Source organism: Aeromonas sp. 1HA1 (assembly GCF_029237385.1).
Classification (GTDB): domain Bacteria; phylum Pseudomonadota; class Gammaproteobacteria; order Enterobacterales; family Aeromonadaceae; genus Aeromonas; species Aeromonas popoffii.
The window spans coordinates 1-46005 of record NZ_JAACGC010000032.1 but is presented as its reverse complement, the minus strand read 5'-3'; the positions used below and the strand labels follow the sequence as shown (position 1 = coordinate 46005).

At 60.5% G+C, this 46005-nt stretch carries 47 protein-coding genes, 2 rRNA genes and 1 pseudogene; 29 read left to right on the top strand and 21 right to left on the bottom strand.

Features of this window, described 5'->3' with window-relative positions:
• Together GWQ22_RS11835 and rrf are read left to right on the top strand one after the other, a co-directional pair.
• A 23S ribosomal RNA gene (locus GWQ22_RS11835) occupies positions 1 to 108 on the top strand; the annotation flags it as partial.
• Positions 109 to 229: 121 nt separating this feature from the next.
• A 5S ribosomal RNA gene (gene rrf / locus GWQ22_RS11830) occupies positions 230 to 344 on the top strand.
• 90 nt (positions 345 to 434) lie between these two features.
• Here rrf and GWQ22_RS11825 read toward each other — a convergent pair.
• Together GWQ22_RS11825 and GWQ22_RS11820 are read right to left on the bottom strand one after the other, a co-directional pair.
• A complete protein-coding gene (locus GWQ22_RS11825; RefSeq protein ID WP_275930418.1) occupies positions 435 to 3008 on the bottom strand; it encodes a bifunctional acetate--CoA ligase family protein/GNAT family N-acetyltransferase in 2574 nt (857 codons plus the stop codon).
• 72 nt (positions 3009 to 3080) lie between these two features.
• Positions 3081 to 3272, bottom strand: coding sequence for a hypothetical protein (locus GWQ22_RS11820; protein ID WP_042034788.1), 192 nt, complete (start codon positions 3270 to 3272; stop codon positions 3081 to 3083).
• Between the two features lie 149 nt (positions 3273 to 3421).
• Between GWQ22_RS11820 and GWQ22_RS11815 the strand changes: the two are divergent.
• Positions 3422 to 3880, top strand: a pseudogene (locus GWQ22_RS11815) (hypothetical protein); the annotation flags it as partial.
• On the opposite strand, the gene ilvY reads toward GWQ22_RS11815, so the two are convergent.
• Positions 3869 to 4762: an HTH-type transcriptional activator IlvY gene (ilvY, locus tag GWQ22_RS11810; protein ID WP_042034789.1), complete on the bottom strand. Its 894-nt coding sequence runs from the start codon at positions 4760 to 4762 to the stop codon at positions 3869 to 3871. The pseudogene GWQ22_RS11815 and the gene ilvY sit on opposite strands and share 12 nt — an antisense overlap.
• Before the next feature lie 187 nt (positions 4763 to 4949).
• Here ilvY and ilvC point away from each other — a divergent pair, with 187 nt between their 5' ends.
• The gene (gene ilvC / locus GWQ22_RS11805) at positions 4950 to 6431 is read left to right on the top strand and encodes a ketol-acid reductoisomerase (protein ID WP_275930417.1); all 1482 of its coding nucleotides are present in this window, start codon (positions 4950 to 4952) and stop codon (positions 6429 to 6431) included.
• Between the two features lie 157 nt (positions 6432 to 6588).
• Here the strand turns inward: ilvC and pgi are convergent, their stop codons facing one another.
• On the bottom strand, positions 6589 to 8238 hold the full coding sequence (gene pgi / locus GWQ22_RS11800; protein ID WP_042034791.1) for a glucose-6-phosphate isomerase: 1650 nt from the start codon (positions 8236 to 8238) through the stop codon (positions 6589 to 6591).
• 418 nt (positions 8239 to 8656) lie between these two features.
• On the opposite strand from pgi, the gene GWQ22_RS11795 reads away from it, so the two are divergent.
• Entirely contained in the window at positions 8657 to 8845 is a 189-nt protein-coding gene (locus tag GWQ22_RS11795; RefSeq protein ID WP_042034792.1) for a hypothetical protein, read from the top strand.
• A gap of 157 nt (positions 8846 to 9002) precedes the next feature.
• Here the strand turns inward: GWQ22_RS11795 and GWQ22_RS11790 are convergent, their stop codons facing one another.
• The 4 genes from GWQ22_RS11790 to coaBC form a co-directional block, all read right to left on the bottom strand.
• Positions 9003 to 9839, bottom strand: a complete 837-nt coding sequence (locus GWQ22_RS11790; protein WP_042034793.1) for a mechanosensitive ion channel domain-containing protein — start codon at positions 9837 to 9839, stop codon at positions 9003 to 9005.
• 149 nt (positions 9840 to 9988) lie between these two features.
• Positions 9989 to 10585: a nucleoid occlusion factor SlmA gene (slmA, locus tag GWQ22_RS11785; protein WP_005321293.1), complete on the bottom strand. Its 597-nt coding sequence runs from the start codon at positions 10583 to 10585 to the stop codon at positions 9989 to 9991.
• Positions 10586 to 10654: 69 nt separating this feature from the next.
• Positions 10655 to 11113, bottom strand: a complete 459-nt coding sequence (gene dut, locus GWQ22_RS11780) for a dUTP diphosphatase (RefSeq protein WP_042034795.1) — start codon at positions 11111 to 11113, stop codon at positions 10655 to 10657.
• A gap of 89 nt (positions 11114 to 11202) precedes the next feature.
• The gene (coaBC, locus tag GWQ22_RS11775) at positions 11203 to 12405 is read right to left on the bottom strand and encodes a bifunctional phosphopantothenoylcysteine decarboxylase/phosphopantothenate--cysteine ligase CoaBC (protein WP_212514442.1); all 1203 of its coding nucleotides are present in this window, start codon (positions 12403 to 12405) and stop codon (positions 11203 to 11205) included.
• Positions 12406 to 12552: 147 nt separating this feature from the next.
• On the opposite strand from coaBC, the gene radC reads away from it, so the two are divergent.
• The 6 genes from radC to GWQ22_RS11745 all read left to right on the top strand — a co-directional run bounded on the left by radC (position 12553) and on the right by GWQ22_RS11745 (position 16218).
• Positions 12553 to 13227: a DNA repair protein RadC gene (gene radC, locus GWQ22_RS11770; RefSeq protein WP_042034797.1), complete on the top strand. Its 675-nt coding sequence runs from the start codon at positions 12553 to 12555 to the stop codon at positions 13225 to 13227.
• 135 nt (positions 13228 to 13362) lie between these two features.
• Entirely contained in the window at positions 13363 to 13599 is a 237-nt protein-coding gene (gene rpmB, locus GWQ22_RS11765) for a 50S ribosomal protein L28 (protein ID WP_005321271.1), read from the top strand.
• Positions 13600 to 13610: 11 nt separating this feature from the next.
• Entirely contained in the window at positions 13611 to 13778 is a 168-nt protein-coding gene (rpmG, locus tag GWQ22_RS11760) for a 50S ribosomal protein L33 (RefSeq protein ID WP_005307500.1), read from the top strand.
• A 90-nt stretch (positions 13779 to 13868) separates the two neighbouring features.
• On the top strand, positions 13869 to 14324 hold the full coding sequence (locus GWQ22_RS11755; RefSeq protein ID WP_212514441.1) for a hypothetical protein: 456 nt from the start codon (positions 13869 to 13871) through the stop codon (positions 14322 to 14324).
• Between the two features lie 24 nt (positions 14325 to 14348).
• Complete coding sequence (gene mutM / locus GWQ22_RS11750; RefSeq protein WP_212514440.1) at positions 14349 to 15161, top strand: bifunctional DNA-formamidopyrimidine glycosylase/DNA-(apurinic or apyrimidinic site) lyase; 813 nt, start codon at positions 14349 to 14351, stop codon at positions 15159 to 15161.
• A gap of 178 nt (positions 15162 to 15339) precedes the next feature.
• Positions 15340 to 16218 carry a VirK/YbjX family protein gene (locus GWQ22_RS11745; RefSeq protein ID WP_275930416.1) on the top strand — a complete coding sequence of 293 codons (879 nt, stop codon included), beginning with the start codon at positions 15340 to 15342 and terminating at the stop codon, positions 16216 to 16218.
• Between the two features lie 80 nt (positions 16219 to 16298).
• Here the strand turns inward: GWQ22_RS11745 and coaD are convergent, their stop codons facing one another.
• Complete coding sequence (gene coaD, locus GWQ22_RS11740) at positions 16299 to 16781, bottom strand: pantetheine-phosphate adenylyltransferase (RefSeq protein WP_042034801.1); 483 nt, start codon at positions 16779 to 16781, stop codon at positions 16299 to 16301.
• A gap of 221 nt (positions 16782 to 17002) precedes the next feature.
• Here coaD and GWQ22_RS11735 point away from each other — a divergent pair, with 221 nt between their 5' ends.
• Positions 17003 to 18046: a glycosyltransferase family 9 protein gene (locus tag GWQ22_RS11735; RefSeq protein WP_275930415.1), complete on the top strand. Its 1044-nt coding sequence runs from the start codon at positions 17003 to 17005 to the stop codon at positions 18044 to 18046.
• A gap of 62 nt (positions 18047 to 18108) precedes the next feature.
• On the opposite strand, the gene GWQ22_RS11730 is transcribed toward GWQ22_RS11735, so the two are convergent.
• Complete coding sequence (locus GWQ22_RS11730; RefSeq protein ID WP_275930414.1) at positions 18109 to 18897, bottom strand: glycosyltransferase family 2 protein; 789 nt, start codon at positions 18895 to 18897, stop codon at positions 18109 to 18111.
• Between the two features lie 241 nt (positions 18898 to 19138).
• On the opposite strand from GWQ22_RS11730, the gene waaF reads away from it, so the two are divergent.
• Together waaF and waaA are read left to right on the top strand one after the other, a co-directional pair.
• Entirely contained in the window at positions 19139 to 20254 is a 1116-nt protein-coding gene (waaF, locus tag GWQ22_RS11725; RefSeq protein WP_275930413.1) for a lipopolysaccharide heptosyltransferase II, read from the top strand.
• 1 nt (position 20255) lies between these two features.
• Positions 20256 to 21521 carry a lipid IV(A) 3-deoxy-D-manno-octulosonic acid transferase gene (waaA, locus tag GWQ22_RS11720; protein ID WP_275930412.1) on the top strand — a complete coding sequence of 422 codons (1266 nt, stop codon included), beginning with the start codon at positions 20256 to 20258 and terminating at the stop codon, positions 21519 to 21521.
• A gap of 68 nt (positions 21522 to 21589) precedes the next feature.
• On the opposite strand, the gene GWQ22_RS11715 is transcribed toward waaA, so the two are convergent.
• The 3 genes from GWQ22_RS11715 to GWQ22_RS11705 are packed head-to-tail and all read right to left on the bottom strand — an operon-like array spanning position 21590 to position 23664.
• Complete coding sequence (locus tag GWQ22_RS11715) at positions 21590 to 22846, bottom strand: PTS ascorbate transporter subunit IIC (RefSeq protein ID WP_042034807.1); 1257 nt, start codon at positions 22844 to 22846, stop codon at positions 21590 to 21592.
• Positions 22847 to 22898: 52 nt separating this feature from the next.
• Positions 22899 to 23186: a PTS sugar transporter subunit IIB gene (locus GWQ22_RS11710; protein WP_005321257.1), complete on the bottom strand. Its 288-nt coding sequence runs from the start codon at positions 23184 to 23186 to the stop codon at positions 22899 to 22901.
• 34 nt (positions 23187 to 23220) lie between these two features.
• Positions 23221 to 23664, bottom strand: coding sequence for a PTS sugar transporter subunit IIA (locus tag GWQ22_RS11705; protein ID WP_042034808.1), 444 nt, complete (start codon positions 23662 to 23664; stop codon positions 23221 to 23223).
• A 250-nt stretch (positions 23665 to 23914) separates the two neighbouring features.
• Between GWQ22_RS11705 and GWQ22_RS11700 the strand changes: the two genes are divergently transcribed.
• The 4 genes from GWQ22_RS11700 (at position 23915) to GWQ22_RS11685 (ending at position 26617) form a co-directional block, all read left to right on the top strand.
• Positions 23915 to 24934, top strand: coding sequence for a LacI family DNA-binding transcriptional regulator (locus GWQ22_RS11700; RefSeq protein ID WP_042034809.1), 1020 nt, complete (start codon positions 23915 to 23917; stop codon positions 24932 to 24934).
• Positions 24935 to 24966: 32 nt separating this feature from the next.
• A complete protein-coding gene (locus tag GWQ22_RS11695; RefSeq protein ID WP_275930411.1) occupies positions 24967 to 25947 on the top strand; it encodes an MDR family oxidoreductase in 981 nt (326 codons plus the stop codon).
• Between the two features lie 74 nt (positions 25948 to 26021).
• Entirely contained in the window at positions 26022 to 26147 is a 126-nt protein-coding gene (locus GWQ22_RS11690; RefSeq protein WP_256029019.1) for a hypothetical protein, read from the top strand.
• A gap of 137 nt (positions 26148 to 26284) precedes the next feature.
• Positions 26285 to 26617 (top strand): DUF2799 domain-containing protein, encoded by a 333-nt coding sequence (locus GWQ22_RS11685; RefSeq protein ID WP_042034813.1) that lies wholly within the window; start codon positions 26285 to 26287, stop codon positions 26615 to 26617.
• Between the two features lie 27 nt (positions 26618 to 26644).
• Here the strand turns inward: GWQ22_RS11685 and GWQ22_RS11680 are convergent, their stop codons facing one another.
• Both GWQ22_RS11680 and GWQ22_RS11675 read right to left on the bottom strand, forming a co-directional pair.
• Positions 26645 to 26809, bottom strand: coding sequence for a hypothetical protein (locus tag GWQ22_RS11680; RefSeq protein ID WP_005321246.1), 165 nt, complete (start codon positions 26807 to 26809; stop codon positions 26645 to 26647).
• 103 nt (positions 26810 to 26912) lie between these two features.
• Complete coding sequence (locus GWQ22_RS11675; protein ID WP_275930410.1) at positions 26913 to 27344, bottom strand: flagellar basal body-associated protein FliL; 432 nt, start codon at positions 27342 to 27344, stop codon at positions 26913 to 26915.
• Positions 27345 to 27489: 145 nt separating this feature from the next.
• Between GWQ22_RS11675 and GWQ22_RS11670 the strand changes: the two genes are divergently transcribed.
• On the top strand, positions 27490 to 28026 hold the full coding sequence (locus GWQ22_RS11670; protein WP_275930409.1) for a chorismate lyase: 537 nt from the start codon (positions 27490 to 27492) through the stop codon (positions 28024 to 28026).
• Positions 28023 to 28892, top strand: coding sequence for a 4-hydroxybenzoate octaprenyltransferase (gene ubiA, locus GWQ22_RS11665; protein WP_275930408.1), 870 nt, complete (start codon positions 28023 to 28025; stop codon positions 28890 to 28892). The genes GWQ22_RS11670 and ubiA overlap by 4 nt, the downstream gene beginning before the upstream one ends.
• Before the next feature lie 58 nt (positions 28893 to 28950).
• Here the strand turns inward: ubiA and plsB are convergent, their stop codons facing one another.
• Entirely contained in the window at positions 28951 to 31374 is a 2424-nt protein-coding gene (gene plsB / locus GWQ22_RS11660) for a glycerol-3-phosphate 1-O-acyltransferase PlsB (protein ID WP_275930407.1), read from the bottom strand.
• A 204-nt stretch (positions 31375 to 31578) separates the two neighbouring features.
• Between plsB and lexA the strand changes: the two genes are divergently transcribed.
• The 4 genes from lexA to GWQ22_RS11640 all read left to right on the top strand — a co-directional run bounded on the left by lexA (position 31579) and on the right by GWQ22_RS11640 (position 35208).
• The gene (gene lexA / locus GWQ22_RS11655; RefSeq protein ID WP_275930406.1) at positions 31579 to 32202 is read left to right on the top strand and encodes a transcriptional repressor LexA; all 624 of its coding nucleotides are present in this window, start codon (positions 31579 to 31581) and stop codon (positions 32200 to 32202) included.
• 462 nt (positions 32203 to 32664) lie between these two features.
• Positions 32665 to 32952: a hypothetical protein gene (locus GWQ22_RS11650; RefSeq protein WP_275930405.1), complete on the top strand. Its 288-nt coding sequence runs from the start codon at positions 32665 to 32667 to the stop codon at positions 32950 to 32952.
• Between the two features lie 221 nt (positions 32953 to 33173).
• Complete coding sequence (locus GWQ22_RS11645; protein WP_275930404.1) at positions 33174 to 33800, top strand: SCO family protein; 627 nt, start codon at positions 33174 to 33176, stop codon at positions 33798 to 33800.
• A 22-nt stretch (positions 33801 to 33822) separates the two neighbouring features.
• Positions 33823 to 35208 (top strand): MATE family efflux transporter, encoded by a 1386-nt coding sequence (locus GWQ22_RS11640; protein ID WP_212514428.1) that lies wholly within the window; start codon positions 33823 to 33825, stop codon positions 35206 to 35208.
• A gap of 76 nt (positions 35209 to 35284) precedes the next feature.
• Here GWQ22_RS11640 and trmL read toward each other — a convergent pair whose 3' ends face one another.
• From trmL to GWQ22_RS11625, 3 genes are all read right to left on the bottom strand, one after another.
• Positions 35285 to 35746 (bottom strand): tRNA (uridine(34)/cytosine(34)/5-carboxymethylaminomethyluridine(34)-2'-O)-methyltransferase TrmL, encoded by a 462-nt coding sequence (gene trmL, locus GWQ22_RS11635; RefSeq protein ID WP_275930403.1) that lies wholly within the window; start codon positions 35744 to 35746, stop codon positions 35285 to 35287.
• Positions 35747 to 35827: 81 nt separating this feature from the next.
• The gene (locus GWQ22_RS11630) at positions 35828 to 37183 is read right to left on the bottom strand and encodes an ATP-binding protein (RefSeq protein ID WP_275930402.1); all 1356 of its coding nucleotides are present in this window, start codon (positions 37181 to 37183) and stop codon (positions 35828 to 35830) included.
• On the bottom strand, positions 37180 to 37875 hold the full coding sequence (locus tag GWQ22_RS11625; protein ID WP_275930401.1) for a response regulator: 696 nt from the start codon (positions 37873 to 37875) through the stop codon (positions 37180 to 37182). Before GWQ22_RS11625 ends, GWQ22_RS11630 begins: the two co-directional genes overlap by 4 nt.
• 87 nt (positions 37876 to 37962) lie before the next feature.
• Here GWQ22_RS11625 and GWQ22_RS11620 point away from each other — a divergent pair, with 87 nt between their 5' ends.
• The 4 genes from GWQ22_RS11620 (at position 37963) to GWQ22_RS11605 (ending at position 41420) form a co-directional block, all read left to right on the top strand.
• Entirely contained in the window at positions 37963 to 38874 is a 912-nt protein-coding gene (locus GWQ22_RS11620; protein ID WP_042037444.1) for a cation diffusion facilitator family transporter, read from the top strand.
• A gap of 8 nt (positions 38875 to 38882) precedes the next feature.
• Positions 38883 to 39662, top strand: coding sequence for a serine O-acetyltransferase (gene cysE, locus GWQ22_RS11615; RefSeq protein WP_042037445.1), 780 nt, complete (start codon positions 38883 to 38885; stop codon positions 39660 to 39662).
• Positions 39663 to 39683: 21 nt separating this feature from the next.
• The gene (locus GWQ22_RS11610; protein WP_275930400.1) at positions 39684 to 40964 is read left to right on the top strand and encodes a hypothetical protein; all 1281 of its coding nucleotides are present in this window, start codon (positions 39684 to 39686) and stop codon (positions 40962 to 40964) included.
• Between the two features lie 246 nt (positions 40965 to 41210).
• Positions 41211 to 41420: a cell division protein ZapB gene (locus tag GWQ22_RS11605; protein ID WP_042037447.1), complete on the top strand. Its 210-nt coding sequence runs from the start codon at positions 41211 to 41213 to the stop codon at positions 41418 to 41420.
• Positions 41421 to 41492: 72 nt separating this feature from the next.
• On the opposite strand, the gene elbB is transcribed toward GWQ22_RS11605, so the two are convergent.
• Positions 41493 to 42143 carry an isoprenoid biosynthesis glyoxalase ElbB gene (gene elbB, locus GWQ22_RS11600; protein ID WP_042037449.1) on the bottom strand — a complete coding sequence of 217 codons (651 nt, stop codon included), beginning with the start codon at positions 42141 to 42143 and terminating at the stop codon, positions 41493 to 41495.
• A gap of 400 nt (positions 42144 to 42543) precedes the next feature.
• On the opposite strand from elbB, the gene polA reads away from it, so the two are divergent.
• Positions 42544 to 45300, top strand: coding sequence for a DNA polymerase I (gene polA / locus GWQ22_RS11595; protein WP_275930399.1), 2757 nt, complete (start codon positions 42544 to 42546; stop codon positions 45298 to 45300).
• 85 nt (positions 45301 to 45385) lie between these two features.
• Here polA and GWQ22_RS11590 read toward each other — a convergent pair whose 3' ends face one another.
• Positions 45386 to 45928: a gamma carbonic anhydrase family protein gene (locus tag GWQ22_RS11590; protein ID WP_275930398.1), complete on the bottom strand. Its 543-nt coding sequence runs from the start codon at positions 45926 to 45928 to the stop codon at positions 45386 to 45388.
• Positions 45929 to 46005: the final 77 nt, after the last annotated feature.

Sequence of the window (46005 nt, the reverse complement as noted above, 5' to 3'; positions counted from 1 at the left end):
TTGAGGGTCCTAAAGGGCCGTTGGAGACCACAACGTTGATAGGTGGGGTGTGTAAGCGCAGTGATGTGTTGAGCTAACCCATACTAATTACCCGTGAGGCTTAACCATACAACACCCAAGAAGTGTTTCTGGCCTTGTAGCGAATGAACGAACTACTAACTAATTCAGTGATAGTGATAAGCCAAGCGCAACATCATTACTCACGTCAGCTTTCTGGATTAAGAATTTGCCTGGCGGCCATAGCGCCGTGGAACCACCTGATCCCATGCCGAACTCAGAAGTGAAACGCGGTAGCGCCGATGGTAGTGTGGCATTCGCCATGCGAGAGTAGGACACTGCCAGGCACCCAACATTGAAAGCCCGCTCAGATGAGCGGGCTTTTTTATTGCCTAAAATCAGTCATTTATAAGCTATAAAATAGCTTATTCCCTTCTTCATTGACCCTGACTGGCACAGGGTAGCTCCATATTGGCCACCCCATCTTCCAGCTGGATATCGATCTTGAAGCCAAGACGCTTGGCCAGATTGATCATGCCGCGATTGCTGGGCATGGTCATGCCGGATAGCTGACCAATGCCCCGCTCTTTGGCGTAGCGTACTATCTTCTCCATCATCAGCTTGCCGAGCCCAAGTCCTTTCAGGTCGGAACGTACCAGAATGGCAAACTCTGCATCGGATTGATCCGGGTTGGAGATAGCCCTTACCACCCCGAGGATCTGCTGACTGAAGGCCCCGTCCTGTCCGATGGCCACGAAGGCCATTTCCCGGTCGTAATCGATCTGGGTCATGCGGGCCAGCTCTTCGTGACCCAGTTCACCCACATCGGCAAAGAAGCGCTTGTACCTGTCTTCATCAGACACCTTGAGCACAAACTGCTTATGTGCGGGTTCATCCTCCGGCCGGATCGGGCGCAGCAGCACATGACTCTGATCCTTGAGCCAGGCTCCTTCTTCCAGTTCGGTGGGATAGGGGCGTATGGCTAGCGTATTACGTCCCTGCACCACAGGCATCAGCGTCAGGCTGGCATCCAGAATGACCATCTCGGCCCCACATGCCTGCAACGGATGCAGGTCCAGCTCCTGGATCTCGGGGAAGGCCAGCAGCAGCTCTGACAGCTGGCACAGCACTTGACCCAGTGCATCGATATCGAGTTTTTCGGGTGTAGCTTGCTCGCGGATCTTGCGACTCTTGAGGGCACCTATGATCTGGTAGCGTGCCAGCGCTTGGTTCAATGGCGGGAGTGCGGCCACCATCTCTTGCGGCTCGGCCCCCGATTCGCCGAGCAGGATGACGGGGCCGAAGACAGGATCCTGTTGCAGGCGGATCCTCAGCTCCAGACCGCCGCTGCGGCGCGCCATCCGTTGTACCAGCAACCCTTCGATACGTGCCCCCGGGTCGTGTTGCCTCACCCTGTCGAGAATGGCATCCGCTGCCTGGGCGACTTCGGCCGAGGTGCGCAGGTTCAGCATGACGCCGTGCACTGCAGACTTGTGGGTAATATCCGGTGAGCGCAGTTTGACCGCGACGGGATAGCCGATCTGCTCTGCGGTCAGGGTGGCCTCGATGGCATCGGAGACGATCCAGGTCGGCAGAGTAGAGAGCCCGGCGGCTTGCAGTATGGGGTGAACAAGGTGGGTATCAAGCGTGAGCTGCTTGCGCTCCAGCGCTTGGCGGATCAACTGCTGACATAGCTCGACGTTGAGCTTGTCGCCCTGCAGGGAGGCGGGCGTTTCCATCAGCTGCTTCTGGTTGCGGCGGTATTCCACCATGTGCATGAAGGCGGCGACTGCGCTTTCCGGGGTACGATAGGTCGGAAATCCAGCCTCGCTGAACAGACGACGCCCCTCTTGCGCCGAGTATTCTCCTGCCCAGTTGGTCAGTATATTGAAGCGCCTGGCCCTGGGATGTTGTTTGACGTAGTCGATCAGGCTGCGGGCCAGCGCGGCCCCGCGCGCTGTGAGGGAGGGGGCGTGAATGAGCAGGATGGCGTCGGCGTTATCCCCTTGCAGCAGGGTCTCCAGCGCCTGCTGATAGGCGGCAATATCGGCATCACTGCCGATGTCCCGTGGCGGCATGGCCAGTTTGCCGCCCCGCTCCAGCAGCACGTCGACCGCCATGTTGGCCAGCCCGCGGCCATTGGAAATGATGGCCAGTCTTTCCCCCTTGAGGGTCAGGGAGTGGCTCAAGGTTTCGACTGCGGCAAACAGCTCGTGGGTATCTCGCACCCGCAGCATGCCTGCACGCCGAATGGCTGCATCGTAGACGTTGTCGAGGCCATTGGCCGGATCGTGGCGACCGCTCTTGAGTACCAGAATGGGTTTGTTGCGTGAGGCCGCCCGCGCTGCCGAGAGGAAGTGGCGGGCGTCGTGCAGCTTGTCCATGTAGAGCAGGACGGCGCGAGTGGTTCCATCGCGGGAGAGCTGATCCAGCAGTTGGCCGAAGTCGATGTCACAGTGATCGCCGAGGGAGATAAAGGCGGAGAAACCCAGCTCATGTTGCTTGGCCCAGTCCAGAATGGTGGTGCTGACGGCGGCTGACTGGGAGAGAAACGCAACCTGGCCAGGTTTGGCTGCGATGGGGGAAAAGCTTGCGTTGATGCCCTGACCCGGCAACAGCATGCCCATGCTGTTGGGGCCGAGCAAGCGAATGTCGTATTGGCGGCTTAGCTGTTGAAGCTGTGTTCTCTCCTGCATGGAGAAGTCGGCAGCCAGTATGATGGCCGCTCCGGCGCCTTTCTTGCCCAACTCTTCGATGAGTGGCAGTACCCGTTCGCGTTTGGTACATATGATGGCGAGATCGGGGGAGAGCGGCAGGCTGCTGATATCGGGATAGGCCAGTACGCCGGCGATGGCCTTGCTGTGCGGGCTGACCGGCAGTATGGGGCCCTTAAACTGGCCCGCGAGCAGGTGTCTGATGACCACATGACCCGCCTTCTGCGGGTCGGTTGAGGCACCGATGACGGCGATTGACTGGGGTTTGAAGAGCCGATCCAGGCCGCTTGGTTTCATGGGCACTCCCGTGGGTGGCGGATGGTGCCAGTGTAATACGCTTTGACTGCCTGTTCTGTGACCGGTTGCGGATCACTGTTTGGTGAGGGCACTGGCTCGCAGATAAAACTTCATCTTGCCCTGGATCTGACGCACCGCCGCCATATGGCGTTCCTGCAGATAGATGTCCTGCTCTTGATCCAGCGAGGTCTGCGGTACACCCATGCTCTGCAGGTACTCTTCAAACAGCTGTGAGCTGTTGATTTCGATCAGATGACGCATCATGGCGAGGCTCCTTCCATTCAGGTTGAACGTAGATTCTAGCCTGTGACCAGCGTCTCGTTATGACCATTGTCAGATTTGACACGAAGCAGCTCATACATCTGCGGGGGAGTGCTCTGGCTGTCGGGCCCGGAACCTGCTGCGGGGTCATCCTCATCCGGCAAGGGGATGAGGGGCGTTTTGCCAGGGTTCACCCCTTGACTGACTGGCATTACCCCGGGCTCACCATAGGTCAGCGCCGCTACCTGCCTGCTCAAGACGAACGATCCCAGGATTGTAGTCGGCAGTTTGTAGGAGGCTTTGTTCAACATGCTGCGCAAGCCGCGTGCGCGACTTCATCGGAGCACAAGCCGCATCCGGATTTGAACATCGAGTCTCATCTGGTGTTTCGTTATCCGCTGGCGCTGCTGTTTTTTATCTTGCCCAAATATCCCGAGCTGGCACAACGCATTGAGCTCGGGTTGCAGCGGGTGCGCCAATCGGGTGTCCTCGAGCATTTTGTTGGGGAGGGGGTTGGCAGTACTATTCGTCGGCTGAAGCTGGATAACCCGGATCTTCCCGCCAGCTGCCGTGCCATGATGGCCGACGTGGTTAGCTTGTCAGCGCAGTGACCCCTGGCCGCGCGCGGTATCCCAGAAGGCGCGGATCAGCGGCTCTTCCAGCCGCTTCTTGAGTACGGCGATGCCGACATCGAACGGCTTGAGCGCCGGTCTGGGCTCGACTATGCGCACTTTCTCCCCCATGGGGCTGTGATCGATCACGGCAGCAGGCACCAGCCCGACGCCAAAACCGAGCGCCACCATGGCGACTATCCCCTCGTTGCCCGCCACCTCGGCATAGATGTTGGGGGCGATGCCCTTGTTGCGAAACCACTGGTCACATCGCTTTCGCGCCAGACCCTGCTCGGAGAGGATCAGCGGCAGCCGCTCCCAGTCGGGCTCTCCCTGCAAGAACCACTGGTTGGGTTGAGGCGGGTTGCGTGGAGCGATGAACACCAGCGGTACCTGTTGCAGGCTAGCAAATTCCAGCTTGGCGGAGAGCGCATCGGGCCGCGCGGCGATGGCGAGATCGGCTTCGTCGGCCAGGATCCTGTCCACTGCCAGCGCCGGGTCGCCAGTCTCCAGCTTGATCTCCAGCTGGGGATAGCGGCGACGAAAACGCTCCAGTACCTCGGGCAGCAGAAAGTAGCTTGCGGTGACCGAGCAGAACACCCGCAGCCGCCCTTGCAGCGGTTCGTCGCTGCGTTTGAGCTCCTGCTTGAGCTGACGCCACTCCTGCAACAGGCCACCGCCAAACTCACGCAGCTTCTCGCCCGCCGAGGTGAGTCGTACCGAACGGTTGTCCCGTTCGAACAGCACGCAGCCAGTCTCCTGCTCCAGTCGCTGGATGGCACGGCTCAGGGTGGAGGGGCTGACCGCCATGGCATCGGCGCTTTTGCCGAAGTGAAGGGAGTCGGCGAGGTGGAGAAACAGCTCGAGATTGCGAAGGTCCATTTTTCAATTCCTGCTGCGGCGCGCTTGCTGACTTGGGATGACACTGCGTGATATTACCAAAAATCATCTTTCAATTCTTGCAACATACTGTTTCGAATATATCAGTTCAGGCAATAAGTGTCCCGCGCTATAGTGGTTCAGACAACGCCGCTACCCGGCATGGAATCAATCGAACGGAGCAATCACCATGGCTAACTATTTCAACACCTTGAACCTGCGTCAGCAGTTGGCCCAACTGGGCAAGTGTCGTTTCATGCAGCGGGCGGAATTCGCCGACGGTTGCGAGGTGCTGAAGGGCAAGAAGGTGGTGATTGTGGGCTGTGGTGCCCAGGGGCTGAACCAGGGTCTGAACATGCGTGACTCCGGGCTGGATATCTCCTACGCCCTGCGCAAGGCCGCCATCACCGAGAAGCGCGCATCCTGGCAGAAAGCCACCGACAACGGCTTCGCGGTCGGCACTTATGAAGAGCTGATCCCGACCGCCGATCTGGTATTGAACCTGACCCCGGACAAGCAGCACTCCGATGTAGTGAAAACCGTGATGCCGCTGATGAAGCAGGGCGCCGCGCTGGGCTACTCCCACGGCTTCAATGTGGTGGAAGAGGGTCAGCAGATCCGCGCCGACATCACAGTCGTGATGGTGGCGCCCAAGTGCCCGGGTACCGAAGTGCGTGAAGAGTACAAGCGTGGCTTCGGTGTGCCGACCCTGATCGCCGTTCACCCGGAGAACGATCCCAAGGGTGAAGGCATGGCCATCGCCAAGGCATGGGCCTCTGCCACTGGCGGCGACCGTGCCGGGGTGCTGGAATCCTCCTTCGTGGCGGAAGTGAAATCTGACCTGATGGGCGAGCAGACCATCCTCTGCGGCATGCTGCAGGCCGGTTCCCTGCTCTGCTACGACAAGCTGGTTGCCGAAGGGACCGACAAGGCTTATGCCGGCAAGCTGATCCAGTTCGGCTGGGAGACCATCACCGAAGCCCTGAAGCAGGGTGGCATCAGCCTGATGATGGACCGCCTCTCCAACCCCGCCAAGCTGCGTGCCTTCGAGCTTTCCGAGCAACTGCGCACCCTGATGCGCCCGCTGTTCGAGAAGCACATGGACGACATCATCGCCGGTGAGTTCTCTCGCGGCATGATGGCCGACTGGGCCGAAGATGACGTCAAACTGTTTACCTGGCGTGAAGAGACCGGCAAGTCTGCCTTCGAAAATGCCCCGGCGTTCGCTGGCAAGATTGCCGAGCAGGAGTATTTCGACAATGGCGTGGTGATGGTGGCCATGGTCAAGGCGGGTGTCGAGCTGGCGTTCGAAACCATGGTGGCTTCCGGTATCTACGAGGAGTCTGCCTACTACGAATCCCTGCACGAGCTGCCGCTGATCGCCAACACAGTTGCTCGCAAGCGTCTGTACGAGATGAACGTGGTCATCTCCGATACCGCCGAGTACGGTAACTACCTGTTCGCCAACGCCGCTGTACCGTTGCTGCGTGAGCACTTCATGCCGACCCTGAAAGCGGGCGATCTGGGTGCCAGCAAGGCGGAAGGGCAGAGCGTTGATAACCTGGCGCTGCTGGCGGCCAACGAGGCGACCCGCAACCATCCGATCGAAAAAATCGGTCAGATACTGCGTGGTTACATGAAGGACATGAAGCGTATCGCCGTCGGCGGTTAAGCCTGCATCGGGCAGGGTGATGAAGGGGCGGGGATGACGATCCCCGTCGCCGGTCGGACTGGACACCCGACCGGCCAGCCAGAAAAATCAGCCCGACCCGACATAAAAAAGCCCCGCTCATCGAGCGGGGCTTTTGCATTCAGAAAGGTGGGATAAATCAGGCTTTCCACGCTTTCCAGGTGTTGATCAGACCGTTGGTGGAGCCGTCGTGGCTGGTGACAGCCTCGGCGGTGTTGAGCTCCGGCAGGATCTTGTTGGCCAGCTGTTTGCCCAGCTCCACGCCCCACTGATCGAAGCTGAAGATGTTCCAGATTGCGCCCTGTACGAAGATCTTGTGCTCGTACATGGCGATCAGGGCACCCAGGGTTTTCGGGGTCAGGCTCTTGAACAGGATGGAGTTAGTCGGGCGGTTGCCTTCGAACACCTTGAACGGCACCAGATCCTTGACCTGCTCCAGAGTCTTGCCAGCAGCCAGGAACTCGGCTTCGACCTGTTCTTTGCTCTTGCCGAAGGCCAGCGCCTCGGTCTGGGCGAAGAAGTTGGCCAGCAGTTTCGGGTGGTGGTCACCGATCGGGTTGTGGCTGATGGCTGGCGCCAGGAAGTCACAGGGGATCAGCTTGGTGCCCTGATGGATCAGCTGGTAGAAGGCGTGCTGGCCGTTGGTGCCCGGCTCACCCCAGATGATGGGGCCAGTCTGGTAGTCAACCGGCTTGCCGTTGCGATCCACGTACTTGCCGTTGGACTCCATGTTGCCCTGCTGGAAGTAGGCAGGGAAGCGGTGCATGTACTGATCGTACGGCAGAATGGCTTCGGACTCGGCACCATGGAAGTTGTTGTACCACAGGCCAATCAGCGCCAGCAGCACCGGCACGTTCTGCTCATAGGAGGCAGTGGCAAAGTGCATATCCATCTCGAAGGCGCCTTGCAGCAGGGCTTCGAAGTGCTCGAAACCGACGGAGAGGGCGATGGGCATACCGATGGCAGACCAGGAGGAGTAACGGCCGCCAACCCAGTCCCAGAACTCGAACATGTTGTTGGTGTCGATGCCGAACTCGGCCACGGCCTTGCCATTGGTAGAGAGCGCAGCGAAGTGCTTGGCAACGTGGGCCTTGTCACCGGCGATCTTGATGAACCAGTCGCGGGCGGTCAGGGCGTTGGTCATGGTCTCCTGAGTGGTGAAAGTCTTGGAGGCCACCAGGAACAGGGTGGTTTCCGGATCAATCTCTTTGAGCGTCTCGGCGATATGGGTGCCATCGACGTTGGAGACGAAGTGCATCTGCAGGTGGTTTTTATAGGGGCGCAGCGCCTCGGTGATCATCACCGGGCCCAGATCAGAGCCACCGATACCGATGTTGACCACGTGCTGGATCGCCTTGCCGGTGTAGCCTTTCCACTCGCCTCCGATTACCTTCTCGCAGAAGCCCTTCATCTTGGCCAGTACGGCGTTCACTTCCGGCATCACATCCTTGCCGTCGCACTCGATGGGGCGGTCGGATCGGTTGCGCAGGGCCACGTGCAGTACGGAGCGGCCCTCGGTCATGTTGATCTTGTCGCCATTGAACATGGCATCGATCGCGCTGCGAAGATCGGTCTCTTTGGCCAGATCAACCAGTAATTTGAGGGTTTCCTCAGTGATCAGGTTTTTTGAGTAGTCAACCAGGATATCGCCGCCAAAGGTGAGGGAGAACTTGTCGAAGCGCTTCGGGTCCTGCGCGAACAGATCCTTGAGTCGAGTCTCTTTGTTAGCTGAAAAATGGGCTTCCAGCGCCTGCCAGGCCTGGGTCTGGGTTGGATTGATGTTTTTCATAGGATTACCGATCTTCCTAGTTGTGTTTGAACCTTGCAGGCAAGGCTCCCGCCAAACCTTATTATTCGAACATTATACCGAGCACGGCGTGCGGCCCGTGTAACAGAGCTTTACCAATTGTCTGCCATCGAAGGAGTTTACAACCAAAACGCTGCGATTATGAGTCACTCATGACCAGGGGATCTTGAGTTTGCTCATACTTCACCCGGCTTGTACGGGTTGAAAGGGCTTTCATCGATGGTTGGCCGCAGCTTGCTGCCTGGCAAGTGAGTGTTACAGCTAAAGGGGTATTTGATCGCCGCCTTTTGGCTCATTTTATGAGCAAGCGCAAATTGTCGGGGGTGGGCCTTGGCTAGTATAGGAGCCGAATGGATTAGATCTCCCAGGGATGGCCACAGTCTGGAATAAGGAGATCGATATGAAACACCTGTTATGCCTGTTTGCCCTGAGCCTGCTTGCCACTGGCTTCATCGGCCTGTTGACCATGGTGCTGACCAGTGCGGCGCCAACCCTGGAGATAAGGGTGCTGGCCGTGATGGGTGCCGTACTGGGGGGTTATGTGCTGGTGCAGCCGTTGCTTAACCGGGTCGCTCGTCGACTGGTCTGAGGGAACTGCCTGCCCTATGGATGGGCGTGCTGGCCATGGTGACAACGGCGCAAGATCCGGCCCGGGTGGCCGGATTTTTTATGCCTGCGCCGTGCACATGAGGCCCATAAACAACCATGCCAGCGCTAAGGCTGGCATGGTTGTTTATGGGCCTGCTTCAGGCCTGGGGTTTTTGCATGTGCATGACCATCTGCGGGAAGGGGATCTCGACACCCTCGGCGTCGAAAGTCAGCTTCACCTTCTCGTGAAAGTCGAACCAGACACCCCAGTAATCGGCGGTTTTCACCCAGGGACGCACCACGATATTGACCGAGGAGTCGGCCAGGGCTGCGACGGCTATGGTGGCGGCAGGATCTTTCAGGATGCGCGGCTCTTCATGCACCAGGCGCTCGAGGATCTGCTTGGCCTTGCGCAGATCCGAGCCGTAGCCGATGCCGAAGGTCATGTCGATGCGACGGGTGTCCATGCGGGAGTAGTTGACTATGGTGCCGTTCAGGATGGCGGCGTTGGGTACCACTACCATCTTGTTGTCACCCGAGGTGAGGGTGGTGGTGAACAGCTGTACCGACTGCACTACGCCCGCAGTGCCCGCCACTTCGATGAACTCGCCCGCCTTGATGGGGCGGAAGATGATCAGCAGGAAACCGGCGGCGAAGTTGGAGAGCGAGCCTTGCAGCGCCAGACCGATGGCCAGACCGGCGGCACCTATGATGGCAATGAAGGAGGCGGTCTGTACCCCGACCCGACCCAAAGCAGCGATCACCACGAACACCAGTATGGTGTACTTGAGTATGCTGCCGACGAAATGGGTGATGGTGGTGTCCAGCTTGCGGGCCTGCATCATCTTGACCACTGCGCTGCTGATGATGTTGGCGGCGATGTAACCGACCAGCAGGGTGACCAGGGCGGCCGCCATGTTGACGGCATAATCGATCAGCCGGTCCTGGTTATTGACCAGCCAGGTATGCGCTTCGGTAATGATTTCGGGTTCCATAGGATGTCCTGTCAGGCAGTAAAGGTTTATAACGCATGAATCTAACACTGGAATGCGACAATCCGGGTCGCATCTGGTGCTCACCCCTCTTTTTTGCCACAAAAAACAAGGGAGGCCAAGGCCTCCCTGTTTGCACCAACCTGTCTGGATCAGCTTTGCAATAACTGGCTGCGGATGAACAGCCACTGATCCTCGAAGCCTGCAGTGGGCTTGAGTTTGAACTCGGAGCGGACAAACTGGCTGATGCGTCCCTCGGTATAGGCCAGTAGCAGATTGGCCAGCATGGTCTCGTCGAGCTGGAAGCCCTGACCTTCCCGCAGCCGCTTTTCCCGCAATACCTGCTTGATCTGGGTCTCCAGCTTGTCGAACAAAATGCTGATGCGATCCCGCAGCCGGTCATGTTCGCCAAGCAGGGCATCGCCGTTGAGAATACGGGTGATGCCGGGGTTGCGCTCGGCGAACACCAGCAGCAGCTGAAGGATATGATGGCAACGGGCCATAGTGTCCTTCTCTTCGGCCATGATCAGGTTGACCCGTGACAGCAGGGAATCCTCGATAAAGTCGATCAGCCCCTCGAACATCCGCGCCTTGCTGGGAAAATGTCGATAGAGGGCTGCCTCAGAGACACCCACCTCGGCCGCCAGACGTGCCGTGGTGATACGCTGGCCAGGGCTGGTTTCCAGCATATGGGCGAGTGCTTGCAGGATCTGATCGCGCCGACTCTGTTTCTGATTACTGCTTGCCATGGATTCCCCTAAAAAAAACAATGGCTTGATTCTATTATCAGGCACAGGCCAAAGGGCCGGTGTGGTCTGTTATTGGCGACCAGAAGAACCAAAACCGCCTTCACCCCGTTCACTCTGATTGAACTCATCGACCAGTTGGAAGCTGGCCTGAACCACCGGCATGATCACCAGCTGGGCGATGCGCTCGCCGGGTTGCATGGTGAAGCTATCGTTGCCACGGTTCCAGACCGAGACCATCAGCTGGCCCTGGTAATCGGAATCGATGAGGCCCACCAGGTTGCCCAGCACTATGCCGTGCTTATGGCCGAGGCCGGAGCGGGGCAAAATGGTGGCACACAGAGCCGGATCCTGAATGTGGATGGCCAGACCGGTCGGTACCAGTGTGGTATCGCCCGGTGCCAGGGTGATGGGCGCATCCAGCAGGGCGCGCAGGTCCATACCGGCAGAGCCCGGTGTGGCATAGGCAGGCAGCGGGTACTCGGTGCCGATGCGGGCATCCAGAATCTTCAATTCAATTTGTGTTGTCATGGATAGTTCGTTTTTCAATGAGTTCTTGTGTGGAGACCCAGCATGTTCAGTGCGGTCTGTGTCGTCGTGAATCGTTCGCCTGCCGGATGTTAGCCTCGGTAGTGGCGTGCAATCAGGGCGATGAGGTGACGGGCCAGCGTCAGCTTATCGGCCAGCGGCAAAGGGGCTTGCCCCCCTTGCCAGAAGACGGTCAGGGCATTGTCATCGGCATTGAAGCCTTGGCCCGCGCGGGACACGTCGTTGGCGGCGATCATGTCCAGCCGCTTACGCTGCAGTTTATCGAGGGCGTATTGTTCCACATCCACGGTTTCGGCGGCAAATCCGACGGTGAAGGGCTTTTCTGACAGTGCTCCTACGGCGGCGATGATGTCTGGATTCTTGACCAGGTTCAGCACCATCTGGTCGTTGTCGCCGGTCTTCTTGATCTTCTGGTCGGCGACCTGCTCGGGGCGATAGTCGGCCACGGCGGCGCACCCAATGAAGAGATCACAGCTGGCCACGCGGTTCATCACCGCCTGATGCATCTGCTCGGCGCTTTCCACATCGACTCGCGCTACTCCGCTCGGTGTCGGCAGGGCGACCGGGCCGCTCACCAGCGTCACCTCGGCGCCCGCCTCACGGGCAGCGCGGGCGATGGCGTAGCCCATCTTGCCGGAACTGTGGTTGCTGATGTAGCGCACCGGATCCAGTGCCTCGCGGGTTGGTCCTGCGGTGAGCAGCAGCCTGACGCCCGCCAGCAGGGGCTCGGCGGCCAGTTGCTGGCAGCAGCGCTCCACCAGCTCCAAGGGATCCAGCATCCGGCCCGGGCCCACGTCGCCACAGGCCTGGCTGCCAGAATCTGGCCCCCACAGCAGGATACCGCGGCTGGCCAGGGTCTTGAGGTTGGCCTGAGTGGCAGCGTTAAGATACATCTGCTGGTTCATGGCGGGGGCCAGTGCCACCGGTGCCGGTGTCGCCAGACAGAGGGTGGTCAGCAGCTCGTCAGCCATGCCAGCGGCCATGCGGGCCATCAGGTTGGCGCTGGCCGGGGCGATCAGTACCAAATCCGCCCACTTGGCCAGCTCGATATGGCCCATGCCCGCTTCGGCGGCAGGATCCAGCAGGCTGTCTGCCACCGGATGGCCGGAGACGGCTTGCAGGGTCAGCGGCGTGATGAACTCCTTGGCGGAGCGGGTCATCACCACCCTTACCTCGGCTCCCTGATCTTTCAGGCGGCGTACCAGTTCGGCACTCTTGTAGGCGGCGATCCCGCCACTGACACCCAACAGGATGCGTTTATCGGCCAATCTCATCTGCTGCTTCTCTTCCGGCTCACTCTGACTGGTCGGCTAAGATACCACAGGCAAGGGATGACGACAGAGGCTGACATGAGGGACTTGTGGTCGGGGGCGTGCAATTTTTTGCTATGTTTTTTCTCAACAGGGATGAGGGAGAGACAAATGAGCATCAAGGAGTGGCCGGAAGATGAACGACCCCGAGAGAAGCTGTTGCGCCAGGGGCCCGGCACCTTGTCCGATGCCGAGTTGCTGGCCATCTTTCTGCGCACCGGCGTAAACGGACTGAGCGCGGTGGATCTCTCGCGCAAGCTTTTGAATCAATTCGGCTCTTTGCGCAGCTTGCTGGGGGCGGATCAGCGGGCATTTTGCGAGGCGCATGGCCTGGGCCCTGCCAAATATGCCCAGCTGCAGGCGGTGCTGGAGATGGGCAAGCGTCATCTGGCCGAACAGCTGCAACGGGGCGATGCGCTCACCTCGCCCCAGCTGACCCGGGACTATCTGCAGGCCCAGCTGCGGGATCGGCCGCGAGAGGTGTTCGCCTTGTTGCTGCTGGACAACCAGCACAGAGTGATTCAATTCGTTGAACTTTTTTACGGAACCCTCGACTCGGCGAGCGTCTGGCCCAGAGAAATCGTGCAGATCGCGCTCAAACATAATGCAGCCGCCGTGATTCTGGCGCATAATCACCCGTCCGGCGTGGCCGAGCCCAGTCGGGCCGACCGCCAGATCACGGATCGGATCTTGGCCGCCTTGGCCCTGATCGATATCAGAGTGCTGGATCACTTGGTGATCGGTGATGGCATCACGGTTTCTTTTGCAGAGCGTGGTTGGTTGTAACTGGCTCTGGCACTGTATTAGTTGATCTTTGATCACGGATGCTGTATAAAATGCCGCCTTCTGTTTGCCCCGCAATCGAAGGCCAGCGGGGCAGATATTTGCTCGAGCAATGAAGTAAGATTTGGAGAGACTGACATGTCTAGAGTATGCCAAGTAACCGGCAAGCGCCCGGCAGTTGGTAACAACCGTTCGCACGCTAACAACGCTACCAAGCGTCGTTTCCTGCCGAACCTGCACACTCACCGTTTTTGGGTTGAGGGTGAAAAACGCTTCGTAAGTCTGCGCGTATCCGCAAAAGGCATGCGTATCATCGACAAGCGTGGCGTTGAAGTGGTTCTGGCTGAACTGCGCGCCAGCGGTGTTAAGGTATAAGGAATTAGATCATGGCTAAAGGTATTCGCGAGAAAATTCGTCTGAACTCCAGCGCCGGTACTGGTCACTTCTATACCACTACCAAGAACAAGCGCACCATGCCCGAAAAAATGGAGATCAAAAAGTTTGATCCCGTTGTTCGTCAGCATGTGATCTACAAAGAAGGCAAAATCAAGTAATCTCTTGGTTTTGTCTCAAAAACCCGGCCTTGTGCCGGGTTTTTTTATGGCTGGAATTCAGTACACTGCCGGTTCGAAGGGAGGCTTGCCATGTTCAGATTGAGCCGCAAAGGCTGGAATAACGTGATCATAGTGGCCGTACTGGCGGTGATCACCCTGCTGCACCAGCTGGAGATAGCCCAGCAGGAGAACAGCGCACAGCGTGCCCGTCCCCTGCTGCCGGACAGCGCCGTTGTGCTCACCTGGCAGGGACCTAGCTGGCAGATCGAGCGCATCGGTCAGGGCTGGCGCAGCGGGCCGGATCTGGGGCTTAGCAGTGCCCAGCTGGCCGCTCACATCGAAGACTGGCAGGGGTGGCTATTGCCACCGGGTGGTGCAGTGCGGGGTGCGCCGGTCACCCTCAAGATATGGATCGCCGGTCAGAGCGATCCGATAGAAGTGGGGCTCTATCAGGACAGTGGCCAGTTTGCCGCTCTGCTGCCTCCATCGACCTGGCTCAGCCTGAGTCAGGAGCAGTACCGCAGCTTGTTGCGTCCCACCCCCTAATCCATTTTCGAGCGAGAGGACCCTATGCCTGAATTACCGGAAGTCGAAGTCAGCCGCCAGGGCATCTCTCCCTGGCTCACCGGCATCAAGGTCACTCGTGTCGTGGTGCGGGATGGTCGGTTGCGCTGGCCGGTGCCGGGCGAAATCCAGGAGCTGGTGGATCTCACCATCCACAGGGTCGGCCGCCGAGCCAAGTACCTGCTGCTGGAGACCGACTTTGGCACCGCCATCCTGCACCTGGGTATGTCGGGCAGTCTGCGGGTGCTGGATATCGGCACCCCGGCCGAGAAACACGATCACGTGGACATAGAGCTCGCTAACGGCAAGCTGCTGCGGCTCAATGATCCGCGCCGCTTCGGGGCCCTGCTGTGGACCCGTGAACCTGCTGAGGCACACGCCCTGCTGGCCAAGCTGGGGCCGGAACCGCTGACCCAGGCCTTCAGCGCCGACTATCTGCAGGGGCGCGCCCAGGGTCGCAGCACCGCCATCAAGACCTTCCTGATGGATAATCATGTGGTGGTCGGGGTTGGCAACATCTACGCCAACGAGGCGCTCTATGCCGCTGGTATTCATCCCAAGCGGGCGGCGGGCAACATAAGTGCCGAGCGACTGGCGACCCTGGTGGGCGAGATCAAGCGGGTGCTGGCCGAGGCCATCAAGCAGGGCGGCACCACCCTCAAGGATTTCACCAGCGCTGATGGCAAGCCGGGCTATTTCGTGCAGCAGTTGCAGGTCTATGGGCGGGGTGGTCAGCCCTGTTTTCATTGTCACACTCTGCTCAGTGAAATCCGGCTGGGGCAGAGAACCACGGTGTTTTGCTCCCACTGCCAGCGCTGAATGACCGTTATTTTGGCCTGAAACGGCCAAGTTGTAAGAGAGTATTTCCAGTCTGTTGAAGATATGCGCATCCGTCACTAGTATCTCGACCGTTCAGGCAGTTTGAGAAAATAAAATGACAGCTAAATCAATAGACTGGGATCATTTATCCCGGCATGGGCACTATTGTGCCCAAAAAATGGCCCGCTTCCTCTATCCCGATGACAGCGCCCGCAAGACCTTCAATCGCGCCAAGTTCGTGCTGCGCAGCCTGCTCTATCGGCAGCAGCTGAGCCGGGTATTCGAGCTGTTTCAGGCCGAACCCCTCAAGGCTCTGCCTGCCCACTATCCCGAGCTGCTCGACAAGCCGATGCGGCCCTACCGTTTTGCCAACTCTACTGCGACCGAACGGGCCGAGATGCTGGAAAACCACTACCGGCTGCTGCTGGCCCATTATCCGGCGCTGATCGATCCGCTCTATCTGGGGGAAGGCATAGCGCTTGGTCACTATCCCGAGAGCGAGTGCCGCATAGTGCTGCGTCACGATGGCACTTTCCGGCGCGAGGCCGAGCTGGCGCTCTCCATCGTCGATCGACAGGGCAAGCGCCTCTACAGCTGCGCCTTCTCGCTGGCGGGTACCCCCAACAAGCTGGCCCTGGTGATCGGTTCTGTGCAGGGGCCCGAGCCCTGCGTCGATCAGGCGCAGGACAAGGTGCGGGCGCTGACCAAGGAGGGCCAGGGCCTGAGGCCCAAGTCGCTGGTGGTGATGCTGGTAATGCTGCTGGCCGAGGCGATGGGGGCCGAGCATATCTCGGCGGTGCGGATGAAGGCGCACATCTACCAGGCCAGGCGCTACAGCAAGAAGAAGAAAGCCTGTCTGCAGGCGGATTATGACGAGCTTTGGCAGGAGTTTGGCGCCGTGGATCTGGATGATAACTTCGTGCGGTTGCAGCCTGCCCAGCGCAAACCGCTGGAGGAGGTCGCTTCCAAGAAGCGGGCCATGTACCGGCGTCGCTACGAGTGGCTTGACACGCTGGCGCTCTCCTGCCAGCAGATGCTGGCTCGCCAGGCATGCTGATGGTCAATGCCTGCAAAGGCTGGCGGGATGCATGCGCTCCTCAAGAAACAGGCTACCTTCGGGCAGCCTGATTTTTTTGATCACTTGCCTTGCTTGGCGGCAATCGCCTTGGCGACGATCGGGTCGACGAACTGGCGGATATCGCCACCATGCAGGGCGACCTCCTTCACCAGGGTTGAGGAGATGAAGGAGTTCTCCTCCGCCGGGGTGAGGAAGACGCTCTCCAGTTCTGGCATCAGACGGCGGTTCATGTTGGCCAGCTGGAATTCGTACTCGAAGTCGGAGACGGCGCGCAGGCCACGGATCAGCACGTTGGCCTGCTGCTCCCTGGCGAAGTCCACCAGCAGGCCGGAGAAGCCAACCACCTTGACGTTGGGCAGGTGGGCGGTCACTTGCTGGGCAAGCAGGACACGTTCTGCCAGATCGAACAGCGGGCGCTTGCTCGGGCTGTTGGCAACGCCGACCACCACGTTATCAAACAGTTTGGCGGCCCGGCCAATGAGGTCGGTGTGGCCATTGGTGATGGGGTCGAAGGTGCCGGGATAAATTACCTTGTTGGTCATGCTGTTGATTCCTGCAACCTGGAAATTTGGTCGCATTATAGGGTCTGTTGGCGTTTTGTCGCGACCGGATGGGGTGAATGCCGGGGCGAGGCGCTAAGTTTGGTCGTTCAAATCGGTGTCGCCAGGCGTCTTCGCTTGAGAATAGCCCTGCATCAGGCAAGAATACCCGCACCGCGCATCAAGCCTCCTTGCATTGGTGACAGGGAGCAAAGGGATTTTTTATGAAACGTATTCTGGTAGTACGCAACGACAAGATTGGTGACTTCATGCTGGCATGGCCGAGTTTTGCCATGCTCAAGCGTTCCATGGATTGTCATGTGACTGCCCTGGTTCCTGCCTACACGGCGCCGTTGGCCCGCCTCTGTCCCTGGATCGACGAGATCATTCTGGATCCGGGCTCACGGGCCGACAAGGAACAGCAACGTGCCTTGCAGGCGCGCATCAAGGCGGCCGCCTTTGATGCCTCCATCTGCCTCTTCTCCAACTCCCGTAATGCCATGCTGGTGTGGAAGGCGCACATCCCTTACCGGTTGGCTCCTGCCACCAAGCTGGCCCAGGTGCTCTACAACCAGCGGCTGATCCAGCGTCGCTCCCGCTCCCAGAAACCGGAGTACGAATACAACCTGGATCTGGTGCGCCGCTTCCTCGCCGACCAGCAGGTGAGCGTGGTAGAGCCGCAGGGCCCTTACCTCTGTGTCGATCCCCAGCGCCTGCAGCAGGTGCGCGAGCAGGTCGCCATCCGCTTGAAGCTGGATGCCAGCCGCCCCTGGCTGATGGTGCATGCCGGCAGCGGCGGCTCGGCCAACAACCTCTCCATCGAGCAGTACGCCCGCCTCATCATCAAGCTCAATCAGGCCTGCCCCGAGTTACAGTGCATACTGACGGCGGGGCCGGGGGAGGAGAGGGTCGCCGAACAGCTGGCAGCCGAGCTGCTGGCCCACGGCGGCAACGGCTGGATCTACCGCTCTGACGAGGGGCTGCCCACGTTCTGCCAGGTGATGGCCAATGCCGCCCTGTTCGTGGCGGGCAGCACGGGGCCGTTGCATATAGCGGCGGCGCTGGATGTGCCCACTGTAGGGTTCTTCCCGGCGCACCGCTCGGCCACCCCGCTGCGCTGGCGCCCGCTCAACAGTGAGGGGCGCCACCTGGCGTTCAGCCCGCCGGAAGACAGCGATCATCCGCAAGACATGAGCCAGCTCGATCCCAAGACAATGGCGACGGCGATCGCTCGTTGGGCACCGCCCTTCTGGCGGACAGAGCGCTGACAGATGCAGACAGGGCCCCGAGGGGCCCTGTCTGATCATGAGCGTTGGCTCGACAGTCGGGATTATCGGGGGGGCTTATCCGGCGCCTGCGGCTGCTGGCGGATCCAGAGGTCGGCGTACTTCACGAAGGTGGAGTGGGCCGACAGTATGGCCAGCAAGAGTCCCTGCTTGCCATCCAGGAAGCCTGCTTTGAGCAGGTACATCTTGAGGAAGCAGCCCAGCGCATGCACCAGTCCCTGGCTGAGGGAGCCCTTCTTGCCACGGGCGGTGCGTTGATCGGCCCAGGCTCTGGCATAGCTGGCGGACTTCACCAGATAGTGCTCCAGATCCCGATAGGTGAAGTGGAGCAGGTCACCATGGAGATTGACGATCTTCATGTTGGCACGCACCTCCACCTTTTCGTGCACCAGCACCTCGTTGTAGCTGGTCAGTGTCTTGGGGTAGAGGCGCAGCACCCGATCCGGATACCAGCCGCTGTGGCGGATGAAACGGCCAAACACCCAGGAGAGGCGCGGGATCGAGTAGATGGTATCGCTGGCCGGGTTGGCCATGACGGTGGCGATGGCCGCTTTCAGCTCAGGGGTGAGTCGCTCGTCGGCATCCAGCCACAGCACCCACTCTGACTGGACATGGGATTGGGCGAGCCGGCGCTGGCGACCGAAGCCCGGCCATACCGGGTTGACGAAGAAGCGGGCGCCAAATTCGGCGGCGATGGCAGGGGTTTCGTCCTGACTGCCTGAGTCCATGATGACGATCTCGTCCACCAGGCCATCGAGGGAGGCGAGGCAGGCTCTCAGGTTTTCGGCTTCATTCTTGACGATCAGGACGGCCGCCAGGGTCGGTTTTTTCACGGATTAAGGGCTCTTGTTGGCGCCCGGCGGGCGGGCCATGCTCGAATTGGCGCCCATTCTAGCCTAAAACGGCAGGCGGAGCATGGTTCCGGCACCCGCTGTGTGTAGTCTTCAAACAGACTCTTTTTTGGCGTGAGCGCGTGTGATACGGGGATCTTCTGTTATTTCTCGGGCCATTCTTCGGGCATAATCTCGGCCAGTAATGATTAACCGCAGGGCTTGGCCCCAAGAGACGCGTGAGATGAAGATATTGGTGATCGGCCCCTCCTGGGTCGGCGACATGGTGATGTCCCAGAGCCTCTACAAGGCGATCAAGGCCAATCACCCTGACAGCGAGTTGCATGTGATGGCGCCCGCCTGGTGCGTCACCCTGCTGGAGCGGATGCCGGAGGTGGACAAGGCGATCACCATGCCCCTTGGCCACGGTGACTTCAAGTTGCTGGCGCGCCGTCGCCTCGGCAAGCAGCTGGCGGCCGAGAAGTACGATCAGGCCATCATCCAGCCTAACTCCATGAAGTCGGCGCTGATCCCCTGGTTCGCCAGGATCCCGGTACGCACCGGCTGGAAAGGGGAGCACCGCTTCGGCCTGCTCAACGACCTGCGCAGCAACAAGTCAGCCTTCCCGCTGATGGTGGAAGCCTATCTGGCGCTGGCCTATCCCAAGGCGCAGATGAAGAGCCGGGCTGATATTCCCGCCATTCCCCGCCCCTCGCTCAATGTTGACCTCATCAATCAGGGCAAGGCGCTGGACCGGCTCGGTCTGGATCGCGCCCGTCCCGTGCTGGTGCTCTGTCCCGGGGCCGAGTTCGGTCCGGCCAAGCGCTGGCCGGAAGGGCACTACGCCGTGGTAGCGCAGAAGCACCTGGATGAGGGCTGGCAGGTGTGGATCTTCGGCTCCGGCAAGGATGTGCCCGTAGCCAACACCATTCGCGACCGGATCAATCCCTTGTCGCGCCCCAACTGCCACGTGCTGGCGGGCAAGACCAGCCTGTATGAGGCGATCGACCTGATGGCGCTGGCCAGCCGGGTCATCGCCAACGACTCAGGCCTGATGCACATCGCCGCCGCCCTCAACCGGCCGCTGATCGGGGTTTATGGCTCCACTTCGCCGCTCTACACGCCGCCGTTGGCCGACAGGGTCGAGATAGTCCACACCGACATAGCGTGTCGCCCCTGCTTCAAGCGCACCTGCAAGTTCGGCCACCTCAAGTGCCTGATCGAGCTGATGCCGGAACAGGTGATAAAGGCGGGTAGGCGGCTGGAGTGCGGTGAGTCGCCGGCTCAACCGATAGTGTTGCAAGTGGGCGAGCCACCGCACTTCGTTTCCGACCCGGGCAAGCGCTCGGAGCCGCAATAGCATGCTCTCTCGGCTGCTCTACAACCTGCTGATCCACTTGGGGTTACCGCTGGTGCTACTGGCGCTCTACAAGCCGAAGAAGGGCAAGCCCGGCTTTGGCAAGCGCTGGGCCGAGCATCTCGGGCGACTGCCCGCCACCGGACAGGATGCGCCGCTCTGGATCCATGCGGTGAGCGTGGGGGAGACGCTGGCCATCACGCCGCTCATTCGTGCCCTCAAGGCCGAGCGGCCGGACTTGCCTATCCTGCTTACCACGACCACCCGCACCGGCTCCGAACAGGCGGCCAGACTCGGCGATTTGGTGGTGCATCGCTACGCGCCGCTCGACTACCCCTGGGCGGTGGCCGCCTTCCTCAAGCGCATAAAGCCGCGCGCCCTTTGGGTGATGGAGACTGAGCTCTGGCCGAACTGGCTGGCCGCCTGTGAGACGCGCCACCTGCCGGTGACTATCATCAATGCCCGTCTCTCTGAGCGCTCTTGCCGGCGTTATTCCCGCTTCCAGGCGGCGTTCGACGCCCTCAGCCGGCCGCTGACCCATCTGCTTTGCCAGCATCAGGATGACGCCGACCGTTTCGCCCGTCTTGGCATCGACCGCGCGCGACTGGCGGTGACCGGTTCCATCAAGTTCGACCTCCAGCTGGGGGACGAGGTGCAGGCCAGAGGCCGAGCCCTGCGCCAGCGCCTGGGACAGGAGAGGCCGGTCTGGATCGCCGCCAGCACCCATCAGGGGGAGGACGAGCAGGTGCTGGTGGCGTTTGACGGGGTGCTGCAACGCCATCCGCAGGCTTTGCTGATCCTGGTGCCGCGCCATCCGGAGCGTTTCGATCGGGTGGCCGAATTGTGCGCGCCTTACGGCTGCGTGCGCCGTACTGGCGATGCCCCGATCCACGAGACGGACAAGGTCTATCTCGGCGATACCATGGGCGAGCTGCCGCTGATGCTGGCGGCGGCCGATGTGGCGTTTGTCGGCGGCAGTCTGGTGAAGGTGGGTGGCCACAACCTGCTGGAGCCGGCGGCGCTGGGCAAGCCTTGTCTGATCGGTCCCGCCTACTTCAACTTCAGTGACATCACCCGCCAGCTGGTGGCTCAGGGTGGTGCCGCCCTGGTGGACGATGCTGCCGCGCTAGGGGAGAAGGTGAGCGCGCTGCTGGCCGATGGAAGCGAGCGCCGTCAGATGGGCGAACAGGCCCACGCCGTGGTGCTGCGCAATCAGGGGGCGCTGGCCCGCACCCTGTCCCACTGCCTTGCCAGCCTGGAAAACGACTGAATCCGGGCGGATGGGCACGAAAAAACGGAGCGCGATGCGCTCCGTTTTGTTTTTGACGATGGCCGGGATTAGCGAACGATCAGCCCAAGCAGTATGCCTACCACGCCGAAGTCGGCATCGCTGAAGGTGGTGTTGGCAAAGCCGAGATCGCCCAGCACCGGCAGCAGGAACACCGGCAAGAAGGTGATCAGCAGGCCGTTGGCGAAGGCGCCAAGCAGGGCACCGCGACGGCCACCGGTAGCGTTGCCGAACACCCCGGCCGCCGCGCCGACGAAGAAGTGCGGCACTACACCCGGGATGATGACAGTCAGCCCCAGCAGATAGAGCAGCACCATGCCTGCCAGACCGGCGGTGAAGCTAGACAGGAAGCCGATCAGCACCGCATTGGGGGCGTAGGGGAAGACGATGGGGCAGTCGAGCGCCGGTTTGGCATTCGGTACCAGTTTGTCGGAGATCCCCTTGAAGGCCGGCACTATCTCGGCGATCACCATCCGCACCCCTTGCAGGATGACGTAGACGCCAGCTGCGAAGGTGATGGATTGCATCAGGGAGAACATGAACCAGTGCTTGCCTTTGGCGACGCTGGTGACGAACTCGGGGCCAGCGAAGGCGGAGGTGATGAGGAAGATGATGCCCATGGTGAAGGAGATGGCCACCGGGGTATCGCGCAGGAACAGCAGGCTTTTGGGCACCTGCACCTCTTCACTGCTGTGGGCCTTGTTGCCGAATTTGGCACCGATCCAGCCGGCCAGTACGTAGGAGATGGTGGAGAAGTGGCCCAGTGCTACCTCGTCGGAGCCGGTGATCTGCTTCATGTAAGGGTGGGCGAGGGCCGGGAACAGCACCATGGTCACGCCGACCACCAGGCTGCCGACCGCGATCAGCGGTATGCCGCTCATGCCACCGGCGGAGAGGATAGCCGCCACCATCATGGACATGAAGAGGGTGTGGTGACCGGTCAGGAAGATGAATTTCCACGGGGTGAGGCGGGCGATCAGTATGTTCACCAGCATGGCGAAGAACATGATCATCGCCATCTCCTTGCCGAACGACTGCTGGGCGATGGAGACGATGGCTTCATTGTTGGGAACCACCCCCTTGATGCCGAAGGCGTGCTGGAAGATGACGGCGAAGTCACCCAGCGAGTTCACCACCAGGGTGGCACCAGCCCCCAGAATGACGAAACCCATGATGGTCTTGACCGTGCCTTTGATGCACTCGGTCACGGGTTTTTTCTGGGCTATCAGGCCGATGAGCGCGATCAGGCCGACCAGCACGGCGGGCTCCGACAGCACGTCAAACATCAGAAAATTGAAAAATTCCATGGTCAGCTCCAATCAGATGGAAGAGGCGGCCCGCAGGCCGCATGGTGGATCCTTAGAGTGCGCCCAGTTCGCGCAGGGCGATGGAGAGCTTCTCTTTCATGGCGGCCTTGTCGACCATGTTGTCCAGGGACACCAGCCGGCCGTTGACCCCCATGCTGATGAGCTGCTCGGCGATGTCGCGGGTGGCCACGAACATCTCGGCGGTTTCACTGCCGGCGGAGGCGAGATCCCTGTGATCCACCTCGGCCGTCACGGCCAGCTCCTTGAGGATGCTCTTGATGCTCATCTCCATCATCAGGCTGGTGCCCAGGCCGTGTCCGCATACAACCAGAATTTTCATCGTCTCTTCCTTTGTCAGGGCGCCTTGGCGCAGCTCAGTAACGCGCCAGGATGCGCAAAATGTCATCTTTGGTGTCGGCCGCTATGATGGCCGCCACGTCCTCTTCATTCATGAACAGCTCGGCCAGCTGGGCAATGGTCTCCACGTGAGAGTTGCTGTCGCTGGCGGCCAGGGTGATCAGCAACTGGATCGGGTCATTGCCCTCAGATCCGAAATTGACCCCGGTTTTCAGCACTGTCAGCCCCAGACCCAACCGGTTGACCCCATCCTCGGGGCGAGCGTGCGGCATCGCCAGGCCCGGGCCCAGTACGTAGTAAGGGCCGAGCTCCTCGTGGGAGCGAAACAGCGCCGCCACGTAGGAGGGCTCTATGGTGCCGTTGGCCAGCAGGGGGCCGGTAGCGAGCTCGATGGCATGACGCCAGTCGCGGGCACCCGCTTCGATGGAAATGACCTCTTCGGTCAGCAATTGAGTCAGCATGGCAATGTCCGGCTGGATAAGATGGCGCCAATCTAGCGATCTTGCTGCGTGGAAACTGTGAGGATGATCGCGAAAGTTAGCGCTATCAGATAGCGCTAACATGAAACTGTGATAGCGCTATCATTTCATCCATTAACGGGAGTCATCTTGCCCCCGTGATCCGGGAAAGAGGGTAGAATCGGCCCTGAGCAAATAGTCTGTGTCGCACTTTTGCCTTAAAGTGGGCTGCCGCAAGTCGAGGATGGGATGGATGTTAGAAGCAAAGAAGCGCCGTAGCACGGGTCGGGTGACCCTCAACGATGTGGCTCAGCTGGCCGGAGTGGGTGCCATGACGGTCTCCCGAGCGCTGCGCACTCCCGAGCTGGTGTCAGACAAGATGCGCGAGCGCATCGACGCCGCGGTGGAAGAGCTCGGCTATATCCCCAATCGGGCGGCCGGGGCGCTGGCCTCGGGTACCTCCCATGTCATTCTGGTGATAGTGCCAAGCCTGCTGGATCGCGCCAGTGCCGAACTGATGGCCGGATTGCAGCCTGGGTTGATGAAGGTCGGTTATCAGCTGGTGCTGGGAGATGCCCAACACCTGCGCCAGCAGAGCGAACAGCTGGAGCATCTGCTGCAGTACAACCCGGCTGCTGTGATCGTGTTGGGTTGCCTTGAGTCACCAGATGACAAAGCGCTGTTGCGGCAGAGCCGCTTGCCGGTAGTCGAGGTGGGAGCACTGGTGCCACATCCCATGGATATCTGTGTAGGCGGCTCCAATCAGGAGGCTGGCTATCGGTTGACTCGCCATATGATCGAGCGAGGCTACCGCAATATCGGTTTTCTCTGTGCCCGCCAGGAGCAGTGGATGCTGCAGCAGCGGATGCGCGGCTGGCAACAGGCGATGCTGGAGAGCTATCTCTCGCCAGATATGGTGATCAATACCTCGGAGGCTCCCAGTTTCAGCACGGGGGCGGCCATGCTGGGTGAGTTTCTGTTGCGCTGGCCAGAGCTGGACGCGCTGATCTGCGTCAACGACGAGCTGGCGGCTGGCGTGCTTTTCGAGTGTCAGCGGCGACACCTGAGCGTGCCCGGCAAACTGGCTATTGCCGGTTTCGATGACTCTGATGTCGCCAAGGCGTGTTATCCTGCTCTGACATCGGTACATATTCCCTATCGCAAAATGGGCAGCATGGCTGCCGAGCTGATCCTGCGCAAGCTGGCTGGCGAGGCGCTGCAAGAGTGCACCCAGCCCCTCGAGTTTGAATTGCAAAAGCGCCAAAGCAGCTGATCGCCGTTTCACACGTCATCAAAGAGGCAACCATGTTCAAGGCTCTGTTACTGGAAAATCAAGACGGCAAGACCGTACCGACTCTGACCCGGCTGGCCGAGAGCCAGCTGCCGGAAGGTGAAGTGCGGGTGGCGGTCGCTTACAGCTCCATCAACTACAAGGACGGACTGGCCATCACCGGCAAGGGCAAGATAGTGCGCCAGTGGCCGCTGGTGCCCGGCATCGACTTCGCCGGTACCGTGCTCGAATCTGCCGACAGCCGTTACCAGCCTGGCGACAAGGTAGTGCTGACCGGCTGGGGCGTGGGTGAAGGCCATTGGGGTGGCATGGCCGAACAGGCGCGAGTCAAGGGGGACTGGCTGGTGCCGTTGCCCGCCGGGCTGGATGAGCGGCAGGCCATGTGTATCGGCACCGCCGGTCTCACCGCCATGCTCTGCGTGCTGGCGTTGGAAGAGGCGGGCATTACCCCCGCCAGCGGCGAGGTACTGGTCACCGGCGCGGCGGGTGGGGTGGGTTCCACCTCGGTCGCCCTGCTGGCAGCGCTCGGCTATCAGGTGGCAGCGCTGACCGGCCGTCCCGAGGAGCAGGGCGCCATGCTGACTGCGCTGGGCGCCAGCCGCATCGTGCCACGCAGTGAACTGCTGGTACCCGCCAAGCCGCTGGAGAAACAGCTGTGGGCCGCGGCGGTCGACACCGTTGGCAGTCAGGTGCTGGCCAAGTTGCTGGCCCAGATGAACTACGGTGGCGCCGTGGCAGCCTGCGGGCTGGCGGGCGGCTTCGATCTGCCGACCAGCGTCATGCCTTTCATCCTGCGCAACGTGCGATTGCAGGGGGTTGATTCGGTGATGTGCCCGCTGGCGCGTCGTCAGCAGGCGTGGCAGCGACTGGCGCAGGATCTGCCCGCCAGCTTCTTCGCACAGGCGGTCACCGAGATCGGGCTGGAGCAGGTGGTTGAGGCCGCCGAGGCCATTACGCTGGGCCAGATTGCCGGCCGGACCCTGGTCAAACTTTGATCTCTCGCTGACTGGCGAGCCCGACATTTCCGGATAAAATTGGAGTGCGGGTGAACTATCCAAGGAGAGTGAAGATGGGTGGACACAAGCCGGATTACGACTCCTCTGATGACGAGTGGGATCCGGAATCCTGGGAAGAAGAGCTGGATCAATGGGAAGATGAAAGCTGGCAGGATGATGACACTTTCGATGACCAGTGAACGACAGCATTGAATGAACAGGCGGGCTTTGGGCCCGCCTGATTTTTTTGCCGCACTCACAAGGTTGGGTGTTTGCCCTTGGTCAGTGTCGGGCCACTGGGTAGAATGAATTGCTCAAACGACACTCAAGGATGACTATGCGACTCACCATCATATTGTTTGCTGCCCTGCTGGGTGGCTGTGTCTCCAACGATGATCCCTGCGAGAAGGTGTGGATCGAGGTGGGGGAGGCTGATGGCAAGCTGGGCTTTACCACTGAACGGGTCGAGTTTCATCAGGGGCAGTGTGGCAAGAAGGTGGATGTCGAACTGTGGAAACAGGGGCATCAGAAAGGACTGGCGTGGTATTGCCGGCCTGAGCATCTCTATCTGGCTGGCCGCTCCGGCAGCGAATATCGTGGCGTTTGCCCCAATGACGGACAGGCGCGCAGATTGTTCGAACAAGGGCGTCAGGGCTGGATCGATCAATAGCCTGTCACGGGGTGGGGATGACCCGTCTTACTCTTCTTTCAACCGCAGCGGCTGACACAGATAGCTTTTGTCATTGGCGCTGCGAGCACACTTGCCACAGACAAACTTGGGTTTGCGCACGATTTTGCGCAGGGTTTTGAGATCGGTCGGGATCTCGCTGCGACGCCATTCACACAGGGTCTTGTTGCCCATACTGACTACCTCGACAACTCAGTGGGGCCTAGTGTAATCAATTTTCATTTCGAACACAGCAATACGGCCACCCCGGGGTGGCCGTATTGTTTGACTATGTCGATTACTGGTAGAGGAATTTGGTGAAGATGAGCTCGCGTACCGCCTTCTTGCCGGTCTCTTTCACCAGCAGTTCGTTGACCTGGGTCAGGCACTCCTTGCGCAGCTCCTCGCGGTTCACCAGGGACTTGATCTGATCGGCGGTCTTGCTGCCCATCAGGCGTATGATGGCGTCGCGGATCAGGGGGTCGTGCTGCTCCAGCAGCTTGAGATCGGCCTCGTTCTCAGCCATCAGCTCCACAGTGACCCGGATATAGCCGAGGGTTTTGCCATTGCTCAGATAGTTGGTGATGATGTCGGGATCGAGGGCGTGGTAGGAAAAACCGGGCTTGGCGGCGTCGGCCCCTTCGGCGGGGGTGGCCTTCTCTGACGAGGCCTGCGCCTGCAGGGCGCCACAGCTCAGTAATAACATCAGCAGAATTTTGAAGATCTTCATATCGATGGCTCATCAGCGGCAGATACCCCATTTTTGATGTTGCCATCGGGGCCGTCAAGCACGGATGTTCTTACAATTCTCGATTGATTTACGGATAATAAACCGGATTTTAACCTGATAACGGAAATCTCCGGATGGTGAAGCTGTGAAGTCCGAGTTGACTGTTCCCCTCGTCCAGCTCGTCCCGTGGCGGGCTCCCGCAGAGTGCGAGCCGCCAGAGGCACTGCGGCCCTGGTTGCTGGAGGCCGACTCCATGACCCGGCGCCTGCGTCGCCACAATCGCCACTTCTCGGTGCAACTGCTCGGCAACCGTAGCGTTTCGATTGGCGCCGATGAGCAGCAGCTGGTGGCCGCCGAGCACCCCCAGGGCCTGTGCCGCGAGGTGATACTGCACGGCGATGGGGGGCCGGCTGTGCTGGGCTGGACCCTGTTTGCCGAAGCGGCTCTGCAAGAGAGCGGGCTACGCGAGCTGGGTGAACAGCCCCTGGGCGAGCGTATCTTCGGTGACGAGCCCGCTCGGCGTGATCACCTGCAACTGGCCTGTTTCGAGATTGCGAGCAATCCCTGGTGTCCGGCCGCCACCGTCTGGGGACGTCGTTCCCGTCTGTTTCTGGGGCAATGGCCATTGCTGGTCCATGAACTTTTCTTGCCCTCGCTGTTATCGAATAAGGAGCTGGAGTGAATTTGTTAACCAAGGAGCGGGGACTGGCCTATATACAGTTGGCCCGCATCGACAAGCCCATCGGCACTCTGCTGCTGCTGTGGCCGACCCTGTGGGCGCTCTGGCTGGCGGCCGATGGCCTGCCGGATCTCTGGACCCTGCTTGTGTTCGTGGTGGGGGTATTTCTGATGCGCTCTGCCGGTTGTGTCATCAACGACTACGCAGATCGCAACTTCGATGGTCATGTGAAGCGCACCGCCGGTCGGCCCTTGCCTACGGGCAAGGTCAAGCCGCGGGAGGTGCTGGCGCTGTTTGCCGTGCTGGCGCTTATCTCGTTCGCGCTGGTGCTGACCATGAACCCGCTCACCATAGGCCTGTCGTTCGCGGCCCTGCTGCTGGCGGTCTGCTACCCCTTCATGAAGCGCTACATTCCGATCCCGCAGCTGGTGCTCGGCATGGCCTTCTCCTGGTCCATTCCCATGGCCTATGCGGCCCAGGCCAACGCCTTGCCACTGGTGGTCTGGTTGGTATTTCTCGCCAACCTGCTGTGGACCATTGCCTACGACACCCAGTACGCCATGGTGGACAGGGATGATGACCTCAAGCTCGGCTTGAAATCGAGCGCGATTCTGTTTGGCCGCCACGACAAGCGGATTATCGGCGTGCTGCAGCTGGCCACCCTGCTGATCCTGCTGGCAGTGGGCCAGTTGACCGGGCTTGGGGCTTGGTATTATTGGGGGCTGTTGGGGGCTGCGGCCCTGTTTGTCTACCAGCAGCGGCTGATCCGGGAGCGGCAGCGGGAGGCCTGCTTCCAGGCCTTCCTCAACAATAACTATGTAGGGGCGCTGGTATTCATCGGTCTGGTGCTCAACGACCTGTTGCCGTGACGCATGTCAGGATAAAAAGAAGGCCGCATCATGCGGCCTTCTTTGTTTCCGGTCTCTGTCAGAGCCGGTTGCCCGCCTGTATGGTACGGCGGATCTTGGTGCTCAGCAGCGGCACTATGTTGTCGGCCAGTGCCTGGAAGCGGCCCAGATCCGGTTTGCTCTCGGGAGAGAGGTAGCCTTCGCTGCGCAGCGTGTGGATCAGGGTGCTGAACAGCTTCTGGTCGAAGAACTCGGGTGCATTGATGCCGTGCAGGGTGCCGAGGCGCTCCGCCACCATCAGGCCATCTGCTTCCAGCTGTTCCGCCTCGATATAAGGCTGGGCCAGCACCCGGGTCAGTACGATGGCGTAGCGTTGCAGCGTCTCCTGAATGCTTTCGGCCAGCAGCAGCAGGCGCATCTGGTTGCCCGGATTGACCCAGTAGCCGCCATCGCGCGCTTCGACCAGCTGCTGGCGTAGCAGCTCGGCCAGCAGGGCATCGACCAGCGCCGGCAGCTCATCCTCTTCGTAGCGCAGGAACAGCTCCGTCTTGAGCAGCGGGTAGATGTCGACGCAACGGGCGACGATCTCAGCGCGGGAGATCCCCTCGCAACGCTCGATCAGTGCCGCCACCAGGGAGGGCAGGGCGAACAGATGGAGAATGTTGTTGCGATAGTAGGTCAGCAGGATCGCCTGATAGCGGTCCAGGCTGATGATCTGGCCCAGCTTGTCCTCGCTCACCTCGAACTTGTTGAGCTCCATTGCCTGATCCAGCAGTGTCTTGGCATCCTCATCCGGGATTGTGCTCTGCGGGCTGTAGGGCACCTGCTTGAGCATATCCAGGTAGGTGTTGAGCTGGGCCTGCAGTTCGTCCCGAGTCAGGGCGTGGCGCTCGGCGGCCAGCAGCGCCAGCGCGCTCAGGGTCAGGCCGTTGACGGCGGCGGCCCCGTTGATGCGGGTCATCAGCAGCTCGGCCAGCCGGGTGACGGTGGGGGCCATCCACTCGGGGCGCTCTTCCTGACCGATATCGGCCTTCCACGCCGGTACATGTTCATTGAGGTAGCTGTTGAGGGTCAGCGGCTCGCCGAAGTTGACGAAGCCCCGGCCATAATTGCGCAGCTTGCGCAGGATGCCGAGTACTTGCAGGAAACTCTCTTTCTCCTTGCGGCTGCCCTTGAGCTCGTTGTGGTAGGTGTTCACCTCCATCACGTGCTCGTAGCCCAGATAGACGGGCACCAGGGTCACGGGTCTGTCCAGCCCGCGCATCATGGCCTGCAGTGTCATTGCCAGCATGCCTGTTTTGGGTGGCAGCAGACGACCGGTGCGGGAGCGCCCACCTTCGGTAAAGAATTCCACCGAATAGCCCTTGGCAAACAGCAGGTTCAGGTATTCGCGAAATACGGTGCTGTAGAGCGGATTGCCCTTGAAGGTGCGGCGGATGAAGAAGGCGCCACCATGACGAAAGATCGGGCCCGCTGGCCAGAAGTTGAGGTTGATGCCCGCCGCTATGTGGGGCGGCACCATGCCCTGGTGGTAGATGACGTAGGAGAGCAGCAGGTAGTCCATGTGGCTGCGATGGCAGGGCACATAGACGATCTCGTGCCCTTCCTGCGCCAGCTGGCGTACCTTCTCGGCGCCGTTGACCGAGAGGCCGCGATAGAGTTTGTTCCACAGCCAGCCGAGGAAGCTTTCACTGAGGCGGATCAGCCGGTAGGAGAAATCGGAGGCGATCTCGTCCATGTAACCGTGAGCGCGCTTTTGCGCTTTCTCCAGGCTGATCCCCTCGCGCAGTGCCTCCTCTTCAATCGCCTGCTGGATCACGCTGGAGTCCAGCAACTGCTTGAACAACAGGTTGCGGTTCGGCAGCTTGGGGCCGGTGGCTGCCAGCTGCTGGCGGCTGAAGTGGGTGCGGGCCACCCGCGCCAGCTTGTGGGCGATAGCCTCGTCGGTGCCGTACTTGTCCGCCATTTGACGCAGGGAGAGCGGCGGAGAGAAACGCACCAGGTTCTCGCGGCCCTTGAGGATCACGATCAGCGCCTTCTTGAGGCGGTTCGGTGCCAGGCTGCTGATGATGTTCCAGCCGGAGGCATCTTCCCCTTCCCGGCCGGGGGCGCGGCCCCAGAACAGGGTGACGGGCACCACCTGAATATCCAGCGTCGTATTCTGCTTGTGCAGATCCAGCAGCTGGTGGAACTCCTGCAAGAAAGGCAGTGGCTTGTTGCGTTTGCCGAACAGGGGCGGTGGGCGATCCAGACAGACGTAGCGCGGTAACAACTGGCCGTTCAGCTCCAGCGGCGTAAAGGGGCCGGGCAGGCCGAGATCCTCGCAGCACTGTTGCAGAGTCATCAGGTCGGTGCTCGAGCTGGTTTTCAGGGCATAGACGATGGGTCTGGCCGGATCCAGCTTGAGCTCGGTGATGGGATTTTCCGGCAGGCTCTTGTGATTGACCAAGCCACTGACCGGCCATTGCAAGATGGCTCTGGAAATCTTCTGTCCAAGGGACATGTGCGTCTGCTCTCTGAAAAAATGCGGCATGAGCATAGCAAATCACCGGCGCCTTGTCGCCGAGAGGTACGATGAGTCGGTTGCGCAGGATCAAAACACCGCTAAATGAGTGCCAGGCCATGACAAATGTCAGCTGCGCCTTGCCTTGGCCACAGCACTGTATATACTGCCAGTGTGCTGTATAAAAAGACAGGTGCCAATGTTATGAAACCCCTTACCCCCCGCCAGGCCGAAGTGCTGGAGCTGATCAAGGTGAACATGAGCGAGACCGGTATGCCGCCGACTCGCGCCGAGATTGCCCAGAAGCTTGGTTTCAAGTCGGCCAATGCGGCCGAGGAACATCTGAAGGCCCTGGCCAAGAAAGGGGTCATCGAGATCATGCCGGGCACGTCCCGCGGCATCCGTCTGCTGATCGAAGAGGAAGAGGTGCTGGCAGAGAGTGGCCTGCCGCTGATCGGCAAGGTCGCGGCCGGTGAACCTATCCTGGCGCAGGAGCACATCGAGAGCCACTACCAGGTGGATCCTGCCCTGTTCCACCCCCGGGCGGATTTTCTGCTACGGGTGCAGGGCATGAGCATGAAGAACATCGGCATTCTGGATGGCGACCTGCTGGCGGTACACAAGACCCAGGAGGTGCGCAACGGTCAGGTGGTGGTCGCGCGTCTCGATGAGGATGTCACCGTCAAGCGTTTCCAGCGCAAAGGCAGCCAGGTGTGGCTGCTGCCGGAAAACGAGGATCTGGAGCCCATCGCAGTGGATCTCTCCAGCCAGCAGCTCACCATCGAGGGGCTGGCCGTCGGCGTGATCCGCAACGCCGACTGGATGTAATCACCCTTGCCATGACACGGCCTCCCGCGGGAGGCCGTGTCATTTCTGTGTCTCTTCCCCCATGATTTCAATCAGATCCTGATGCCCGCCATTTTTGTCTGCGGCGAACGGCCGCGGGTGACTCATTTCAGATATATCATTTGGTTAGGCAGTGAATGTCTTGCACTGCCCCCGGATGCTCGGCAGGACGCTCTTTACCCACTTCTCCGGTGGGGCAGGAACCCAAGGGCTGCCGGGATGTATGACAACAGCCTCATGTGCGCTGGACAGCAATGGCAACCACTGAGAGAGGCGATATCGCGGGATAAGAAGGGAGAGTGGCCAGCATGGCGCTGACGGCGACGACCGTCTGGCGAATGAGGGCACACTCACGCAGTCGACACGCGGCAGTCACAAGATCTGGCCACCTCGCGGTAGCAGACGATGCCGGTCGGCGTGACCTCATGGTCAAGGAGGACAGGTATGGCTTCAAGCTCGCCATGGGATCCGGGTCTGGCATCGCCCGTTTCTTCCATCACACGATTCATCAAGGGTAACCGGATGACCCGTTTCTATGCGCTCTGGGTGCATCACAAGGGCGCCTGCTGGACCATCTGGCTGGGCTGTCCCAAGGACAAGATTGTCCGCCTGGTCCGTCTGTTTCACAGTCATCACGACAGGGGACAGACGGAGGCTCCCTGGACGGCCCCCGTCATACCACTGCGTGCCCTGGCCCGCCGCCCCCATGAGCGGCGCAGGCTGCAACCCTGATATCCCCGCGTGCTGCTGACAGCCCCACCCTGACGGTGGGGCTGTTGTTTTCTGGCCTTGCTTGCCCGACAACCTGCCCATAGCGTCATCACCTGCCCGACGCTGGATGCCAAACCGGCACCCGGTACATGGGATGGTCCGGTCCGGGATTGGCTGGGTTACAATGGGTCATCCATGCGGGCCCGGTCTGCGGGCATGTCGAAGTGAAAGGGTCTGTTGTTATGGTTAAACCGCGTTACCCCTTGCTGTTTCTGCTGCTGTTCGGGGGCATGATGGCCGCATTCTACTGGATCCAGCCCTCCCGGCCCGAGCAGGCCGACTACTACCCGGCGGGGCGGGATATCAATCCGTTTGCCTTCACCGACGAGGACGGTCAGCCCTTTGTCCCGGCCAGTCTGCTGGGGCAATGGACCTTCCTGTTTGTCGGTTATACCTTTTGTCCGGATATCTGCCCGACCACGCTGGCGGAGCTGCGCTCTGTCTACCCGGCGCTGAAGAAGATCGCACCCGAGAGTCAGGTGGTGTTCATCTCGGCGGATCCGCAGCGGGATGACGTGGCACGCCTCAAGACCTATACCGCCTTTTTTCATCCCGATTTCAAGGCTGCGACAGGTTCCCATGACAAGCTGTTCCCGTTTGTACGCAATCTGGGCCTCATCTACTCCATCGCCGATCAGGGGGAGAGGGATTACCTGATAGACCATTCCGCCTCCATCGTGCTGATCAACCCGGAAGGCAAGTTGAAGGCCGTATTCCGTCCCCAGATGAAGGAGGGGCAGGTGCCGCACGTGGTCATGGCGACCCTGGTCTCCGATTTCGCCAGAATCGTGCGGCTGGAAGGCGAGTGATGCCAGGCGAGCGTCGGTTGTCATGCTGATCCCGCCCTGGTTGAAAGACGGCCGGCGCCATAGCGCCGTGTTTGCCTTGGCCTTGCCCATGGTGCTCTCCAATATCACCACTCCTTTGCTGGGGCTGGTGGATACCTGGGTGATCGGTCATCTTGGCCAGGCCTGGTTCCTCGGTGGCGTCTCGGTCGGGGCGACCCTCATTAATCTCATCTTCTGGCTGCTGGGTTTCCTGCGCATGTCCACCACAGGGTTGACCGCTCAGGCCCAGGGTGCCGGCAGCCCGCATAGCCAACTCGACACCCTGGCGCGGGCACTCGGCCTCGCCGTCGGACTGGGACTGGCCTTACTACTGCTGTTGCAGCCCTTCCTGCCTTCGCTCATTGCACTCGGTGGCGGCTCTGCCGAGGTGCAGGGCTATGCCGGTGAATATGTGTCGGTACGGATCTGGAGCGCCCCGGCGGCGCTCTGCAATCTGGTGATCATGGGCTGGTTGTTGGGTATGCAGGATGCCCGCAGCCCCATGCTGCTGCTGATCTTGACCAACTTGGTCAATATGGCGCTGGATACCTGGTTCGTACTGGGGCTGGGCTGGCAGGTGAAAGGGGTGGCTGCCGCCTCGCTGCTGGCAGATTACAGCGCCCTGGGCGTCGGATTCTGGTTGGTGAGCCGTCATTTGCGGCGGCTGTCACCCGAAGTGTGGCAGGGGGCCTGGCAGCGCTGGCGTCAGTGGCCGGCCTTGCTGAGATTGCTCAGCCTGAACCGGGATATCTTCATCCGCTCCCTCTGTCTGCAACTCTGTTTCGCCTTCATGACCCTGCAAGGGGCGCGACTGGGAGACGTGGCGGTGGCCGCCAATGCGGTGCTGCTCAACTTTCTGATGCTCATCTCCTACGGGCTGGATGGCTTCGCCTATGCGGTGGAGGCCATGGTGGGTCGCGCCATCGGTCGGCGGGATCGGCAGGGGCTGCGCGAGGCCATAGTGCTGAACCTGGGGTGGGCGCTGCTCATCGCCATTGGTTTCAGTCTGCTGTTTGCTACGGGTGGCAGTCGGCTCATTGCCCATATCACCGACATTCCGGCGGTGATCGCCGAGGCAAATCGCCAGCTGCCCTGGCTGATCGTCATGCCATTGCTGGCGGTCTGGTGCTTCCTGCTGGATGGGGTCTTCATCGGTGCGACCCGGGCCCGAGAGATGCGTAACAGCATGCTGGTGGCGGTATTGTGCGGCTTCTTCCCCATCTGGTGGCTCTGTCAGGGCTGGGGCGTGGCCGCCTTGTGGGCCGCCATGGGGGCGCTGATGGCGGGGCGGGGTCTGACGCTGGGGTGGCTGTGCTGGCAATTGGAGCGTGATGGCCGCCTGTTGCACTCACCCCACGACCTGGAACAGGCCGAAGGCGAGCCGTCATAGCCCGGCGGGCAGGATCCTGTTGTCAGGGCGGGTCGGTGAGGCCCCTCATCACAGGGTCAGCAGCACTCGGTTGCAGCTAAGAACCCTCATAGCCCAGCTGGCGCCAGCTCTCATACACGAACACCGCCACCGCATTGGCGAGGTTCATGCTGCGGCTCTGGGGCAGCATGGGGATGCGCAGCCGCTGCTCGAACGGTAGGCTTTCGATGAGATCCGCAGGCAGGCCACGGCTCTCAGGGCCGAACAGCATGGCGTCGCCGGGGGAAAACTGCACGGCCGAATGGGCGGTACTGCCCTTGGTGGTGCAGGCGAATACTCGCGTGGGCGCCACTTCTGCCAGAAAGGCGTCATAGTCAGGCCAGCGCTTCACCTCGGCAAACTCGTGATAATCGAGCCCGGCCCGCTTCACCCGCTTGTCATCCCACTCGAAACCCAGCGGCTCTATCAGGTGCAGCCGGTAGCCAGTGTTGGCGCAGAGACGGATGATGTTGCCGGTGTTGGGCGGGATTTCCGGTTGGTAAAGTACTATGTCGAGCATGGCTGGATCCTGATGGGGGTCTAGATTGGGCCGAAAGGGGCGCCAGCATACCCAGCGCCCGGGTGGATGAAAAGAGGTGACTCAGCCGATGGGCAGGCGGATGGTGATGGTCAGTCCGGCCGGCTGGTTGCTGCTGGCGCGTATGGTGCCACCGTGACGCTGGATCGCCTCCGAGGCGATGGCCAGCCCGAGCCCGGTGCCGCCAGTCTTGGCATTGCGGGCATCATCCACCCGAAAGAAGGGCAGGAACAGCTGGGCCTGCTGATCCACCGGCACGCCGGGGCCATCGTCGCGTATGGTCATCACCCACTCCCGTCCTTCCCGATACCAGTCCACCTTGATGAACTCGCGTGCGTACTTGAGCGCGTTACGCAGCGGATTCTCCAGCGCCCGCACCAGCAGCTCGGGCCACATCCGGATCGACTCGGTCGGCAGGGGCGGCAGACGTAATTGCTTGCCGCTCTGGTTGGCCTCAAACATGGCGTCGTCCAGCATGGGCTCCAGCAGCTCCGCCAGCGGCATCACCACAGGCACCTCCACGTGTTGCTGCACCCGCGACAGGTCGAGCAGGTCGCCGATCAGCTTGTCGAGCCGGCCAATCTCTGACTCTATCCGGGCCAGCTCGCTGCTGTCCCCCTGCTTGCGACGGATCAGCGCCTGCGCCAGCTGGATGCGGGTAAGCGGGCTACGCAGCTCGTGGGAGATGTCGGACAACAGCTGCTTTTGCTTCTGGATCATGTTCTTGAGGGTATCGACCATGTGGCTGACGTGATCCGCCAGCTGGCCAATCTCGTCACGCCGCCCCAGGTTGGGGATCTGCATCTCCAGGTTGCCCTCCGCCAGCTGGGAGACAGACCGCTGCAACTGCAGTATGGGGCGGGTCAGCCGCCAGGCCAGCAGCAGGCAGAGCGGGGTGCTGACCAGCATGGCGATGCCCAGGATCTGGACCGGGTGATCCAGGATCTGGATGAACAGGAACAGATAGGAGTTTTCGACATTGAGGCCGAAGTAGACGTGATAGATCTGGCCGCGATGTTCCATCTGGAAGGGGCCAGCGATGGCCTGCTGGTGTTCGCTGCCCAGCATGGGCTTGGCCGGGTTGTCCGAATCGAGCATGAAGCGGACCACGAACTTGCTCAGGTGAGTGGTGGATTGCATCTGGCCTGTTGCATCGCGCAGATAGATGTTGTCTACCGGCAGCAGGCCCGCCGCTTCTATGGCCTGGACCAGATCGAACTCCTGCGCGGGATCCGCCCCCTTCTGCAACGCCTTCAGATTGTTGTTCATCCGGGTCATCTCATGCGCTGGCAAGGGGATGATGTTGCGGGGATCCAGGGTTGGCAGTATCACGACGGCCGCCAGCACCACCAGCAGCATGAGCCAGAACCAGAGGAAGATCTGGGTGGAGAGGCCATTGAAGGTACGGGCTGTGCTCATGCCTGTTCCAGCCACAGATAGCCGCGTCCGCGCACCGTCTTGAAGCGGGGCTGGCCATCGGTACGCTCCGGCAGTTTCTTGCGCAGGTTGCTCAGGTGCATATCGATGGCGCGATCGAAGGGCTCCAGCTTCTTGCCGAGCACCTGTTCGGAGAGATGGCCCTTGCTGATGATCTGGCCGGGGTTGCGCAGCAGGCACTCCAGCAGCCCGAATTCGGTGGCGGTGAGCTCCAGCAGCTGATCACCGCTGCTTGCCTGTTGCAGGCCGGGTTGCAGCACCAGATCCATGAAGCGGAGCTCTTCGGAGATGCCGCCGCGCTGGGGCTGGGCATTTTGGGTCCGGCGCAATATGGCGCGCACCCGGGCCAGCAGCTCCCTGTCGTCAAATGGCTTGGCGAGATAGTCGTCGGCCCCGGCTTCCAGCCCGTTGACCCTGTCCTGGCTGTCGCCACGGGCAGTCAGCATCAACACCGGCGTGTCGTGGGTCGTGCGCAGCCTGGTCAGCATGGCGAAGCCGTTGAGCCTGGGCATCATGACGTCCAGCAGCACCAGGTTGAAGTCCTGCTCTGCCAGTCGCTGCAACCCCTCTTCGCCATCTTCGGCGACGGTGACCTGGAAGCCTTCCAGAGTCAGAATTTCGGTGAGCAGCTGGGTCAGCTCGAGATCGTCGTCGACCAGGAGTATTTTGTGCATCTGATAGTCATTCCGCTGATTTTTCACGCCAAGCCGGCGCAGGGGTCAGGGTATAATAGATTTTTAACCGCAAGAGGAAAGCCGGTTTTGAGCCATCAACAATATTCCCGCTGGGTGACGCTGGCCAGTATGGCCGCCGTTACCACGGCTACTGTGCTGATCACCGGCAAGCTGATCGCCTGGCTCATGACGGATTCATCGAGTCTGCTGGCGTCGCTCACCGACTCCCTCATGGATGTCAGCGCTTCCATCATCAATCTGCTGGCCATTCGCTATGCGCTGGCCCCGGCCGATGACGAGCACCGCTTCGGCCACGGCAAGGCAGAGTCGCTGGCGGGGCTCATCCAGTCTGCGTTTATTTCGGGCTCGGCCCTGCTGCTGGTGATGCACGGCATCTCCTCCTTGCTCAACCAGGCGCCCATACTGCGGCTCGAAGCGGGTCTCTGGGTCAGCGGCGGTTCTATCGTGCTGACCCTGCTGCTGGTCAGTTTCCAGGGTTTTGTCATCCGCAAGACCAACAGTGTGGCCATCAAGGCCGACATGTTGCACTACCGTTCCGACCTGTTGCTCAATGGCGGCGTTTTGCTGGCGCTGGTGCTGGCGGGGCGGGGCTGGTTCTGGGCCGATGGCCTGTTTGCCATCCTGATCGGCCTGTTCCTGCTGTGGGGCGCCATCCATATCGGTTATGAGTCGGTGCAGGCGCTACTCGATCGTCAGTTGCCAGCTGAAGAACAAGCGAGAATAATGGCTCTCTGCTGTGAAGTCGAAGGTGTCCACGGGGTGCATGATCTGCGTACCCGTCAATCCGGTCCGACCCGCTTCGTGCAGTTGCATCTGGAGCTGGATGATCAGCTCCCTCTGATTAAGGCCCATCAGATCGCCGATGAAGCCGAACTGGCGGTGCGTCAGGAATTTGAGCGAATGGATGTCATTATTCATATGGACCCCATCTCTGTGGTGCACCAGGAACAGCAAGGCACTCCATCAGAACAACAGTAGGCTGTAACATGGATGATCTGGTTGCCAAAACCTGGCAAAAAATTGAGCGAGAAGCGGCATGCATGGTGACCGAAGAGCCCATGCTGGCCAGCTTCTTTCATTCCACCATTCTTAATCACAAGAACCTGTGCTCGGCCCTCAGCTTTCAGCTGGCCAACAAGCTCGACAGCGCCACCATGCCAGCCATCGCCCTGCGCGAGGTGATCGAGCTGGCCTTGCGCAGCGAGCCCGATCTGTTGGCGGCAGTGGCGGCCGACATCTGCGCCGTGCAGGAGCGTGACCCTGCGGTCGATCTCTTCTCCACCCCGCTGCTCTACCTCAAGGGCTTTCATGCCCTGCAAGGGTATCGGGTTGCCAACTGGCTGTGGCGTCAGGGTCGTCGCTCGCTGGCGCTTTACCTGCAAAACCAGATCTCCGTGGTGTTCGGGGTCGACGTGCACCCGGCGGCGCGGATCGGTAAGGGCATCATGTTTGACCATGCCACCGGCATAGTGGTCGGCGAGACGGCGGTGATCGAGGACGATGTCTCCATCCTGCAGAGCGTGACCCTGGGCGGTACCGGCAAGGAGGGCGGTGATCGCCACCCCAAGATCCGCGAGGGGGTGATGATAGGGGCTGGCGCCAAGGTGCTCGGCAATATTGAAGTGGGGAGGGGCGCCAAGATAGGTGCCGGCAGCGTGGTGATCAACCCGGTGCCACCGCACACCACAGTGGCTGGCGTACCGGCCAAGATAGTGGGCCGCCCGGAGTGCGACAAGCCTTCGCTGGATATGGATCAGTGCCTCTGATCCCCTGACCGAGACGATTCGATGGCCAAACGCTGGTCAGGTTACCTGATCCTGGGGATGTGGCTGCTCAACCTGCTGCACCTCTATCTGGGATTATCCCCCTGGCCGGCGGCCATCGCTGCCTGGGCTGCCTCCCTGCTCACCTGGCCCTGGCTGGTGGGGGCGGCCAAACGGCAGGCCATGGCCCTGTACGGAGCGGCTCTGTTGCTGCTGATCTTCTCCTGGTGGCGGGGCGCGAGCCTCAACCCGGGCGCCTGGCTGCTGCCCAACATCAACATGCTCACCATGTTTGCCGCAGTGAGCACCCTCAACCTGGCGACGTCAGGCTTGCTGACCGGCACTGCCTCCTGGTCAGGTCGCAAGGGGTTGTGGAGCACCATGGCCAGCCTTAACCTGCTGGGGGCTGTCATCAACCTCTCTGTGTTGTTCATCATCGGCGATCGGCTGGAGCGTGGAGGCACTCTGGAGCGGCGCCAAGTGATGGTGCTGAGCCGGATCTTTTGTGCCGCGGCTTTCTGGTCCCCCTTCTTTGTCGCCATGGCGGTGGCGCTCACCTATGCCCCTGGCCTGCAATTGTCGAGCATACTGCCGTTTGGCGTGGTTGCCGCGCTGCTGGCGATGGGACTGACTGCCTGGCAGGTGGAGCGACTCGGGGTTGAAGACTTTGCTGGTTACCCGCTGCGGTTGCAGACCCTTGGGCTGCCAGTGGCCCTGGCGCTGTTGGTGCTGCTGATCAAGCAGATCTGGCCATCGCTCGGCATTTTGGCTGTGATCGCCTTGGTGGCCCCCGTGCTGGCGCTGCTCTTTATGCCGAGGGTCGGACGCAAGGCGGCGCTCAAGCGACAGGTGCTGGAGCGCTTCCCGGCCATCGGCGGTCAGCTGGTGCTGTTTCTGGGGGCCGGTTTGCTGGCCGCCGGTATCAACAGTGCGCTGTCGGTGCTCGAACTCGGTGGCGAGCACGGGCTGCCGCTCTTTAACCACTTCGGCTGGCTGGAGTCCTCGCTCACCCTGCTGCTGATCCTGCTGGTGGCCATCGTCGGGGTGCATCCGCTCATCAGCATCTCCGGGCTGGCGCCGCTGTTGTGGCCGTTGGCGCCGGATCCCAGCCTGCTTGGCATGTGCTTCTTGCTGGGGTGGGGGCTGGCGACCGGCACCAGCCCGCTCTCCGGATCCAATCTGGCACTGGCCTCCCGTTACAACCTGAGTGCCGGATTGATCCTGCGCTGGAACCTGCTCTATGGCCTGCTGATGTACGCTGTCGCCTGTCTGTTACTGGGGGCCTATATCGCCTTGCATGGATAAGGGCGGTTCCATCAGGATGGCGCCAATGACGCTCTGTTGGCGGGGCCGTTTACGCATAGTTCAGTGTGTTGTCGCGGCTCGGGCGCAGGATGCGAGAAAAACAGACGCATATTTAGGCAATACATCTATGGAAGGCGCATTTTACAGCGCACTGGCTTGTTTGTGCTGATGCCCTCGGGGTATGCTGGCTTCACGCGCTTGAATCGCCCTCTGTGGGGCATCGCAATTGAACATACAGGTATGCATATGTCACTAGAAGTCCTTGAGCAACTCGAATCCAAAGTACAATCCGCCGTCGACAACATCTCTCTGCTGAAGATGGAGCTTGACGAGCTGAAAGAGCAAAACGGCAAGCTGCAAGACGAAAACCATCAGCTGCGCAACGAACATGTTGCCTGGCAGGAACGTCTGCGTGCCCTGCTGGGCAAGATGGATCAGATGGGCGAAACCATCTAATTCATCGCCTTCAGGCAGAATTGAAAACGGGCCGCTCCATGAGCGGCCCGTCTGTTTTTGGCGGGGTGCGGATTACAGTGCCAGCAGCTGTTTGACCGTCTTCTCGATGCCGTCCGCCGCTTCGACAATATTGTTGGCCAGCATGTAGGCGGGGGTGGAGATCACCTTGCGCTCCTGATCCACCACGAACTCGTTGACCGGGCAGTTGAGGTGGCTGCCGCCCATGGCCTCGATGGCGTTGGCTGTCCCTTCGTCATGGCCTATGGTGGCCAGAGTGCCGGCGCCATAGATGAGCGGGATCATGGCCGGTGCGATGCAGATGTAGGCCGCCGGCTTGTGGGCATTGGCAAAGCTCTGACAGGCTTTCAGCACATCCGGCTGGATCTGGCACCCGGCGCCCTTGGTGGCGAAGTCGCACAGGTTCTTGGCTGCGCCAAAGCCACCTGGCACCAGCAGGGCATCATAGTCGGCCGCATCCAGCTCGGCCACATCCCTGATCTGGCCGCGACAGATGCGAGCGGCTTCGACCAGCACGTTACGGCTCTCCCCCTCGCTGATTTCTCCGGTCAGGTGATTGATAACATGGAGCTGCGCCACGTTCGGTGCGAAGCATTGGGTGGTGGCACCCTGGCGGGCCAGCGCCAGCAGGCTGATGACGGCCTCATGGATTTCGGCACCATCAAAGACGCCACAGCCACTCAAAATCACGGCCACTTTTTTCATGGCAAACCCCTCGTTGTTGAAAATGTGAGCCAAGATGGATTGTTGTACTTTTGTATGGTTATCGCTCGCCATCCGCTGGTCAAGTCATCTTGCTGTGCTAGGATTGTTTAGTTTTGGATCCTGCCGTACCTACTCCCTTAAATCTTTTTCCACATTGATCGAGATCATTTCAACAGTATCATGATCGGTTTTCTATGTCTTAGTTTGCTGTTTTATATGGCTTTTTATATTTTTGTGCACAGTTTTATCACGGTCGATCATACTGCCCCCCATTTTTGAACACAGACTTATCCACAGCTTGAGTCCCTTTGGCTGCCCGTTTATGGGGCTGCAGCTCCCCTTGGTGTGAGGGGGGCCCTGTGGCATCCTAGCGGCTGTTTATCTCTGGCAGGACGATTTCATGGCCCCTAGCACCCCCCTTATTCTGGTCGACGGCTCTTCTTATCTTTACCGTGCCTTCTTCGCCTCCCAGCAGGCCGATCTGCGTACATCGACCGGTTTGCCGAGCGGCGCCGTCCGTGTCATGGCCAACATGATGCGCAGCCTGCGCAAGCAATACCCTGACTGCCATGTGGCCGTAGTGTTCGACGCCAAGGGCAAGACCTTCCGCGACGACATCTATCCCGAGTACAAGGCGACCCGTGCCAGCATGCCGGACGATCTGCGCAGTCAGGTCGCCCCCATCCATCAGATGATCAAGGCGATGGGTTTCCCCTTTTTGATGGTTGAAGGCGTCGAGGCGGACGACGTGATCGGCACCCTGGCCCGCCAGGCGACCGAGAAGCAGTTGCCGGTGCTGATCAGTACCGGTGACAAGGACATGGCGCAGCTGGTCTCCGACCATGTCACCCTGATCGACACCATGAAAGATGTGAAGACCGATCGGGAAGGGGTGATCGAGAAGTTTGGCGTGCCGCCGGAGCTCATCATCGACTATCTGGCCCTGATGGGTGACAAGGTCGACAACATTCCCGGTATGACAGGCGTCGGCGAGAAGACGGCGCTGGCCCTGTTGCAGGGGATCGGCAGCATCGACGAGATTGCCGCCAACCTCGACAAGGTGGCCGCGCTCGGTTTCCGTGGCTCCAAGGCGTTCGCCGACAAGTTCCGCGAGCAGGAGGAGCAGGTGCGCCTCTCTTATGTTCTGGCCACCATCAAGACCGATGTCGAGCTGGAGCAGAGTCTGGAACAGCTGCTGCTCAAACCGGTCGACAAGGAGTCCCTGCTGGCGGTCTACCGCGAATACGAGCTGCGCAACCTGATCAAGGAGCTGGAGTCCGGTGGTGAAGTGAGTGCTGGACAGGAAGAGGCTGGCGATGACAGCGCCGCTCCGGTTGCCGCCATCGAAACCGACTACCACTGCATTCTGGACGAAGCCGAGTTTGACGGCTGGCTGGCCCAACTGCAGGGCGCACCACTGTTCGCCTTCGATACCGAAACCACCAGTCTTGACTATATGGAGGCGCGGATCGTCGGTGTCTCCTTCGCGGTGGAACCGGGCAAAGCTGCTTATGTGCCGTTTGGGCATGACTATCTCGGGGCGCCGGTGCAGCTGAGCGAGGCTGTGGTACTGGGCAAGCTCAAGCCGCTGCTGGAAGACCCGACCCGTCTCAAGGTGGGGCAGAATCTCAAGTACGATCGCAACGTGTTGCTCAACCACAACATCGACCTGCAAGGTATCGCCTACGACACCATGCTCGAATCCTACGTGCTCAACTCTACCGCCAGTCGTCACGACATGGATTCGCTGGCCAAGCGTTACCTCGGGGTCGAAACCACCTCTTTTGAAGATATCGCTGGCAAAGGGGTCAAGCAGCTCACCTTCAACCAGATTGAGCTGGAGCAGGCAGCCCCCTATGCGGCGGAAGATGCCGATATCACCCTGCGTCTGCACCAGACCCTGTGGGGCCAACTGGAAGCCGTGCCTGGCCTGTGCCAGGTATTCAGCGAAATCGAGCTGCCGCTGCTGCCGGTACTGGCGCGGATGGAGTTGCTCGGGACCACTATCGATCCCAAGCTGCTGCACCAGCAGAGCCAGGAGATAGAGCTGCGTCTGGCCGAACTGGAGCGTCAGGCCCATGATCTGGCCGGGCAGGAGTTCAACCTCTCCTCGCCCAAGCAGCTGGGGGAGATCCTCTTCACCAAACTGGGGCTGCCGATCATCAAAAAGACCCCCAAGGGAGCGCCGTCCACCGCAGAAGAGGTGCTGGCCGAGCTGGCGGAGACCTACGAGTTACCGCGTCTCTTGATGGAGCACCGCACTCTGGCCAAGCTCAAGTCCACCTATACCGACAAGCTGCCGCTGATGATCAAGCCCCAGACCGGGCGGGTACACACCTCCTATCATCAGGCGGTGGCGGCCACGGGTCGTTTGTCATCGTCTGACCCCAACCTGCAGAACATCCCGGTGCGCAACGAGCAGGGGCGCCGGATCCGTCAGGCCTTCATTCCGAGCGCCGGTTACAAGCTGGTGGCGGCGGACTACTCCCAGATCGAGCTGCGCATCATGGCGCACCTCTCCGGTGACAAGGGTTTGCTGACCGCGTTCGCCGAGGGCAAGGACATCCACAAGGCAACCGCTGCCGAGGTATTCGGCGTGACGCTCGATACGGTCACCACCGACATGCGCCGCAGCGCCAAGGCGATCAACTTCGGCCTTATCTACGGCATGAGTGCCTTTGGTCTGGCCAAGCAGTTGGGGATCGGTCGCGCCGAAGCGCAGAAGTACATGGACCTCTACTTCGAACGCTACCCGGGCGTGCTGGAGTATATGGAGCGCACCCGCCAGCAGGCGGAAGCGCAGGGCTATGTCGAAACCCTGTTTGGCCGCCGCCTCTATCTGCCGGATATCAAGTCCCGCAACGCCGGTCTGCGCAAGGCTGCCGAGCGGGCCGCCATCAACGCCCCCATGCAGGGGACGGCCGCCGACATCATCAAGCGCGCCATGATCAACGTAGATGGCTGGATCCGCGGCATCGAGGATGAGTCGATCCGCATGCTGATGCAGGTGCACGATGAACTGGTGTTCGAGATCCGCGAAGAGAAGCTGGAGGAGTACACCGCCATCATCAAGGAGAAGATGTCGGCAGCTGCCGAACTGCATGTGCCCCTGCTGGTCGAAGCAGGCTCCGGCGATAACTGGGATCAGGCCCACTGATTTCCAGCCAGCCTTTCTGAACTGCTATATAGCTATATAAGAAGCGAAGCCCGGCATCATGCCGGGCTTCCTCTATCTGCCGATCCTATAAAGTCTCTTGCAGATACTCATCCTTGAGCAGGACATAGTTGTCGGCCGAGGTTTTGAGAAACGCAATCTCGGCGGGCTTGAGCGCCCGGGCCTGTTTGAGCGGATTGCCCATATAAAGGAAGCCGGCTTCGAGCCGCTTGCCCGGCGGCACCAGCGAGCCCGCGCCGATCATCACATCATCCTCGACCACCACCCCATCCAGAATGATGGCCCCCATGCCGACCAGCACCCGGTTGCCTATGGTGCAGCCGTGCAGCATCGCCTTGTGACCGACCGTGACATCTTCACCGATCAGCAGCGGATAACCGTCAGGATTGCCGGCACTCTTGCGAGTCAGGTGCAGCACGGTGCCATCCTGAATATTGCTGCGGGCGCCGATGCGGATATGGTTCACATCCCCCCGTGCTGCCACCATGGGCCAGATACTGGCATCGTCGGCCAGCTCGATATCGCCCACCAGTGTCGCGCAGGGATCTACATACACCCGTTTGCCCAGTTGCGGGCGTTTTCCCTTGTAGGGTCTCAGTCGCAAGTCCATCTTGGCCTCCTTGTTTTCGGCCATTCTAGCAATCCGGAACCGGTTTCTGTGGATAAGTTTGTATAAAAGCTGTGGTT

Excerpts from the sequence above, each read along its gene's own strand:
- GWQ22_RS11825 (WP_275930418.1), bottom strand. The coding sequence starts at position 3,008 with ATGAAACCAAGCGGCCTGGATCGGCTCTTCAAACCCCAGTCAATCGCC.
- GWQ22_RS11820 (WP_042034788.1), bottom strand. The coding sequence starts at position 3,272 with ATGATGCGTCATCTGATCGAAATCAACAGCTCACAGCTGTTTGAAGAG.
- ilvY (WP_042034789.1), bottom strand. The coding sequence starts at position 4,762 with ATGGACCTTCGCAATCTCGAGCTGTTTCTCCACCTCGCCGACTCCCTT.
- ilvC (WP_275930417.1), top strand. The coding sequence starts at position 4,950 with ATGGCTAACTATTTCAACACCTTGAACCTGCGTCAGCAGTTGGCCCAA.
- pgi (WP_042034791.1), bottom strand. The coding sequence starts at position 8,238 with ATGAAAAACATCAATCCAACCCAGACCCAGGCCTGGCAGGCGCTGGAA.
- GWQ22_RS11795 (WP_042034792.1), top strand. The coding sequence starts at position 8,657 with ATGAAACACCTGTTATGCCTGTTTGCCCTGAGCCTGCTTGCCACTGGC.
- GWQ22_RS11790 (WP_042034793.1), bottom strand. The coding sequence starts at position 9,839 with ATGGAACCCGAAATCATTACCGAAGCGCATACCTGGCTGGTCAATAAC.
- slmA (WP_005321293.1), bottom strand. The coding sequence starts at position 10,585 with ATGGCAAGCAGTAATCAGAAACAGAGTCGGCGCGATCAGATCCTGCAA.
- dut (WP_042034795.1), bottom strand. The coding sequence starts at position 11,113 with ATGACAACACAAATTGAATTGAAGATTCTGGATGCCCGCATCGGCACC.
- coaBC (WP_212514442.1), bottom strand. The coding sequence starts at position 12,405 with ATGAGATTGGCCGATAAACGCATCCTGTTGGGTGTCAGTGGCGGGATC.
- radC (WP_042034797.1), top strand. The coding sequence starts at position 12,553 with ATGAGCATCAAGGAGTGGCCGGAAGATGAACGACCCCGAGAGAAGCTG.
- rpmB (WP_005321271.1), top strand. The coding sequence starts at position 13,363 with ATGTCTAGAGTATGCCAAGTAACCGGCAAGCGCCCGGCAGTTGGTAAC.
- rpmG (WP_005307500.1), top strand. The coding sequence starts at position 13,611 with ATGGCTAAAGGTATTCGCGAGAAAATTCGTCTGAACTCCAGCGCCGGT.
- GWQ22_RS11755 (WP_212514441.1), top strand. The coding sequence starts at position 13,869 with ATGTTCAGATTGAGCCGCAAAGGCTGGAATAACGTGATCATAGTGGCC.
- mutM (WP_212514440.1), top strand. The coding sequence starts at position 14,349 with ATGCCTGAATTACCGGAAGTCGAAGTCAGCCGCCAGGGCATCTCTCCC.
- GWQ22_RS11745 (WP_275930416.1), top strand. The coding sequence starts at position 15,340 with ATGGCCCGCTTCCTCTATCCCGATGACAGCGCCCGCAAGACCTTCAAT.
- coaD (WP_042034801.1), bottom strand. The coding sequence starts at position 16,781 with ATGACCAACAAGGTAATTTATCCCGGCACCTTCGACCCCATCACCAAT.
- GWQ22_RS11735 (WP_275930415.1), top strand. The coding sequence starts at position 17,003 with ATGAAACGTATTCTGGTAGTACGCAACGACAAGATTGGTGACTTCATG.
- waaF (WP_275930413.1), top strand. The coding sequence starts at position 19,139 with ATGAAGATATTGGTGATCGGCCCCTCCTGGGTCGGCGACATGGTGATG.
- waaA (WP_275930412.1), top strand. The coding sequence starts at position 20,256 with ATGCTCTCTCGGCTGCTCTACAACCTGCTGATCCACTTGGGGTTACCG.
- GWQ22_RS11715 (WP_042034807.1), bottom strand. The coding sequence starts at position 22,846 with ATGGAATTTTTCAATTTTCTGATGTTTGACGTGCTGTCGGAGCCCGCC.
- GWQ22_RS11710 (WP_005321257.1), bottom strand. The coding sequence starts at position 23,186 with ATGAAAATTCTGGTTGTATGCGGACACGGCCTGGGCACCAGCCTGATG.
- GWQ22_RS11705 (WP_042034808.1), bottom strand. The coding sequence starts at position 23,664 with ATGCTGACTCAATTGCTGACCGAAGAGGTCATTTCCATCGAAGCGGGT.
- GWQ22_RS11700 (WP_042034809.1), top strand. The coding sequence starts at position 23,915 with ATGTTAGAAGCAAAGAAGCGCCGTAGCACGGGTCGGGTGACCCTCAAC.
- GWQ22_RS11695 (WP_275930411.1), top strand. The coding sequence starts at position 24,967 with ATGTTCAAGGCTCTGTTACTGGAAAATCAAGACGGCAAGACCGTACCG.
- GWQ22_RS11690 (WP_256029019.1), top strand. The coding sequence starts at position 26,022 with ATGGGTGGACACAAGCCGGATTACGACTCCTCTGATGACGAGTGGGAT.
- GWQ22_RS11685 (WP_042034813.1), top strand. The coding sequence starts at position 26,285 with ATGCGACTCACCATCATATTGTTTGCTGCCCTGCTGGGTGGCTGTGTC.
- GWQ22_RS11680 (WP_005321246.1), bottom strand. The coding sequence starts at position 26,809 with ATGGGCAACAAGACCCTGTGTGAATGGCGTCGCAGCGAGATCCCGACC.
- GWQ22_RS11675 (WP_275930410.1), bottom strand. The coding sequence starts at position 27,344 with ATGAAGATCTTCAAAATTCTGCTGATGTTATTACTGAGCTGTGGCGCC.
- plsB (WP_275930407.1), bottom strand. The coding sequence starts at position 31,374 with ATGTCCCTTGGACAGAAGATTTCCAGAGCCATCTTGCAATGGCCGGTC.
- lexA (WP_275930406.1), top strand. The coding sequence starts at position 31,579 with ATGAAACCCCTTACCCCCCGCCAGGCCGAAGTGCTGGAGCTGATCAAG.
- GWQ22_RS11650 (WP_275930405.1), top strand. The coding sequence starts at position 32,665 with ATGGCTTCAAGCTCGCCATGGGATCCGGGTCTGGCATCGCCCGTTTCT.
- GWQ22_RS11645 (WP_275930404.1), top strand. The coding sequence starts at position 33,174 with ATGGTTAAACCGCGTTACCCCTTGCTGTTTCTGCTGCTGTTCGGGGGC.
- GWQ22_RS11640 (WP_212514428.1), top strand. The coding sequence starts at position 33,823 with ATGCTGATCCCGCCCTGGTTGAAAGACGGCCGGCGCCATAGCGCCGTG.
- trmL (WP_275930403.1), bottom strand. The coding sequence starts at position 35,746 with ATGCTCGACATAGTACTTTACCAACCGGAAATCCCGCCCAACACCGGC.
- GWQ22_RS11630 (WP_275930402.1), bottom strand. The coding sequence starts at position 37,183 with ATGAGCACAGCCCGTACCTTCAATGGCCTCTCCACCCAGATCTTCCTC.
- GWQ22_RS11625 (WP_275930401.1), bottom strand. The coding sequence starts at position 37,875 with ATGCACAAAATACTCCTGGTCGACGACGATCTCGAGCTGACCCAGCTG.
- cysE (WP_042037445.1), top strand. The coding sequence starts at position 38,883 with ATGGATGATCTGGTTGCCAAAACCTGGCAAAAAATTGAGCGAGAAGCG.
- GWQ22_RS11610 (WP_275930400.1), top strand. The coding sequence starts at position 39,684 with ATGGCCAAACGCTGGTCAGGTTACCTGATCCTGGGGATGTGGCTGCTC.
- GWQ22_RS11605 (WP_042037447.1), top strand. The coding sequence starts at position 41,211 with ATGTCACTAGAAGTCCTTGAGCAACTCGAATCCAAAGTACAATCCGCC.
- elbB (WP_042037449.1), bottom strand. The coding sequence starts at position 42,143 with ATGAAAAAAGTGGCCGTGATTTTGAGTGGCTGTGGCGTCTTTGATGGT.
- polA (WP_275930399.1), top strand. The coding sequence starts at position 42,544 with ATGGCCCCTAGCACCCCCCTTATTCTGGTCGACGGCTCTTCTTATCTT.
- GWQ22_RS11590 (WP_275930398.1), bottom strand. The coding sequence starts at position 45,928 with ATGGACTTGCGACTGAGACCCTACAAGGGAAAACGCCCGCAACTGGGC.